General features: G+C 64.3%; 58 protein-coding genes (2 of these 58 cut by a window edge). 28 read left to right on the top strand and 30 right to left on the bottom strand.

Going from position 1 to position 54,989, the window contains the following annotated elements; genetic code table 11:
* The 5 genes from ACZBJS_RS08365 to mnmE all read right to left on the bottom strand — a co-directional run.
* Positions 1-354: the start of a ParB/RepB/Spo0J family partition protein gene (locus tag ACZBJS_RS08365; protein WP_229190427.1), read on the bottom strand. The gene continues 537 nt to the left of window position 1, outside the view; 354 of the gene's 891 nt are visible here — the first part of the coding sequence; its start codon is at positions 352-354; the stop codon falls past the left edge of the window.
* Between the two features lie 144 nt (positions 355-498).
* The gene (locus ACZBJS_RS08360) at positions 499-1,350 is read right to left on the bottom strand and encodes a ParA family protein (protein WP_028335813.1); all 852 of its coding nucleotides are present in this window, start codon (positions 1,348-1,350) and stop codon (positions 499-501) included.
* A 31-nt stretch (positions 1,351-1,381) separates the two neighbouring features.
* A complete protein-coding gene (gene rsmG, locus ACZBJS_RS08355) occupies positions 1,382-2,047 on the bottom strand; it encodes a 16S rRNA (guanine(527)-N(7))-methyltransferase RsmG (RefSeq protein ID WP_456854118.1) in 666 nt (221 codons plus the stop codon).
* A gap of 136 nt (positions 2,048-2,183) precedes the next feature.
* Complete coding sequence (gene mnmG / locus ACZBJS_RS08350) at positions 2,184-4,067, bottom strand: tRNA uridine-5-carboxymethylaminomethyl(34) synthesis enzyme MnmG (RefSeq protein WP_316398486.1); 1,884 nt, start codon at positions 4,065-4,067, stop codon at positions 2,184-2,186.
* A gap of 233 nt (positions 4,068-4,300) precedes the next feature.
* Positions 4,301-5,626 (bottom strand): tRNA uridine-5-carboxymethylaminomethyl(34) synthesis GTPase MnmE, encoded by a 1,326-nt coding sequence (gene mnmE, locus ACZBJS_RS08345; RefSeq protein ID WP_316398487.1) that lies wholly within the window; start codon positions 5,624-5,626, stop codon positions 4,301-4,303.
* Here mnmE and ACZBJS_RS08340 point away from each other — a divergent pair.
* Positions 5,526-5,786, top strand: a complete 261-nt coding sequence (locus tag ACZBJS_RS08340; RefSeq protein ID WP_316398504.1) for a hypothetical protein — start codon at positions 5,526-5,528, stop codon at positions 5,784-5,786. The two genes, mnmE and ACZBJS_RS08340, sit on opposite strands and share 101 nt — an antisense overlap.
* A gap of 140 nt (positions 5,787-5,926) precedes the next feature.
* Here ACZBJS_RS08340 and rho read toward each other — a convergent pair whose 3' ends face one another.
* Both rho and hemJ read right to left on the bottom strand, forming a co-directional pair.
* A complete protein-coding gene (gene rho, locus ACZBJS_RS08335; RefSeq protein ID WP_021078151.1) occupies positions 5,927-7,192 on the bottom strand; it encodes a transcription termination factor Rho in 1,266 nt (421 codons plus the stop codon).
* Positions 7,193-7,444: 252 nt separating this feature from the next.
* A complete protein-coding gene (gene hemJ, locus ACZBJS_RS08330) occupies positions 7,445-7,867 on the bottom strand; it encodes a protoporphyrinogen oxidase HemJ (RefSeq protein WP_057020433.1) in 423 nt (140 codons plus the stop codon).
* 473 nt (positions 7,868-8,340) lie between these two features.
* Here hemJ and ACZBJS_RS08325 point away from each other — a divergent pair, with 473 nt between their 5' ends.
* From ACZBJS_RS08325 to dnaQ, 4 genes are read left to right on the top strand one after another with little or no spacing between them, the layout of a single operon-like run.
* Positions 8,341-9,177, top strand: a complete 837-nt coding sequence (locus ACZBJS_RS08325) for a pyruvate, water dikinase regulatory protein (protein ID WP_016841463.1) — start codon at positions 8,341-8,343, stop codon at positions 9,175-9,177.
* A gap of 10 nt (positions 9,178-9,187) precedes the next feature.
* Complete coding sequence (locus tag ACZBJS_RS08320; RefSeq protein ID WP_316398488.1) at positions 9,188-9,796, top strand: Maf family protein; 609 nt, start codon at positions 9,188-9,190, stop codon at positions 9,794-9,796.
* Between the two features lie 29 nt (positions 9,797-9,825).
* Positions 9,826-10,425 carry a dephospho-CoA kinase gene (coaE, locus tag ACZBJS_RS08315; protein WP_316398489.1) on the top strand — a complete coding sequence of 200 codons (600 nt, stop codon included), beginning with the start codon at positions 9,826-9,828 and terminating at the stop codon, positions 10,423-10,425.
* A 30-nt stretch (positions 10,426-10,455) separates the two neighbouring features.
* Positions 10,456-11,181: a DNA polymerase III subunit epsilon gene (gene dnaQ / locus ACZBJS_RS08310; protein ID WP_316398490.1), complete on the top strand. Its 726-nt coding sequence runs from the start codon at positions 10,456-10,458 to the stop codon at positions 11,179-11,181.
* Positions 11,182-11,348: 167 nt separating this feature from the next.
* Here dnaQ and secB read toward each other — a convergent pair whose 3' ends face one another.
* Positions 11,349-11,837 (bottom strand): protein-export chaperone SecB, encoded by a 489-nt coding sequence (gene secB / locus ACZBJS_RS08305; protein ID WP_057020335.1) that lies wholly within the window; start codon positions 11,835-11,837, stop codon positions 11,349-11,351.
* A gap of 411 nt (positions 11,838-12,248) precedes the next feature.
* On the opposite strand from secB, the gene ACZBJS_RS08300 reads away from it, so the two are divergent.
* From ACZBJS_RS08300 to ACZBJS_RS08290, 3 genes are read left to right on the top strand one after another with little or no spacing between them, the layout of a single operon-like run.
* A complete protein-coding gene (locus ACZBJS_RS08300) occupies positions 12,249-12,953 on the top strand; it encodes a Tim44/TimA family putative adaptor protein (protein WP_057020336.1) in 705 nt (234 codons plus the stop codon).
* Entirely contained in the window at positions 12,931-14,547 is a 1,617-nt protein-coding gene (mltA, locus tag ACZBJS_RS08295) for a murein transglycosylase A (protein WP_410469808.1), read from the top strand. The genes ACZBJS_RS08300 and mltA overlap by 23 nt, the downstream gene beginning before the upstream one ends.
* Positions 14,544-15,137: a Smr/MutS family protein gene (locus ACZBJS_RS08290; RefSeq protein ID WP_316398491.1), complete on the top strand. Its 594-nt coding sequence runs from the start codon at positions 14,544-14,546 to the stop codon at positions 15,135-15,137. The genes mltA and ACZBJS_RS08290 overlap by 4 nt, the downstream gene beginning before the upstream one ends.
* A gap of 2 nt (positions 15,138-15,139) precedes the next feature.
* Here the strand turns inward: ACZBJS_RS08290 and ACZBJS_RS08285 are convergent, their stop codons facing one another.
* The 5 genes from ACZBJS_RS08285 to hslV form a co-directional block, all read right to left on the bottom strand.
* Entirely contained in the window at positions 15,140-16,264 is a 1,125-nt protein-coding gene (locus tag ACZBJS_RS08285) for a hypothetical protein (RefSeq protein WP_076833686.1), read from the bottom strand.
* A gap of 159 nt (positions 16,265-16,423) precedes the next feature.
* The gene (gene hslU, locus ACZBJS_RS08280; protein ID WP_016841472.1) at positions 16,424-17,728 is read right to left on the bottom strand and encodes an ATP-dependent protease ATPase subunit HslU; all 1,305 of its coding nucleotides are present in this window, start codon (positions 17,726-17,728) and stop codon (positions 16,424-16,426) included.
* Positions 17,729-17,789: 61 nt separating this feature from the next.
* The gene (locus ACZBJS_RS08275; protein WP_316398492.1) at positions 17,790-18,386 is read right to left on the bottom strand and encodes a DUF2585 domain-containing protein; all 597 of its coding nucleotides are present in this window, start codon (positions 18,384-18,386) and stop codon (positions 17,790-17,792) included.
* On the bottom strand, positions 18,383-18,868 hold the full coding sequence (locus tag ACZBJS_RS08270; RefSeq protein ID WP_316398493.1) for a GNAT family N-acetyltransferase: 486 nt from the start codon (positions 18,866-18,868) through the stop codon (positions 18,383-18,385). The genes ACZBJS_RS08275 and ACZBJS_RS08270 overlap by 4 nt, the downstream gene beginning before the upstream one ends.
* Before the next feature lie 2 nt (positions 18,869-18,870).
* Positions 18,871-19,428 (bottom strand): ATP-dependent protease subunit HslV, encoded by a 558-nt coding sequence (gene hslV, locus ACZBJS_RS08265; RefSeq protein WP_024583062.1) that lies wholly within the window; start codon positions 19,426-19,428, stop codon positions 18,871-18,873.
* A 243-nt stretch (positions 19,429-19,671) separates the two neighbouring features.
* On the opposite strand from hslV, the gene hisB reads away from it, so the two are divergent.
* From hisB to coaA, 7 genes are all read left to right on the top strand, one after another.
* Entirely contained in the window at positions 19,672-20,265 is a 594-nt protein-coding gene (gene hisB, locus ACZBJS_RS08260; protein WP_016841476.1) for an imidazoleglycerol-phosphate dehydratase HisB, read from the top strand.
* An 86-nt stretch (positions 20,266-20,351) separates the two neighbouring features.
* Complete coding sequence (locus tag ACZBJS_RS08255; RefSeq protein ID WP_076833691.1) at positions 20,352-20,882, top strand: DUF2628 domain-containing protein; 531 nt, start codon at positions 20,352-20,354, stop codon at positions 20,880-20,882.
* Entirely contained in the window at positions 20,879-21,529 is a 651-nt protein-coding gene (gene hisH, locus ACZBJS_RS08250) for an imidazole glycerol phosphate synthase subunit HisH (RefSeq protein ID WP_028341984.1), read from the top strand. Before ACZBJS_RS08255 ends, hisH begins: the two co-directional genes overlap by 4 nt.
* Entirely contained in the window at positions 21,526-22,254 is a 729-nt protein-coding gene (gene hisA, locus ACZBJS_RS08245) for a 1-(5-phosphoribosyl)-5-[(5-phosphoribosylamino)methylideneamino]imidazole-4-carboxamide isomerase (protein ID WP_057020434.1), read from the top strand. The genes hisH and hisA overlap by 4 nt, the downstream gene beginning before the upstream one ends.
* Before the next feature lie 9 nt (positions 22,255-22,263).
* Entirely contained in the window at positions 22,264-23,040 is a 777-nt protein-coding gene (gene hisF / locus ACZBJS_RS08240) for an imidazole glycerol phosphate synthase subunit HisF (RefSeq protein ID WP_038382736.1), read from the top strand.
* Between the two features lie 150 nt (positions 23,041-23,190).
* Positions 23,191-23,514, top strand: coding sequence for a phosphoribosyl-ATP diphosphatase (locus ACZBJS_RS08235; RefSeq protein ID WP_028341982.1), 324 nt, complete (start codon positions 23,191-23,193; stop codon positions 23,512-23,514).
* A 35-nt stretch (positions 23,515-23,549) separates the two neighbouring features.
* Positions 23,550-24,506, top strand: a complete 957-nt coding sequence (gene coaA, locus ACZBJS_RS08230) for a type I pantothenate kinase (RefSeq protein ID WP_026192056.1) — start codon at positions 23,550-23,552, stop codon at positions 24,504-24,506.
* A 172-nt stretch (positions 24,507-24,678) separates the two neighbouring features.
* Here coaA and ACZBJS_RS08225 read toward each other — a convergent pair whose 3' ends face one another.
* The 3 genes from ACZBJS_RS08225 to ACZBJS_RS08215 form a co-directional block, all read right to left on the bottom strand.
* A complete protein-coding gene (locus ACZBJS_RS08225; RefSeq protein ID WP_316398494.1) occupies positions 24,679-26,928 on the bottom strand; it encodes a PAS domain-containing hybrid sensor histidine kinase/response regulator in 2,250 nt (749 codons plus the stop codon).
* Between the two features lie 103 nt (positions 26,929-27,031).
* On the bottom strand, positions 27,032-27,553 hold the full coding sequence (locus ACZBJS_RS08220; RefSeq protein WP_316398495.1) for a protease-associated domain-containing protein: 522 nt from the start codon (positions 27,551-27,553) through the stop codon (positions 27,032-27,034).
* Positions 27,554-27,672: 119 nt separating this feature from the next.
* Entirely contained in the window at positions 27,673-29,211 is a 1,539-nt protein-coding gene (locus tag ACZBJS_RS08215; protein ID WP_141339863.1) for a YifB family Mg chelatase-like AAA ATPase, read from the bottom strand.
* Positions 29,212-29,333: 122 nt separating this feature from the next.
* Between ACZBJS_RS08215 and ACZBJS_RS08210 the strand changes: the two genes are divergently transcribed.
* Complete coding sequence (locus ACZBJS_RS08210; protein ID WP_316398496.1) at positions 29,334-30,293, top strand: IS1595 family transposase; 960 nt, start codon at positions 29,334-29,336, stop codon at positions 30,291-30,293.
* A 114-nt stretch (positions 30,294-30,407) separates the two neighbouring features.
* Here the strand turns inward: ACZBJS_RS08210 and ACZBJS_RS08205 are convergent, their stop codons facing one another.
* Positions 30,408-31,238: a DUF3800 domain-containing protein gene (locus ACZBJS_RS08205; RefSeq protein WP_316398497.1), complete on the bottom strand. Its 831-nt coding sequence runs from the start codon at positions 31,236-31,238 to the stop codon at positions 30,408-30,410.
* Positions 31,239-31,271: 33 nt separating this feature from the next.
* On the opposite strand from ACZBJS_RS08205, the gene ACZBJS_RS08200 reads away from it, so the two are divergent.
* Positions 31,272-31,439, top strand: coding sequence for a hypothetical protein (locus ACZBJS_RS08200; RefSeq protein ID WP_316398498.1), 168 nt, complete (start codon positions 31,272-31,274; stop codon positions 31,437-31,439).
* Here ACZBJS_RS08200 and ACZBJS_RS08195 read toward each other — a convergent pair.
* Together ACZBJS_RS08195 and ACZBJS_RS08190 are read right to left on the bottom strand one after the other, a co-directional pair.
* Positions 31,436-31,648 carry a YodC family protein gene (locus ACZBJS_RS08195; RefSeq protein WP_316398499.1) on the bottom strand — a complete coding sequence of 71 codons (213 nt, stop codon included), beginning with the start codon at positions 31,646-31,648 and terminating at the stop codon, positions 31,436-31,438. The two genes, ACZBJS_RS08200 and ACZBJS_RS08195, sit on opposite strands and share 4 nt — an antisense overlap.
* 121 nt (positions 31,649-31,769) lie before the next feature.
* Positions 31,770-31,949 carry a hypothetical protein gene (locus tag ACZBJS_RS08190; RefSeq protein ID WP_316398500.1) on the bottom strand — a complete coding sequence of 60 codons (180 nt, stop codon included), beginning with the start codon at positions 31,947-31,949 and terminating at the stop codon, positions 31,770-31,772.
* Positions 31,950-32,778: 829 nt separating this feature from the next.
* Between ACZBJS_RS08190 and ACZBJS_RS08185 the strand changes: the two genes are divergently transcribed.
* Entirely contained in the window at positions 32,779-34,770 is a 1,992-nt protein-coding gene (locus ACZBJS_RS08185; RefSeq protein WP_316398503.1) for a TonB-dependent siderophore receptor, read from the top strand.
* A 26-nt stretch (positions 34,771-34,796) separates the two neighbouring features.
* Entirely contained in the window at positions 34,797-36,086 is a 1,290-nt protein-coding gene (gene fsrB / locus ACZBJS_RS08180; protein ID WP_316398501.1) for a siderophore utilization protein FsrB, read from the top strand.
* Positions 36,087-36,181: 95 nt separating this feature from the next.
* Here fsrB and ACZBJS_RS08175 read toward each other — a convergent pair whose 3' ends face one another.
* The 4 genes from ACZBJS_RS08175 to rsmI form a co-directional block, all read right to left on the bottom strand.
* Entirely contained in the window at positions 36,182-37,153 is a 972-nt protein-coding gene (locus ACZBJS_RS08175; RefSeq protein WP_057020349.1) for an MBL fold metallo-hydrolase, read from the bottom strand.
* Positions 37,154-37,340: 187 nt separating this feature from the next.
* Positions 37,341-38,288, bottom strand: coding sequence for a glutathione synthase (gshB, locus tag ACZBJS_RS08170; RefSeq protein WP_463438629.1), 948 nt, complete (start codon positions 38,286-38,288; stop codon positions 37,341-37,343).
* A gap of 25 nt (positions 38,289-38,313) precedes the next feature.
* Complete coding sequence (locus ACZBJS_RS08165) at positions 38,314-38,700, bottom strand: YraN family protein (RefSeq protein WP_076833711.1); 387 nt, start codon at positions 38,698-38,700, stop codon at positions 38,314-38,316.
* The gene (rsmI, locus tag ACZBJS_RS08160; protein ID WP_316398099.1) at positions 38,687-39,640 is read right to left on the bottom strand and encodes a 16S rRNA (cytidine(1402)-2'-O)-methyltransferase; all 954 of its coding nucleotides are present in this window, start codon (positions 39,638-39,640) and stop codon (positions 38,687-38,689) included. The genes ACZBJS_RS08165 and rsmI overlap by 14 nt, the downstream gene beginning before the upstream one ends.
* A gap of 321 nt (positions 39,641-39,961) precedes the next feature.
* Between rsmI and ACZBJS_RS08155 the strand changes: the two genes are divergently transcribed.
* Positions 39,962-41,176 (top strand): penicillin-binding protein activator, encoded by a 1,215-nt coding sequence (locus ACZBJS_RS08155; RefSeq protein ID WP_057020352.1) that lies wholly within the window; start codon positions 39,962-39,964, stop codon positions 41,174-41,176.
* Positions 41,177-41,368: 192 nt separating this feature from the next.
* Here the strand turns inward: ACZBJS_RS08155 and hemW are convergent, their stop codons facing one another.
* From hemW to rph, 3 genes are read right to left on the bottom strand one after another with little or no spacing between them, the layout of a single operon-like run.
* Positions 41,369-42,526 (bottom strand): radical SAM family heme chaperone HemW, encoded by a 1,158-nt coding sequence (gene hemW, locus ACZBJS_RS08150; protein ID WP_253588381.1) that lies wholly within the window; start codon positions 42,524-42,526, stop codon positions 41,369-41,371.
* Positions 42,513-43,148: an RdgB/HAM1 family non-canonical purine NTP pyrophosphatase gene (gene rdgB, locus ACZBJS_RS08145; protein WP_057020354.1), complete on the bottom strand. Its 636-nt coding sequence runs from the start codon at positions 43,146-43,148 to the stop codon at positions 42,513-42,515. Before rdgB ends, hemW begins: the two co-directional genes overlap by 14 nt.
* 11 nt (positions 43,149-43,159) lie before the next feature.
* Positions 43,160-43,873, bottom strand: a complete 714-nt coding sequence (rph, locus tag ACZBJS_RS08140; protein WP_016841497.1) for a ribonuclease PH — start codon at positions 43,871-43,873, stop codon at positions 43,160-43,162.
* 182 nt (positions 43,874-44,055) lie between these two features.
* Between rph and hrcA the strand changes: the two genes are divergently transcribed.
* Positions 44,056-45,144 carry a heat-inducible transcriptional repressor HrcA gene (gene hrcA, locus ACZBJS_RS08135; protein ID WP_016841498.1) on the top strand — a complete coding sequence of 363 codons (1,089 nt, stop codon included), beginning with the start codon at positions 44,056-44,058 and terminating at the stop codon, positions 45,142-45,144.
* A 165-nt stretch (positions 45,145-45,309) separates the two neighbouring features.
* A complete protein-coding gene (grpE, locus tag ACZBJS_RS08130; protein WP_028341763.1) occupies positions 45,310-45,915 on the top strand; it encodes a nucleotide exchange factor GrpE in 606 nt (201 codons plus the stop codon).
* A gap of 48 nt (positions 45,916-45,963) precedes the next feature.
* On the opposite strand, the gene ACZBJS_RS08125 is transcribed toward grpE, so the two are convergent.
* The 4 genes from ACZBJS_RS08125 to ACZBJS_RS08110 all read right to left on the bottom strand — a co-directional run bounded on the left by ACZBJS_RS08125 (position 45,964) and on the right by ACZBJS_RS08110 (position 49,078).
* The gene (locus ACZBJS_RS08125; RefSeq protein ID WP_316398098.1) at positions 45,964-46,389 is read right to left on the bottom strand and encodes a VOC family protein; all 426 of its coding nucleotides are present in this window, start codon (positions 46,387-46,389) and stop codon (positions 45,964-45,966) included.
* A gap of 68 nt (positions 46,390-46,457) precedes the next feature.
* On the bottom strand, positions 46,458-47,312 hold the full coding sequence (locus ACZBJS_RS08120) for a helix-turn-helix domain-containing protein (protein WP_316398097.1): 855 nt from the start codon (positions 47,310-47,312) through the stop codon (positions 46,458-46,460).
* Positions 47,313-47,334: 22 nt separating this feature from the next.
* On the bottom strand, positions 47,335-48,045 hold the full coding sequence (gene pncA, locus ACZBJS_RS08115) for a bifunctional nicotinamidase/pyrazinamidase (RefSeq protein WP_316398096.1): 711 nt from the start codon (positions 48,043-48,045) through the stop codon (positions 47,335-47,337).
* Positions 48,046-48,142: 97 nt separating this feature from the next.
* Complete coding sequence (locus ACZBJS_RS08110; protein ID WP_057020358.1) at positions 48,143-49,078, bottom strand: hypothetical protein; 936 nt, start codon at positions 49,076-49,078, stop codon at positions 48,143-48,145.
* A gap of 566 nt (positions 49,079-49,644) precedes the next feature.
* On the opposite strand from ACZBJS_RS08110, the gene dnaK reads away from it, so the two are divergent.
* The 6 genes from dnaK to ACZBJS_RS08080 form a co-directional block, all read left to right on the top strand.
* Positions 49,645-51,546, top strand: a complete 1,902-nt coding sequence (dnaK, locus tag ACZBJS_RS08105; protein WP_026192053.1) for a molecular chaperone DnaK — start codon at positions 49,645-49,647, stop codon at positions 51,544-51,546.
* Positions 51,547-51,716: 170 nt separating this feature from the next.
* Positions 51,717-52,844 carry a molecular chaperone DnaJ gene (gene dnaJ, locus ACZBJS_RS08100; RefSeq protein WP_316398095.1) on the top strand — a complete coding sequence of 376 codons (1,128 nt, stop codon included), beginning with the start codon at positions 51,717-51,719 and terminating at the stop codon, positions 52,842-52,844.
* A 99-nt stretch (positions 52,845-52,943) separates the two neighbouring features.
* A complete protein-coding gene (locus ACZBJS_RS08095; RefSeq protein ID WP_057020360.1) occupies positions 52,944-53,546 on the top strand; it encodes a class I SAM-dependent methyltransferase in 603 nt (200 codons plus the stop codon).
* A 48-nt stretch (positions 53,547-53,594) separates the two neighbouring features.
* Entirely contained in the window at positions 53,595-54,173 is a 579-nt protein-coding gene (locus ACZBJS_RS08090) for an NADPH-dependent FMN reductase (protein WP_076833724.1), read from the top strand.
* A 6-nt stretch (positions 54,174-54,179) separates the two neighbouring features.
* Positions 54,180-54,890 carry an orotidine-5'-phosphate decarboxylase gene (pyrF, locus tag ACZBJS_RS08085; RefSeq protein ID WP_316398094.1) on the top strand — a complete coding sequence of 237 codons (711 nt, stop codon included), beginning with the start codon at positions 54,180-54,182 and terminating at the stop codon, positions 54,888-54,890.
* A gap of 21 nt (positions 54,891-54,911) precedes the next feature.
* On the top strand, positions 54,912-54,989 hold the 5' portion of the coding sequence (locus ACZBJS_RS08080) for a DUF1330 domain-containing protein (RefSeq protein WP_057020363.1). Its footprint extends 219 nt past the window's final position; 78 of the gene's 297 nt are visible here — the first part of the coding sequence; its start codon is at positions 54,912-54,914; its stop codon lies beyond the right edge, outside the window.

Here is a 54,989-nt window from a genome sequence, read left to right as displayed (position 1 = left end):
CGCGTCGGAATCAGAGACCTCGACCGGCACGATCGGCACTTCGTGCAGGCCGGCGAGTTGCGAGGCGCGCCAGCGGCGCTCGCCGGCGATGATCTCGTAGCGGTCCTGCGCGCCCTTGATCGCACGCACCACGATCGGCTGGATCACGCCGCGCTGCCTGATCGAATCGGCAAGCTCGCCGAGCTCGGTGTCGGCGAAGGTGCGCCGCGGGTTACGCGGGTTGGCCTTGAGGAATTCGATCGGCACCTTGCGCTGGTTGCGCGGCCGCTCGACATGCGCGGCCGCCTCGCCGCCGACATCTCCGATCAGGCTTGCCAGCCCGCGCCCCAGTCGCGAACGCGCTTCATCGGCCATTGTTGCGAGCTCCCTTGGATTCACACGCAGTACTCCAGACTTGAATTTCAAAAGAAACGTAGGATGGGTAGAGCGAAGCGAAACCCATCGCGGCTCGCAATGAGAGTGATGGGTTTCGCTTCGCTCTACCCATCCTACGCAACATCAATGCGTGCGCAGCTCGCGCTCGCGCTGGATCACTTCGGTGGCGAGCTTGAGATACGCATCGCTGCCGGCACATTTGAGGTCGTAGACCAGAACCGGCTTGCCGTAGGACGGCGCCTCGGAGATGCGCACGTTGCGCGGGATCATGGTGTCGTAGACCTTGTCGCCCATGAACTGGCGCACGTCGGCAACGACCTGGTTGGAGAGGTTGTTGCGCGAGTCGAACATGGTCAGCACGATGCCGTGGATCGACAGGTTCGGATTGAGCGTCGAGCGCACCTGCTCCACGGTCTGCAGCAATTGCGACAGACCTTCGAGCGCAAAGAACTCGCATTGCAGCGGCACCAGGATCGCGTCCGACGCCGCCATCGCATTCACCGTGAGCAAATTGAGCGAGGGCGGGCAGTCGATCAGCACGTAGGTGTAGTCGGCTTCCGGCGAGACATTGTTGTTCAATCCTGCGATCGCATCGCGCAGCCGGAACGCGCGGCCCGGCGTGGTGCCGAGCTCGAGCTCGAGGCCGGAGAGGTCCATGGTGGAAGCCGCGATGTGCAGCCGCGGCACCGCGGTCGCGACCACGGCATCGCGCAGCGGCGCTTCGCCGATCAGGACGTCGTAGGTCGAGCAGCTGCGGTTGCGGCGATCGATGCCGAGGCCGGTCGAGGCGTTGCCCTGCGGATCGAGATCGACGATCAGGACGCGCTCGCCAATCGCAGCGAGTGCGGTCCCAAGATTGATCGCTGTGGTGGTCTTGCCGACGCCGCCCTTCTGGTTGGCGAGCGACAGGATGCGCGGATGGCCAGGCGGCTGGGACGCCTTATCCTCTTGATAAACCTCGTCCATCACAGTCATACCAAAATACCATTTGCTCTCGCGGAGTCCCCTAGCGCCGCTCGATTGACCCGAGTTCGACGATCCAGCCCTGTCCGCCGGTCCGGCTGGAGTGTAGCTTTGGCTCAATAATCCAATATTTAGTGGCCTCGGTCAATTCGGCCTCTACATCTTGACCCTTCAAAAACAGCGCCTTGGCGCCCTTTTTGACCCACGGCTCCGCAAAGCCGATGAGTTGATGTAACGGAGCCAGCGCCCGCGCGGTGACGCAATCGATGGGCCCCGGGATTCTATCCACAGTATCCCCGATATCAGCCAGGTGCACCGTCCCCGGCGAGCCCGTCACCCGTATCGCCTCGCGCAAGAATGCCGCCTTCTTGGCGATTCGCTCAACCAAATGAATCGACGCGCCCGGGGTCTCGGCCAGCGCGCAGGCCAGCACGACACCGGGGAAGCCGCCGCCGCTGCCGAGATCGACCCACGACTTCGCCGTCGGCGCCAGACTCAGGAGCTGCAGCGAATCGGAGACGTGGCGGGTCCAGAGGGTCGGCAGCGTCGATGGCGCGACGAGATTGGTCTTGGCCTGCCACGCCAGGAGGAGGGCGACGTAGCGGTCGAGCCGCGCCTCTGTTTCACGTGAAACAGGCGTCAGCGCGAGCGCCGCGGCCTTGTCCTTGGCGGAGACACTGAGTTCGGCGGATTGCGAAATTGAAGCCATTCTCTGGAATGCCGGTCGAGCTCGTCGTTGCGAGCGAAGCGAAGCAATCCGTAGTGCCGCGTGAGGAAGCGATGGATTGCTTCGTCGCTTCCGCTCCTCGCAATGACGAGGGCCGCCTGCCGTTTCACGTGAAACGTCAGGCAGAGGCCTTCGCAGTCTTCCGTCGCGCCTCGCGCCGCAGATAGGCCGCCAGGATACCCAATGCCGCCGGCGTCATGCCGTCGATCCGGCCCGCCTGCCCGACCGTCCGCGGCTGCGCCTTCTGCAGCTTGACGCGCGCTTCGTTCGAAAGACCGGGAACATCGGCATAGTCGACGTCGGTCAGAACCAGACCCTCGTCACGCCGGAACGCATCGACATCGGCGGTCTGGCGCTTCAGATAGACATCGTATTTGGCATCGATCTCGAGATGCACCGCGATCGCAGGGTCAATGGCCGACAGCTCCGGCCAGATGGCCCGGACCGCGGGCCACTCGATCTCGGGGTATGCCAGCAACTCGAAGGCCGACCGGCGGTGGCCGTCGCGATTGAGCGCGAGCCCGTGCTTGGCGGCCTCATTCGGCGTAATCGCGAGCGATTTCGCCAGCCGCTTGGCCGCCTCCAGCGCCGCCATCTTGGTCCGATGGCGCTCGGCGCGCGCCGTTCCGACGCATCCGAGCGCAATGCCCTTGTCGGTCAGGCGCTGGTCGGCATTGTCAGCACGCAGCGTCAGCCGATATTCGGCGCGCGAAGTGAACATGCGATACGGCTCGGTGATCCCGCGGGTCACGAGATCGTCGATCATCACGCCGAGATAGCCGTCGGCGCGGTCGAACACGATCGGATCTGCACTGCCGGCAGCGAGCGCGGCATTGAGTCCGGCGACAACACCCTGCCCCGCGGCCTCCTCATAGCCCGTGGTGCCATTGATCTGGCCGGCCAGGAAAAGCCCGCGCAGACGCTTGGTCTGCAGGGTCGGATCGAGCTCGCGCGGGTCGACGTGGTCGTATTCGATCGCATAGCCCGGCCGGACCATCTTGACCCGCTCAAGGCCCGGGATGCTGGCGAGGATCGCAAGCTGGACCTCTTCCGGCAGCGAGGTCGAGATGCCGTTCGGATAGACCGTGGTGTCGTCGAGCCCTTCCGGCTCCAGGAAGATCTGATGACCGTCGCGGTCGCCGAAGCGGACGATCTTGTCCTCGATCGAGGGGCAATAGCGCGGTCCGGAGCTCTTGATCTGGCCGGAATACATCGGCGAGCGATGCACATTGGCCCGGATCACCTCATGGGCCGCCGGCGTGGTCCGGGTGATGCCGCACGGGATCTGCGGGGTCGTAATCCGGTCAGTCATGACCGAAAACGGCTCCGGAGGCTCGTCTCCAGGCTGCATTTCGACCGCGGACCAGTCGATCGTGGTGCCGTCGAGGCGCGGCGGTGTCCCGGTCTTGAGCCGGCCGAGCACAAACCCTGCCCGTTCGAAGGACGCAGACAGGCCCATGGCCGGCGCCTCGCCGACCCGGCCCGCCGGCCAATTCTTCTCGCCGAGATGAATCAGACCACGCAGGAAGGTCCCGGTCGTGATGACAACCGCCCCCGCCGACAGCCGGCGGCCATCGCCCAGGCAAATGCCGGTCACGCGACCATCGACGACGACCAGTTCATCCGCCTCGCCTTCGATGATGCTGAGGTTCGCGGTCTCGGTGATCGCCGCCTGCATCGCCGCAGCGTAGAGCTTGCGGTCAGCCTGGGCCCGGGGGCCACGAACCGCTGGACCCTTCCGGCGATTCAGCATGCGAAACTGGATGCCGCCGGCGTCGGCCACCCGGCCCATCAGACCGTCCAGCGCGTCGACTTCGCGGACCAGATGGCCCTTGCCGAGCCCGCCGATGGCGGGATTGCACGACATCGCGCCGATGGTCGCGAAACGATGGGTCACCAAGGCGGTCTTTGCGCCCATCCGGGCAGAAGCGCTCGCGGCCTCGCAGCCGGCATGGCCGCCGCCGATGACGATGACGTCAAATGAGTCTGCCCTGGAAGTCATGCCGGGACTTCTATCGTGGAGTCACGAAAGCCGAAAGAACGAAGTTGGGATCGCCGCTCTGAGACCGAAGCCCGAGGCAAATATGGACTGCTTCGCCTCGCTCGCAATGACAGGCGGAACCGTTTCACGTGAAACAGTGCGGCTGTCTGACCGGCAATTGTTTCACGTGAAACAGGCCGAGGGCTCCTTAACCGGATCGAAACCACGTTTCACGTGAAACAGATGGGCGACCGCTACTTCCCGACGCAGAACTCGCGGAAGATAACATCAAGGATGTCTTCAACATCCACCCGGCCGAGCAGACGACCGAGTGAGAAAGCGGCCCGCCGGAGTTCCTCCGCCGCCAGTTCTTCGCCCTGCCCGACCACGTCGATGCTGCGCTGAAGGGATTCGACCGTCTCCTGCAACAATCCGCGCTGCCGCGTCCGACTGATCAAGCCGCCTTCGCTGGTTCCAAAATAGTCCTGAGCGAACCCGACCAGCGCGGCGATCAGCTCTGACAACCCATCACCACGAGCAGCCGAGATCCTGAATTCGGGGTAACTGCCGCCCTCACCCGCCGCGGTCCTGACCAGGTCGATCTTGTTCCGCACCAGCCAGGTCGGCGTCGCTCCGCCATGTCCCGCCTTTGCATCGCCGCTGTCGGCCAGCCACAGCACGAGGTCCGCCTCCGCGGCGCGGGCGCGGGCGCGGCGGACGCCCTCCTGCTCCACCGGGTCGTCGGTCTCGCGAATGCCGGCGGTGTCGATGACCGTCACCGGATAGCCGTCGAGGTCGAGCTGCACCTCGATCACATCGCGGGTTGTTCCGGCATGCGGCGAGACGATCGCGACCTCGCGCTTGGCAAGCTGATTGATCAGGGTCGATTTGCCGACATTCGGCGGACCCGCAATCGCGACCACGAGGCCGTCGCGCAGCCGTTCACCTTGCCCCTGCCCTGCAAGGACTTGCTTGATCTCATCATGCAGCGCGCGAATCCGCTCGAGCGCCGGCGCGATCAGCTCGGCCGGCACATCGCCTTCATCAGAGAAATCGATGCCGGCCTCAATCAGCGCCGACGCCGCGATGATCCGCTCGCGCCAGTCGCGCGCGCGGTCGCCGAGCAACCCCTTCAACTGGCGGAGCGCCTGGCGCCTTTGACGGTCGGTGTCGGCGTGGATCAGGTCGTCGAGGCCCTCGGCCTCGGTCAGGTCGAGCTTGCCGCTCTCGAAGGCCCGCCGGGTGAACTCGCCCGGCTCGGCCGGCCGCACATTGTCGAATGCCGCGATCGCATCGAACATCGCCGCCAACACCGCGCGTCCGCCATGGACATGAAATTCGGCGACGTCTTCGCCGGTGGCACTGGCCGGGCCTGGAAACCACAGCACGACCGCGTCATCGATCGGTTGATGGTTCGAATCGCGGAGCAGCGCGCGGGTCGCCAGCCGCGGCACCGGCGTCTTGCCCGCCAGTCCTGCAATGACCGACTCGGCCATTGGGCCAGACAACCTGACGATGGCGATCGCACTCGGCGGCCGCCCCGAGGATAACGCGAAAATAGTCTGGTCGCGTGGATGCATCGCCTATTTCTTCCAGCAAATCGGCAAAGGCAATGCCGCTTCGATTTCGCACGCCTTCCCGCAGAATGTTGCAGCGCAGCATCATCTGGTTTCACTGCAAACAGCCGCGCAGCAATTTTGCTGCGGGTGTCGTCAGCTAGCTCACAGAGCTACGATATAAATATAAATAAATTCAGATAGTTAAATGAAAAGTTAGTGGGGGGAGCCGCTCCCTTTATGCTGCACTTCGCTGCAGCAAATCCGCAGCATGAAAAAAGGCGCCCCGTTTGTGCGGAGCGCCTGTTCTTTTCGGCCGTGGCCTCAGGTGTTCATGGAATCGAAGAATTCCGAGTTACTCTTCGTATTGCGGAGCTTGTCGAGCAGGAAGTCGATGGCGTCCATGGTGCCCATCGGATTGAGGATGCGGCGCAGGACGTACATCTTCTTCAACACCTGCGGATCAGTGATCAGCTCCTCCTTGCGGGTGCCGGAACGGGCAATATCGATCGCCGGGAAGGTCCGCTTGTCCGAAACCTTGCGGTCGAGGATCAGTTCGGAGTTACCGGTGCCCTTGAACTCTTCGAAGATGACTTCGTCCATGCGGCTGCCGGTATCGACCAGCGCGGTCGCGATGATGGTCAGCGAACCGCCCTCCTCGATGTTGCGCGCGGCACCGAAGAAGCGCTTCGGCCGCTGCAGCGCGTTGGCGTCGACACCGCCGGTCAGCACCTTGCCGGATGACGGCACGACGGTGTTGTAGGCGCGGCCGAGGCGCGTGATCGAATCGAGCAGGATCACGACGTCGCGGCCGTGCTCGACGAGGCGCTTGGCCTTCTCGATCACCATCTCGGCGACCTGGACGTGACGCACCGCAGGCTCGTCGAAGGTCGACGACACCACCTCGCCCTTCACCGAGCGCTGCATGTCCGTAACTTCTTCCGGACGCTCGTCGATCAGCAGCACAATCAGATAGCAGTCGGGATGATTGGCGGTGATGGAGTGCGCGATGTTCTGCATCAGCACCGTTTTGCCGGTGCGCGGCGGCGCCACGATCAGCGCGCGCTGGCCCTTGCCGATCGGCGCGACGATATCGATCACGCGGGCGGAAAGGTCCTTCTTGGTGGAATCCTCGAGCTCCATGCGGAAACGCTGATTGGGAAACAGCGGCGTGAGGTTGTCGAAATTGACCTTGTGCTTCGACTTTTCCGGATCTTCGAAATTGAGCGTGTTGACTTTCAGCAGCGCGAAATAGCGTTCGCCTTCCTTCGGGCTGCGAATATGGCCTTCGATCGTGTCGCCGGTGCGCAGGCCGAAACGGCGGATCTGCGACGGCGAAACGTAGATGTCGTCGGGGCCGGGCAGGTAGTTCGCGTCGGGCGAACGAAGGAAGCCGAAGCCGTCGGACAGCACCTCGACAACGCCCTCACCGATAATGTCGGTCTCGGCGATCGCGAGCTGCTTGAGAATTGCGAACATCAGCTCCTGCTTGCGCATGGTGCTGGCATTCTCGACCCCATTCTCTTCCGCAAACGAGACGAGCTCGGCCGGCGTTTTCGATTTGAGGTCCTGGAGTTTGATTTCCCGCATTGGGGTCGTCCTGTGAGGAAGTAGGTAGGGAAGGGGTGCGAGGTGGCTCTGGAAAAAGCGGACGCCAAAGGAAGGTCCGCAGGTCTCAGCCAGGAAAGTGCCGTTTGGGCTTTCAAACCTGATGCGGCGCCGGTCCGAAAAGAACCGGAACGCGACCACATCCGCCTGCGTGGGGTGGGATAAATCCTATATAGAAAATCGATTCGTCCTTCGCAAGAAGGACTGAAGCATGCGTCTTGACCATCGTGATGTCTAGAACGGCTTCACCACCACCATGATCACGATCAGGATCATCAGAACCGTCGGCACCTCATTGATAATACGATAGAATTTCTGGGTTCGTTGATTCCGGTCGGCGGCGAAATCCTTCACGCAGCGGGACAAAAAGCCGTGGATACCCGACATGGCGAGCACCAGCGCAAATTTGACGTGAAACCAGCCGGATAGGTACCAATGTCCGGCCCAGACCAGGAAAAGCCCGGCCAGCCAGGTCACGATCATCGCGGGGTTGATGATCCCCTTCAAAAGCCGCCGCTCCATGATCTTGAAGGTCTCGGACTGCCTGGAGCCGACCTCGGCCTCGCAATGATAGACGAACAGCCGCGGCAGATAGAGCATGCCGGCCATCCACGAGATCACGGCGACGATGTGCAGGGCCTTAACCCAGGCATAGATCGGCAGGGCGTTGATCCAGTCGAACATCGCAGTGATGCCTTTCGGGGAACAGTTCGGGAGGGCTCAGCGCTGCGCGCAAGGCTTCGCCGGCGAGGGACGGATACATATCCGCACACACGGCTCTCCTAAACCTAATTAATTTTAGAATCTAAGGTTTGAGTCTTAATGGCAGTGAATTTGACTCATGCAATCCGGTCCAGCGGTTGCTGCGCGCTTGTTCACATCCCTCAACATTCCGGTCGGCGGCGGCGGATATCCGGAATCTGTCGCAGGACTCAATTGGTTGTGCGCCTCTATGGCCAGCTTATGAAGAGACAAATCCACACTGCTTCACTATCATCTCCGCCATGACGTCGACTTATCCTTTTGCGACGTGCTGTGAAGAAGGGGGCGAGATATACAGGGGCCTGGCCATGGACCCGGATTCTTCTCCTCGACCTCCACAGGGATTCACAGGATAGACAGGGGCTCTGGTGCCGACGACCTCCAACTACTTCCATTTGCATCTGGTGTCGGACTCGACCGGCGAGACGTTAATCACCGTGGCGCGCGCGGTCGCCGCGCAATACGCCAATGTGACCGCGGTCGAGCATGTCTACCCCCTGGTGCGCAGCCAGAAGCAGCTCGATCGCGTGCTCGACGAGATCGAGGAATCGCCCGGCATCGTCCTGTTCACGCTGCTGGAGAAGGATCTGGTCGGCCGGCTCGAGGGCAAGTGCAAGGAGATCAACGTTCCGAGCCTGTCGATCATCGGGCCGGTGATGCAGTTGTTCGAGGCGTATCTGGGTGCCGCGACGACCGGGCGCGTCGGCGCGCAGCACGTGCTGAACGCCGAATATTTCCGCCGCATCGATGCGCTGAACTACACGATGATGCATGACGATGGTCAGCATGTCGAAGGCCTCGAGGAGGCCGATGTCGTGCTGGTCGGGGTATCCCGTACCTCGAAGACACCGACCTCGATCTATCTCGCCAACCGCGGCATCCGAACGGCGAATGTGCCGCTGGTGCCGGGCATCCCGCTGCCGCACCAGCTCGAGACCTTGAAGAAGCCGCTGGTGGTCAGCCTGCATGCGACGCCCGAGCGCCTGATCCAGGTTCGGCAGAACCGCCTGCTCACCATGGGCGACCGCGACAATGACACCTACATCGACAAGCAGTCGGTAGCCGACGAAGTCGCCTTTGCCCGGCGCCTCAGCGCGAAATTCAACTGGGCGCTGCTCGACGTCACACGGCGTTCGATCGAGGAGACCGCGGCCGCGGTGATGAAACTCTTCAACGACCGCCAGCGCGCGCGGCCGTCGGAATGATTCTCACGTCATGAGCATCTGGCGCGGCCCACAGAAGCTGATCCTCGCGTCGCAGAGCCGCGCGCGAAAGATGCTGCTTGAAAATGCCGGCCTCGATTTCGAGGCGCTGCCGGCCGACATCGATGAACGCGCGGTGCAGAAGAATTCCGGCCTTTCGGCCCCGGGCGAGATCGCATCGCTCCTGGCGCGCGAGAAGGCGTTGTTCGTCTCCAGGCAGAGGCCCGGTCAATATGTCGTCGGCGCCGACCAGACGCTGGCGCTGGGGCAACGGATGTTCAGCAAGCCCGCCGGCCGCGCGCAGGCGGCCGAGCAGCTCGGCCTGCTCGCCGGACGGACCCATGAGCTGCATTCCGCCGTCTCGGTCGCACGCGATGGAAAGGTCCTGTTCAGCGATGTGGGCGTGGCCCGCATGACGATGCGACGGCTCGCCGCCGCCGAGATCGAGAGCTATCTCGACCATGCCGGGGAGGCGGTGACGACCAGCGTCGGCGCCTACCAGCTCGAGGGCCTCGGCGTGCATCTGTTCGAGCGGATCGAAGGTGACCATTTCACCATCCTCGGCCTGCCGCTATTGTCGCTGCTGGCGTTCCTGCGTGCTGAGAAACTGCTCGCGGTGTGAGGCGTGGCGACGGGAGAGATGCTGAACCGATGTTGATAGTTGGACTGACCGGCTCGATTGGGATGGGGAAATCCACCACGGCCAAACTGTTCATGGAGGCCGGCGTGCCGGTGTACGACGCCGATGCGGCTGTGCATCAGCTCTACGAAGGCGAAGCTGCGCCGGCGATCGAGGCCGCCTTTCCCGGCACCACTGCCGGCGGCAAGGTCAATCGCGCGAAACTGTCGGCGCGCGTGGTGCACGATCCTGCTGCGATGAAGCGGCTCGAGCAGATCGTGCATCCGATGCTCGGCGCGTCGCGCCAGAAATTCTTCGCCGATGCGGAAGCCGCCGGTAACCCGATCGTCGTTGTCGACGTGCCGCTATTGTTCGAGACCGGCGGCGAGAAGCGCGTCGATGCCGTGGTTGTCGTCACCACGTCGCCGGAACTGCAGCGCGAGCGGGTGCTGGCCCGCGGCACGATGGATGCGGCCAAGCTCGACGCCATCATCGCCAAGCAGATGTCCGACGCCGAGAAGCGAAAACGCGCGGATTTCATAGTGGATACCTCGCACGGCCTAGATCCGGTGCGGGCGCGTATCCGCGACATTCTGGCCGAGGTTGTTAAGATGCCGAAGCGGCGCGCCTGATTCGCCCGCCTTTTCGGATTCATTCACGTCATGCGCGAAATCGTTCTCGATACCGAAACCACTGGCCTCGATCCGCTGCGCGGAGACCGGCTGGTGGAGATCGGCTGCGTCGAGATTTTCAACCGCATGCCGACGGGACAGACCTACCACGTCTACATCAATCCCGAGCGCGACATGCCGGCGGAGGCGTTCGCCGTGCATGGGCTGTCGACCGAGTTCCTGGCCTCCAAGCCGCTGTTCAACGAGGTGGTCGACGAGTTCCTGGCCTTCATCGGCGACACGCCGCTGGTGATCCACAACGCGTCGTTCGACATCAGCTTCATTAACGCCGAGCTCGACCGCATCAAGCGGAAGGCGATCCCGAAGGACCAGCTGGTCGATACGCTGTTGCTGGCACGGCGCAAGCATCCCGGCGTGTCGAACCGGCTCGACGATCTCTGTTCGCGCTATCAGATCGACAATTCCCGCCGCACCAAGCACGGCGCCTTGCTCGACGCCGAGCTGTTGGCCGAGGTCTATATCGACCTGATCGGCGCGCGGCAGTCGCAGCTGATCCTGGCATCGGAAACGTCGGATGCGCGTGTGGGCGGCCATAGTGGTGACACGCCGCGGCGGCAGCGCGAAACCCCGCTACTCGCGCGGGTCAGTGACGCCGATCGAGAGGCCCACAGGGCCTTCATTGCCACGCTCGGCGACAAGCCGATCTGGAACGATTACCTGCCGCCGCCAGCGCCTGCTGCAGCACCGGCGGCTTGAGCCCCTATTGCGCTCTATCCCCGTCATCCTGAGGCGCGAGCGGAGCGAGCCTCGAAGGATGCGCGGCCGCAGTCGGGCCGTCGATCCTTCGAGACGCCCGCAAGCGCGGGCTCCTCAGGATGACGGATCACACTTCCGCGCGTGTTACATTTTTTCGAGTTTAGAACTCAGCTCGGCTTGACGCCGGGAGCGGCTTGGCCGGCCGCCTGCCGCTCCATGTTCTGTCGGTAGAGACCGAGGAAATCGACGGGGTCGAGCAACAAGGGCGGGAAGCCGCCGTCGCGGACCGCGGTCGCGACGATCTCGCGTGCGAACGGGAACAGCAACCGCGGGCACTCGATCATCACCAGCGGGTGCAGGTTCTCCTTCGGCACATTCACGATCCGGAAGACGCCGGCATAGGCGAGGTCGAAGCTGAACATCACCTTGCCTGCGGTCTCGGCCTTGCCCTCGATCGAGAGGATCACCTCGTACTCGTTCTCCGACAGGTTGTTGGCGGAGACGTTAATCTGGATGTTGATCGCCGGCTGCTGTTGCTGCTGGCCGAGCGAGGCCGGCGCATTCGGGTTCTCGAACGACAGGTCCTTGGTGTACTGCGCCAGTACGTTGAGCTGGGGAGCGGGTTGTTCGACGGGGGCGCCGTTGCCATTGGTCATGAAAATGTCTCCTGGAGCAGCGCTCGATGGACAGAATGTCCGACGGCACGCGTTAAGGTGTTGAGAATGCCGATGCCGGGCGAGTGGCTATCATAGGCCCGGCTCGGTCCACAAGGACGACGAAAGGGCGGGCCGGCGGCAAATTCTCCCGGCAAAGGACAGCGCGCGCGAGCCTGCCCGATCTCTTAACAGCTTCCTAAATTATTGAAGATGCGCGATTTCCTGAAAAGGAACGGTTTCCCCCGGGGGTCAAAACGCGCTACACTACCCGTGCCAAAAAGCGCCATTGGCCGGGCATAGTTTCGTGCCTACATCTTCGGACTCTATCGGTGATGTGATCTCTGCTGTTCCCGACCGGGAACGCTTTGACGGCCGGCCCGTTGCCGGCAGAGACCAGAAAGCGAATTCGACGTGGATATTTACACCATCATCTTCCTGGCGCTGGCCGTGTTTATCTTCCTGCGCCTGCGCAGCGTTCTCGGACAGCGCACGGGAAGCGAGCGGCCGCCTTATGATCGCGCCGCGCCCAACGTCGTGCAGCGCGGTCAGGACAACAACGTCGTTCCGATCCCGGGATCGGTAATCGACCAGCCGGCCTCGGCGGCGCCCGCCGAGCCGGTCGAGCCCACGGAACGCTGGAAGGGCATCGCCGAGCCCGGCACGGCGCTGGCGCAGGGTCTCGACGCGGTGGCCGTCCAGGATTCCTCGTTCGATCCGCGGCATTTCCTCTCAGGTGCCCGCTCGGCCTATGAAATGATCGTGCTGGCGTTCGCCAATGGCGATCGCCGCGCGCTGCGCGACCTGCTGTCGACCGAGGTCTATGAAAGCTTCGAGGCCGCGATCAAGGATCGCGAGAAGCACGAGCAGAAGACCGAGACGCGGTTCGTCTCGATCGACAAGGCCGAGATCGTGAGCGCGGAGACGCGCGACCGCTCGACTCAGCTCACCGTCCGCTTCGTGTCGCAGATGATCTCGGTCACGCGCGACAAGGCCGGCACCATCGTCGACGGCAGCCCGGACAAGGTCGCCGACATCACCGATATCTGGACATTCGCCCGCGACTCGACTTCCCGCGATCCGAATTGGAAGCTGGTTGGCACTGGAAGCGCTCACTAAGCATCTCAGCTACGGGCGGCTCGCGGTGGCGTGCTGCGCGCTCGCGGTGCTGTGCTCCACCGCAGCGATTGCCGCGCGCTACAGATCAAGCCGGCACCCTCCGCCGCGACACGAGCATAGCCACCCGATCCCCTATCCCAATCTGGAAATGCCGCTGCAGGTCAGCGGCAGCCAGTACGAGCCGCTCGCCTGGTCCAACGTCGCCGGCTGGAGCGCCGACGATCATCTCGCGGCCTACCAGGCGTTTCGCACCAGCTGCAAGCCGATCGCGGCCCAGCAGGGTGCGCCTGCAGATTCGAAAGCGCTTGGAAGCTCGCTGCGCGATCCCTGCCGGATCGCCAAGGGACTCGCGCTGAGCGACGGCGTCAAGGCGAAGGACTTCTTCGAGCAGAATTTCGTGCCGTTGCGTATCTCGCGGCTCGGCGAGGACGCCGGCTTCGTCACCGGTTACTACGAGCCGGTGCTCGATGGATCGCGGACCCAGACCGACGTCTACAACGTGCCGGTCTATCGCCGTCCGTCCAACCTGTTCGTGCGCGGCAAGACGCAGAATTCGGTCGGGCTGCCCAATGGCGGCGCGGTGTATCGCAAGATCGGCCGCCGCAAGCTCGTGCCCTATTACGACCGCGGCCAGATCGAGGACGGCGCGATCGCCGGCCGCGGGCTCGAGATCTGCTGGCTGAAGAGCCAGACCGATCTCCTGTTCGCGCAGATCCAGGGCTCGGCGCGGATCAAGCTCGAGGACGGCATCACGCTGCGCATCAATTACGACGCGCATAATGGTTATCCCTATACGCCGGTCGGACGCGTCCTGATCGACCGCGGCATCATCCCGAAGGATCAGATGTCGATGCAGAAGATCAGGGAGTGGATGGAGCAGAACCCCGACGGCGCCAAGGACCTGCGCCGGCAAAACCGCTCCTTCGTCTTCTTCCGCGAGGTTCCGCTGTCCGACAAGGACGAGGCCGTCGGCGCGCAGGGCGTGCCGCTGACGCCGGGCCGCTCGATCGCGGTCGACAAGGCGCTGCATGTCTACGGCACGCCGTTCTTCATCGCCGGCGAGCTGCCGATCGAATCCGAGCAGTCGAAGACGCCGTTCCACCGGCTGATGATCGCGCAGGACACTGGCTCTGCGATCGTCGGCCCGGCGCGCGCCGATCTTTATTTCGGCGCCGGCGCGGAAGCTGGAAAGGTCTCGGGCCGCCTGCGGCACAACATGCAGTTCGTCATGCTGGTGCCGAGGGGTCTCGACCCTGTCGCGCGCGGCCACAAGCTGCCTCTCCCGGATGAGCGGCCCTCGGCCAAGATCGCAAAGCTGTTTCCGCAGACCGAGCCGCCGAAGGACAAGCCGGCGGCGAAGGCTGCGGATGTGCCGACCGCCGGCATCGCCAGAAGCGCGGTGAAAGACTCAGGCAATAGCGCCGCCAGGAACCCGGCCGCGAAGGATGTCGCGCCCGCAACGCCGGCAGCAACGACCCCTGTCGCGCAGGCCGCACCTGTGGCAGAACCGGTGCCGCTGCCGGTCGCCCGGCCCGATATTCCGCAACCGGAGAAGCGGCGCTTCCGGCGCTATCGCCATTACCGCGATCAATGAAACGACCCGCGCCGATCCCCGATCTGTCCGCGCCGTCGCGGCGCAAGCGCGCGCTGAGCGAAGAGGAGCGCGCGCTCTGGGAGAGCGTGGCAAAGCAGGTCAAGCCACTGCGCAAGCGGCCGGTCGCCGCGAAGGCCCCCGCCGCCGCCTCTGACCCGGCCACCCATCACGCGATTGCCAAGCCCATCTCGGTCAAGCCGGCGACAGCGGTCAAGGCTGCGCCGGCGCAACGCCCGCACGCGCCGCCGCTGGCGCCGATCGGCCGTCGGGAACGTGCAAAGCTTTCGCGCGGCCGGCAGGAGATCGATGCGCGGCTCGATCTGCACGGCATGACCCAGCTGCGCGCGCATCGCGTGCTGTTTACCTTCCTGCAGCGCGCGCACAGCGACGGGCTCACTTTCGTGCTCGTCATCACCGGCAAGGGCAAGGTCGGTGGTCTCGATTCCGAACGCGGCGTGCTGCGCCGCCAGGTCCCGGAATGGCTCAGCCTGCCGGAATTCCGCTCGCTGGTTGTCGGCTTCGAGGAAGCGCATATCGGCCATGGCGGCGAGGGCGCGCTTTACGTGCGTGTCCGGCGCGCGCGAGCCTAAAGCTAAAACGGGCGGACGATCCCGACGCGCGGGATCAGCGTTACGATCCAGCCTGATATCGTCGTCTTGCGGTCGTCCGACGGGATCGCCGGCACGTCCTTCGACGCCGGCAGCATCCTGGTGGCATGCAGCATCAGGAACATGCAGACCGCCCAGTTCGAGATCCAGCGCGAATAGTCGAACACGGTCACGAACATCACGAAATAGCCGGCGCTGATCACAACGAGCGCTCCGAGCACGATCCGGCGATGCAGTTCACTCGCGAGCGCGCCAATCAGTCGCGCGAAATAGCGCCACAGCGGCGTGTGCAGCCAGATCAGCAGCGCAAACACCGGAACGCCCAGGATGTTCGAGGGCATGCGCGCCCAGGTGTCGGCGAACTCCTTCGACAGCGGCTGGTACCAGATGTAGCCGAACTGAAGCAGGTCGGTGCGTGACGGATCGGCCATCCGGCTCTGCAGATGACGGATGAATTCGTCATAGGGCACGTCGACCGTGCCAGCGAATTGCGCGACCAGGAACAGGATGCCGATGCCTGCGAGCGCTGCGATGCCGAAGACGGCGTTCCGCGGCGTCACGCCCTGCACCAGATAAAAGCGCAGCACCACGATCGCCGTGATGGTCGGCACATACATCAAGACGAAGATGTGATGGACCAGGATCAGCAGGATCGAGAACAGCGCGGCAATCAGCACATACGCCACTGAGCGCGCCGGGATCAGCAGCAGCACGATCGTCAGCGCACAGCCATAGATGTCGAAATGGCCGAGCGTGTGCATGAAGTTCTTCAGGAAGAACGGCGAGCCCGCGATGAAGACGAATAACGGCCAATGCGCGTCGTTGAAGCCGAATGTGCGGCGGAACAGTTTGATGAACAGCCCCAGCGTCACCAGCCAGATCGCGCCGGCCAGCGCGAACACCAGCCATACGGGCACCTTGTCGGTGAACAGCGACACGATCGCCCCGACCAGCGCGCGCTTGGTGAAGCCGTAGTGATAGTCGACCAGCAGATGGATGTAGGGAACGAAGGGCGGCAGCGCGATCTTGTGCAGGAACACGCCGACCAGCACCGCCGCATTGACGGCCAGCATCAGGCGCCAGGGGTTTTGCCACACCCGCAGATTCATCGATCGCCCACTCGTCGTCCCGGGCAAGCGAAGCGCGACCCGGGACCCATAACCACCGAAGGCAGTTCTAAGGGGAATGTCGGCCCGAGTCTTGGTCACTTCGAGCTGCGGGGTTGTGGGTCCCTGCCTTCGCAGGGACGACGATCTTAGCGGGGCCGCCTACAAAATAAACCGGCTCAGGTCGGCGTTCTTGGCGAGGTCGCCGACATGCTTGGTGACGTAGTCGGCGTCGACCTGGATGGTCTCACCGTGGCGATCGGGCGCGGTGAAGGAGATCTCGTCCAGCACCCGCTCCATCACGGTCTGTAGCCGCCTTGCGCCGATATTCTCGACCGTGGAATTCACCGCCACGGCGACATCGGCCAGCGCGTCGATGGCATTGTCGGTGATGTCGAGCGTGACGCCTTCGGTCTTCATCAGCGCGACATATTGCTTGATCAGCGACGCCTCCGGCTCGGTCAGGATCCGGCGCATGTCGTCGCGGGTCAGTGCCTGCAGCTCGACGCGGATCGGCAGGCGGCCCTGCAGCTCCGGCAAAAGGTCCGACGGCTTGGCGATATGGAACGCACCCGAGGCGATGAACAGGATGTGGTCGGTCTTGACGGCGCCGTGCTTGGTCGAGACCGTGGTGCCCTCGATCAGCGGCAGCAGGTCGCGCTGCACGCCCTCGCGGGAGACGTCGCCGCCGGCGCGGTTCTCGCGCACGCAGATCTTGTCGATCTCGTCGAGGAACACGATGCCGTTGTTCTCGACCGCGTTGATCGCCTCCTGCACCAGCTGATCGGTGTCGAGCAGCTTGTCGGATTCCTCGTTGACGAGGATTTCGTGCGAGCCCTCCACCGTCAGGCGGCGAGTCTTGCTGCGTCCGCCCATCTTGCCGAAGATGTCGCCGAGCGAGATCGCGCCCATCTGGGCGCCGGGCATGCCGGGGATTTCGAACATCGGCATGCCGCTGCCGCCCGACTGCGTCTCAATCTCGATTTCCTTGTCGTTGAGCTCGCCGGCGCGCAGCTTCTTGCGGAACGACTCGCGCGTCGCCGGGCTCGATCCCGGGCCGACCAGCGCGTCCAGCACGCGTTCCTCGGCGGCAAGCTGGGCGCGGGCCTGAACGTCCTTGCGCTTGCGCTCGCGGGTCTGTGCGATCGCGACCTCGACGAGGTCGCGGACGATCTGCTCGACGTCGCGGCCGACATAGCCGACCTCGGTGAACTTGGTGGCCTCGACCTTGAGGAACGGCGCGCCGGCGAGCTTGGCCAGCCGCCGCGCGATCTCGGTCTTGCCGACGCCGGTCGGCCCGATCATCAGGATGTTCTTGGGCAGAACCTCCTCGCGCAGGGAACCGGCGAGCTGCAGCCGCCGCCAGCGGTTGCGCAGCGCGATCGAGACGGCGCGCTTGGCGTCGGTCTGGCCGACGATGAAGCGGTCGAGTTCAGAAACGATTTCACGGGGAGAGAAGTGAGTCATTGGCTCTAGCTAGGTTGGAATCGCGGTCTCGGCAAGCGGCAGTCCTCCAAGGCATCGTCCCCTAAAGAATCGGCGGCCCGGCCTGCCACTGCCTGATCGCCTCGAACGGGTGGATCAGCATGATGATGTTCAGTGTCAGATTGTCGCGAATGTGAAGCAGCAGCACGGTTTCGAACAACACGCCGAGCGCGACGGTCGCCGCGATCGGCAGCTTGCGCGCCAGCAGGAAGCCGACAACCATCGCAAGGGTGTCCGACACCGAATTGACGATGGTGTCGCCGTAATAGTCCAGCGAGATCGTGCCGGCGCGGTAGCGCTCGATGATCCAGTTGGAGTTTTCGACGAGCTCCCAGCTGCCTTCGATCAGCATCGCGACAATCAGCCGCCCGGGCCAGGCGAGGCGCGGCAACAGGAGGAAGGTCAGACCGTAGAACAGCAGGCCATGCAGCACATGCGACAGCGTGTACCAATCGGCGACGTGCTGCGAGTTCTCCGAGCTCTGAACCGAGCCATGCCAGAGCTTGACGTAGCCGCAGGCACAGATCGGAAGACGGCCCATCGCATAAAGCAGCGCTGCTTGCAGCACGAGCAGCGCTGCCGCGATCGCCAGCCAATGCCGCGCTGAAACGCCGGTGATGGGCTTGTGCGCGATCGTCATGCGTCGCGCGCCATCAGCAGCGCCGGCCCGTCCGGCGTGTCGACCATACCCATCTTTCGAAAACCCGCCTTCTCGTAGGCGCGGATCGCGCGCGCATTGGCCGGATCGGGATCGGTGACGATGCGTGGCGCGCCCTGCGCCAGCCGGTCATCGACAAAGGCGCGGATCAGCGCCGAGCCGTGGCCACCTGCCATCATGTCGGGCTCGCCGATGAAGAGGTCGACCCCGCGCGTGCCCTCAGGCTGAACCCCGAAGCCGGAATTCCACGCCGTCTGGTCGTAGCACTGGATGTAGCCCAAATCGGACGCATCGGTTGCGACGATGAACTGGTCCATGGCCGGCTCATCGAGGTCGCCGCTGACCAGCGCATATTGCTCGGCCGGATCGCCCCACCATTCCCGGACATGCGGCAATGCCAGCCACTGCTTGACCAGCGGCAGGTCGGCCGGCGTCATCGGCCGGAAATGATAGGGGCTGGCCATGCTCAGCCGCCGATCGTCTCGATCGTCACGTTCCGGTTGGTGTAGACGCAGATATCAGCGGCGATATCCAGGGCGCGGCGGACGATGGTCTCGGCGTCCTTGTCGGTATCGACCAGCGCGCGGGCCGCGGCGAGGGCGTAATTGCCGCCGGAACCGATCGCCATGACCCCGGATTCGGGCTCCAGCACGTCGCCGGTGCCGGTCAGCACCAGGGAAACGTCCTTGTCGGCCACGATCATCATGGCCTCCAGCCGGCGCAGGTAGCGGTCGGTCCGCCAGTCCTTGGCGAGCTCGACGGCCGCCCGGGTCAGCTGCCCCGGATATTGCTCCAGTTTGCTTTCCAGTCGCTCGAACAGGGTGAAGGCGTCGGCGGTGGCGCCGGCAAAGCCGCCGATCACGTCGCCCTTGCCGATCCGGCGGACCTTCTTGGCATTGGCCTTGATCACGGTCTGGCCGATCGAGACCTGCCCGTCGCCGCCGATCACCACCTTGCCGCCCTTGCGGACCGTGCAGATCGTGGTGCCATGCCAGACCGGCAGCTCATTTTGGGATGCTTGCATAGGTTACCTCTCTTCCGGGCAGATTTAGGCGGTCGGGCAGGGGGTTACAATCGGGACGAAATCGGCGTGTTTTCAGGCGAGGTGGCACCGGTTTGCGTGACGAAACGCGTCAGAACCAGATCGACAACGATTTCCGGTCACCATGGCCGGAAGTTGGGGCGTTTCGAGGTCATCCCGCAGTAGCGAAGGTGACATCAGCCTGTTAAAAGACCGGCGTTTTCGGCACGGGAAAGCTCAATTTTCATGCGCACCGCAACCATCAAGCGCAAGACCAAGGAGACCGACATCGAGGTGACGGTCAACCTCGACGGAGCAGGCGTATCCACGGTTTCGACCGGGATCGGCTTCTTCGACCATATGCTCGACCTCCTGGCCCGGCATTCGCGCATCGACATCACGGTGAAGGCGGATGGCGATCTCCATGTCGATTACCACCACACCACCGAAGACGTCGGGATCGCGCTCGGGCAGGCCGTGAAGCAGGCGCTCGGCAACATGGCCGGCATCACCCGCTATGCCTCGATCCACATGCCGATGGACGAGACGCTCTCGCGCGTCGTGATCGACATTTCCGGCCGCCCGGTGCTGGTGTTCAAGGCCGAATTCCCGCGCGACAAGATCGGTGAGTTCGACACCGAGCTGGTGCGCGAATGGTTCAACGCCTTCGCGATGAACGCCGGCGTGACTCTGCACGTCGAGACCCTATATGGCGAGAACAGCCATCATATCGCCGAATCCTGTTTCAAGGGTCTGGCGAGGGCGCTGCGGACGGCAATTGCAATCGATCCGCGTGCCCAGGGCGAAGTGCCCTCGACCAAGGGTCAGCTCGGCGGCTGATCTCTGGACCATGATCCGGAAGAGTGGATGCCGGTTTTCCGAAAGATCATGCTTTAAATAAGAGTCCATCCTCGGCGGAGCGTTCGATGCCGGTCTATACAGTGCATGCCCCCGTGGCCAACGGCGCCGATCTCGCGGCGACCGACAAGTTCGTCTTCGTGCGCGACGGCTTCCATTTCTGGGCCGCGGTTGCGGGGGTGATCTGGCTGGCCTGGCATCGGCTCTGGCTGGCGCTGATCGGCTGGTTCGTTCTTACTTTCGTGATCGATTACGCGCTGGCCAAGCTTGGCGTCGGCCGCAGCGCGATCTTCTTCGTCGACCTGGTGCTGATGGTGTTGCTCGGCCTCGAGGCCGCGACCCTGCAGCGCTGGACGCTGTCGCGGCGCAGGTGGCGCCAGATCGACATCGTCGTGGGCGACGATGCGGAGGCCGCCGAGCGCCGTTTCTTCGCGCGCTGGACCGCGCGGCATCGCGGCGCCGTCCACGATCAGCGCTCGGTCGATCGCGGCGCGCCGCCGCCGACCCGCGACGTTCCGGGTCAGTCATTCTCAAAACCCCCGTCGATGCCGCAAGGCGGCATCATCGGATTGTTTCCAGAGCCAGGAGGAACGCGATGACCGTTGCAATCATCGATTACGGCTCCGGCAATCTGCATTCGGCGGCCAAGGCCTTTGAGCGCGCCGCGCGCAGCATGGAGGATCCGCAAGCCATCAAGGTGACGCGCGATCCCGATGCGGTGTATCGCGCCGATCGCATCGTGCTGCCCGGCGTCGGCGCCTTCGCCGATTGCCGCCGCGGCGTCGACGCGGTCGACGGCATGCTGGAGGCGCTGACCGAGGCGGTGCGGGTCAAGGCCAGGCCGTTCTTCGGCATCTGCGTCGGCATGCAGCTGATGGCGACGCGCGGCAAGGAGCACGTGATCACCGAGGGCTTCAACTGGATCGGCGGCGATGTGGAGAAGATCGAGCCGCGCGACGAGAGCCTGAAGGTCCCGCATATGGGCTGGAATACGCTCGACATGGTGCGCGAGCATCCGGTGCTAGAGCGGCTGCCGCTCGGGCCGAAGGGACGTCACGCCTATTTCGTGCACTCCTATCACCTCAACGCCGCCAATGAGGCGGACGTGCTCGCGCGCGCCGACTATGGCGGGCCGGTGACCGCGATCGTCGGCAAGGACACCGCGATCGGCACCCAGTTTCACCCCGAGAAGAGCCAGCGCTTCGGCCTCGCTTTGATCGCCAATTTCTTGAAGTGGAAGCCGTGATTCTCTTTCCAGCGATTGATCTGAAGAACGGCCAGTGCGTGCGCCTGGAGCAGGGCGACATGGCGCGCGCCACCGTGTTCAATCTCGATCCGGCGGCGCAGGCGGCGAGCTTCGCCGCGCAGGGCTTCGAATATCTCCACGTCGTCGATCTCGACGGTGCCTTCGCCGGCAAGCCGATGAATGCGCATGCGGTGGAGGCGATGCTGAAGGCCGTCACCATGCCGGTGCAGCTCGGCGGCGGCATCCGCGACCTCAAGACCATCGAGGCCTGGCTCGACAAGGGCATCACGCGCGTCATCATCGGCACCGCCGCGGTGCGCGATCCTGAGCTGGTGAAGGGCGCGGCGAAGACATTCCCCGGCCGTGTCGCCGTGGGCCTCGATGCGCGCGACGGCAAGGTCGCGGTCGAAGGCTGGTCCGAGACCTCGCATGTGACCGCGCTCGAGATCGCGCAGCGCTTCGAGGATGCCGGCGTCGCCGCGATCATCTTTACCGACATCGCCCGCGACGGCCTGCTCAAGGGCCTCAACCTCGACGCCACCATCGCGCTTGCCGACCGCATCTCGATTCCAGTGATCGCCTCCGGCGGCTTTGCCTCGATCGACGACGTCAAGGCGCTGCTGGAGCCGCGTGCGAAGAAGCTGGCCGGTGCGATCGTCGGCCGTGCGCTCTATGACGGACGGCTCGATCCGGCCGCTGCCCTTCAGCTGATCCGCGGCGCGTAGGAGGAGATCATGTTCAAGGTTCGCGTGATCCCGTGCCTCGACGTCAAGGACGGCCGCGTGGTCAAGGGCGTCAACTTCGTCGATCTGCGCGACGCCGGCGACCCGGTCGAAGCCGCGATCGCCTATGACGCCGCCGGCGCCGACGAGCTCACCTTCCTCGACATCACCGCCACCCACGAAAACCGCGGCATCATGCTCGATGTGGTGCGGCGGACCGCGGAAGCCTGCTTCATGCCGCTGACCGTGGGCGGCGGCGTCCGCACCGTCGACGACATCAAGACCCTGCTGCGCTCCGGCGCCGACAAGGTCTCGATCAATTCAGCGGCCGTCAGCCGGCGCGAATTCGTCAAGGAAGCGGCCGAGAAATACGGCGAGCAATGCATCGTGGTCGCGATCGACGCCAAGCGGGTCAAGCGTGCCGGCGGCTCGGACCGCTGGGAGATCTTCACCCATGGTGGACGGAATGCCACCGGGATCGACGCCATCGAATATGCCCAGGAGGTCGTCTCGCTCGGCGCCGGCGAAATCCTGCTGACCTCGATGGACCGGGACGGCACCAGGCAGGGCTTTGACCTGCCGCTGACCCGGGCGATCGCGGACAGTGTCCCCGTACCGGTCATCGCGTCCGGTGGTGTCGGCAATCTCGACCACCTGGTCGACGGCGTCCGCGAGGGTCACGCCACCGGCGTACTGGCCGCGTCGATCTTCCACTTCGGGGAATTCACCATCCGCCAGGCCAAGGATCACATGGTGCGCGCCGGCCTGCCGATGCGGCTCGATCCCTAGCGTGAGCGTGGTCAGGAAAAGTGGAAACCGGTTTTCCGTGAAGACCACGCTCAAACAGGGAGAGCTGGGACTCCTTGTCACAAAAATGCTAAGTCCCCACCTAAGGGATGGTACCCGTGCGGTGCCGCTGTGCATGCTTGAGTTGAGTTGATGTCGCGTTTCACGGTCCACGATCTGGCCGCCACCATCGACGCCCGCGCTGCAACGGGCGGTGAGGCGTCCTACACCCGTAAGCTGCTCGACAAGGGCGCGGAGCATTGCGCCAAGAAATTGGGCGAGGAAGCGGTCGAGACCGTGATCGCCGCGGTCGAGAATGACCGCGATCACCTCATCGCCGAAAGTGCCGATCTCGTGTTTCACCTGCTGGTTCTGTTGAAATCCCGCGGCGTGAAGCTGGAGGACGTCGAGGCCGCGCTGGAGAAGCGCACCTCGATGTCGGGACTGGAAGAGAAGGCGTCGCGCAAGCGCGACTAGCGCAAATGATCGAGCGCATCGAGAGGGGCGGCCTCATGGACATCCGGGCACCAGATCAACAGTACAACCCCTACCGCATCTTCACGCGCCAGCAATGGTCGCATCTGCGTGACGATACGCCGATGACGCTCGAGCCCGGCGAGTTCGATCGCCTGCGTTCGATGCACGATCGCCTCGATTTGCAGGAGGTCGAGGACATCTACCTGCCGCTGTCGCGGCTGCTCTCGATCTATGTCGATGCGACGCAGCGGCTGTATTACTCGCAGCGCCAGTTCCTCAACATCCGCGACCGCAAGATGCCCTACATCGTCGGTGTCGCTGGATCCGTCGCGGTCGGCAAGTCGACCACGGCTCGCGTGCTGCAGGCGCTGCTGGCGCGCTGGTCGCCGCGGCCGAAGGTCGACCTGATCACGACCGACGGTTTCCTGTTTCCGAATGCCGTGCTCGAGCGGCAGGGCATCATGCAGAAGAAGGGCTTTCCGGAAAGCTACGACCTGCCGACGCTGCTGTCGTTCCTCAGCGACATCAAGGCGGGACGGCGCCGCGTGCGCGCGCCGGTCTATTCGCATCTGACCTACGACATCGTGCCGAACAAATGGGTCGAGATCGACCAGCCGGACATCCTGATCGTCGAGGGCGTCAACGTGCTGCAGACCGGGCGGCTGCCGCGCGACGGCAAGGCGGTGCCGTTCGTCTCCGACTTCTTCGACTTCTCGGTCTATATCGACGCCGACGAGGCCGTGCTGCGGGAGTGGTACATCAAGCGCTTCCTGGCGCTGCGCGACACCGCGTTCACCGATCCGAGGTCCTACTTCCACCGCTACGCGCCGCTGTCGGACGAGGAAGCAACGGCGACCGCGATCGCGATCTGGGAGCGCACCAACCTCGCCAATCTCGAGGACAACATCCTGCCGACCCGCCCGCGCGCGACGCTGATCCTGAAGAAGGGCGCCGACCACGTGGTGCAGTCGGTCGCGCTGCGCCGGCTGTAGTAGGAACCGTATCTCAGCGAAAGCGCCACATCACAGCTGTCGTCCCCGCGAACGCGGGGACCCATAACCACAGGTACCTGTGATTTGCAGCGCTGTAGCCCCAGCGGGCGCAAAACTAGCTTCGGTGGTTATGGGTCCCTGCTTGCGCAGGACGACACTGAGGTTTTGGCTGCTACGCTGCGATGTGCCGCGCGGCGGCGAGGCCCGCGAGCGCTTCTTCCAGCTTCTCGCGGTCGAGCGGCTTGATCAGAAAGCCGTCCATGCCGGCTTCGAAGCAGGCATAGCGGTCCTCCACCAGCGTATTTGCCGTCAGTGCCAGGATCGGGGTCCGGCGGACGGATTGTGCCGCTTCATGGGTGCGGATCTGCTTGGTGGTCTCGATGCCGTTGAGGCGCGGCATCTGGATGTCCATCAGCACGAGATCATAGGGCGTGCCGGCTGAGGTCGCCGACAGCCAGGACTCCATCGCCTGCTCGCCATTGGTGGTGATGACCACGTTATGGCCGAGCCGGGTGAGCAGCGAGCGCATCAACAGCGCGTTGATCTCATTGTCCTCGGCGACCAGGATCGAGAACCCCTTGTCCGGCAGCGCGGATGCAAGCGCTGTGGGCGCGGACTCGGCGGCCGCCTCGATCGCAAGGCTCGGCGCAGCGACTTCCGGCGATGCGGTCAGGCGCGCGGCGAGCGACGACGCGCGCAATGGCTTCACCAGGTAACCGGTGAACATGGCTGACTCGGAGGCCGAAAGGTCCTGCCGCGTCGCCGGCGTGAACATCACGATGCGATGGGTTGCATGGAGGCGGGCGGCGTCGGCAAACGCCTCCATCGCCGGCGTGCCGAGCGTGTGGTCGATCAGCACCGCATGCCAGCTCCGCTCCGGCAGCAGCGCCTCGGCGACGTTGGCATCCGACACGATGCAGGTCTGTGCGCCCCAGCGCTGCAACCGCCGCGAGATCAGCGAGACCTCGATGCTGTGTGGCGCCACCAGCATGATCGACTGTCCCGTCAAGTCGGGCGCGGCGAAGCCGTTGGCCTCGCCGGTATCGGCGGCGGCGAGCGGGATCGACACCTCGAAGGTTGAGCCGGCGCCCGGCGTGCTTGCGAGCGTGATGCGGCCGCCCATCCGCTTGACGATGCGGTCGCTGATCGAAAGGCCGAGGCCGGTGCCGCCATAGCTGCGCGCGATCCGGTCGTCGGCTTGCTCGAACTCCCGGAAGATACGCTGCTGCGCATCCGGTGCGATGCCGATACCGGTGTCGCGGACCAGGAAGCTGATCTCGTTCGGCCAGATGCCGGGCTCGACGATCAGCGCCACGCCACCGGTCGCGGTGAACTTGATGGCGTTGCCGGCGAGATTGAGCAGCACCTGACGCAGCCGCGCGGCGTCGCCGGTCACCTGCATCGGCAGCCGTTCGTCGACATAGGCGGCGATCTCGATTCCCTTGGTTTGCGCGCGCGGCGCCAGCAGCTCGGTGATGTCCTCGATCAGGCCGGACAGCGCGAACGCGCGCTGTTCGAGATCGATCTTGCCGGCCTCGATCTTGGAATAGTCGAGCAGCTCCTCGATCAGTGCGAGCAGCGCGTCGCCGGATGTCTTGACCGCCTTGACGTAGGTCATCTGCTCCAACGTCAGCTGCGTATCCATCAGCAATCCGCTCATGCCGATGATGCCGTTCAGCGGGGTGCGGATCTCGTGGCTCGCCATCGCAAGGAAGCGCGACTTGGCGCGGTTGGCGGCGTCGGCCTGATCGCGCGCTTCGGCGAGCGCGCGCTCGCTCTCGGTGCGGTCGGTGACGTCGCGGCCGACGCTCTGCATTTCTGCGGGCGCGCCGGCATCGTTGCGCACGAGGCCTTCACGCCAGGCGATCCAGCGCGGCCCGAGCGGGCCCTCGATCTTCTGGTCGTAGACCCGCGTGCCGTTGGATTCGAGCGCGGTGTCGCCTTGTTCGAGCACCTTCAGCGTTGCGGTGCTGCCGATCAATTCGCTGCGGGGCCTCTGCGCCAGCTCGCAATAGGCGTCGTTGGCATAGGTGATGAGCCCGTCGAGATCGCGCAGCACGATCAGATCGTCCTGCGCCTCGAACAGGGTGGAGGCGCGCTGCTCGGCCTCCTGCAGTTCCCAGTTGCGGTCGGCCATCGCTTCATTGTGCATGGCGATGGTGCGCAGCCGCTTGCGCATCAGCCGCAGGCGGATGCCGAGCGTCACGATCCAGAGGCAGGCGAGCGCGAACAGGAAGCTGACCCCGATCGCGAATGCATTGGGATCGTAGCCGCTCTGTTGCGAGAGCGCGCCCGAAATGAACCCGAAGGCGCTGCCGAACGCGACGGAGAAGATCGTGAACGAGCGCACGATCGTCGCGAGCCAGGAATGGCGCCGGAGGAAGCGGCGAAGGCGCAACTTGATCCGGAAGAAACGCCCCATCAATGGTGACCCTGAGACAGCTTGATCTGGCGCTGACGATGCGTCGGCCAGCTTGCAAAGTGCTTGAAATTGGTGGCCATTTCGCGCTGCCCTCAGAACAAGGTTAGCGGGAGGTTAATTCCGCCATGACCCGGTTCGGGACGCGCTTGTCAGGTGCCGGCGTTGCGGCTTCAAGGCGGCGGTGTCCGCCGCGGGCGCTGACGATCAGGGCCGCGGCATCCCGCGCTGAGAACGTCTTCGACTGCACGAAGACACGATAGTCGGACGGGCCAGCATCACGCGTCAGATAGATGACGGGGCCGGTTGCCGAGGCATCGCCGGAAATCCCGATCAGCTGCGCCGTCGCGCTGCTCTCGCAGGCGCCGGCCTCGGCGTCGTCGATGTCGTCGATCACGGTGAAGTCGGCGGCGTCGGCGCTGTCGGCGATCTGGACCCGGACGGTGGCCTGGCTGGGGTCGTCAGTGAAGCTGACGTGAAGCTGCGCCAGCCAGGGGATCGATGCGATCTGCATCGTGGCGCCGCCCACCTCGATGCAGGGCCGCGGGCCCGGCAGGAATTCGGCGCGGGCAAGGACCGCGGCCACGGCAAGGGGGACCACCGAGGTCAAAATCTTCAAACGCAACATGACACAACTCGCTCGACCCAAGCTTGCCGCCGATCGCGGTGCTTATGGTTTGCGGAGCGTAAATGAGAGTGGTTACTGTCACGTTGACGCGGCGGGCACCGGCCGGAAGCCGGCGGAGATCACGCCGCGCGGCGCAAATCGTCGGCCAATGCACGATAAGACAGCGCTTCGGCGAGATGTAGCCGGCCGATCGTCTCGGCGCCGTCGAGATCGGCAAGCGTGCGCGCCACCCGCAGCACGCGGTGATAGCCGCGCGCGGTGAGGTGCATGTTGTCGGCGGCCTCGCGCAGCAGCTTCTGCCCATGCGCGTCGGGTTGCGCGATGGTCTCGAGCAGCGAACTCGGCGCTTCCGCATTGGTGCGGACATGCGGCATGCCGGCAGCCGCATAGCGCGCGAGCTGGATGTCGCGCGCGGCCGCGACGCGGGCGGCAACCTCGGCCGATCCCTCCGCCGGCGGCGGCAGGATCAGATCGGCCGCGGTCACGGCGGGCACCTCGATCCGCAGGTCGATGCGATCCATCAGCGGGCCGGAGATCCGCATCTGGTAGTCGCCGGTGCAGCGGTCGAGCCGGCCGCGCTTGCAGGAATAGCCGGGTTCATAGGCATGGCCGCAACGGCACGGGTTCATGGCTGCGACCAGCATGAAGCGCGCCGGATAGGTGACGCGGTGGTTGGCCCTGCTCACCGAAACCTCGCCGTTCTCCAGCGGCTGACGCAGCGAATCCAGCACGCGCGGATCGAACTCCGGCAATTCGTCGAGGAACAGCACGCCCTGATGCGCCAGCGAGATCTCGCCCGGTTTGGCGCGCATGCCGCCGCCGGTCAGCGCGGCCATGCTGGCGGAATGATGCGGGCTGCGGAACGGGCGTCGCGCGGTCAGGGCGCCGTCGCGGATCTCGCCGGCAACCGAGGCGATCATCGAGACTTCGAGCAGCTCCGACGGCGACAGCGGCGGCAGGATCGAGGGCAGTCGCGCCGCCAGCATCGATTTGCCGGCGCCGGGCGAGCCGATCATCAGAAGATGATGACCGCCGGCGGCGGCGATCTCGAGCGCGCGTTTCGCGCTCTCCTGGCCCTTGATGTCGCGCAGGTCCAAAAGCGTTTCCTCGCGCTCATGCACCTTCGGCTGCGGCCGCGACAGCACCTGCGTGCCCTTGAAGTGGTTGGCGATCTGGATCAGCGAATCTGCCGCGATGATCTGGATGTCCGGACTGGCCCAGGCGGCTTCCGAGCCGCAGGCGGCCGGGCAGATCAATCCCTCGTCGCGCGAATTGGCGCCGATTGCCGCGGGCAGCACGCCCGCCACCGGCGCGAGCGAGCCGTCGAGCCCGAGCTCGCCGAGCACGGTGAAGCCGTTCAGCGCATCCGGCGGGATCGCGCCGATCGCCGCCATCAGGCCGAGCGCGATCGGCAGGTCGTAATGGCTGCCCTCCTTGGGCAGGTCGGCGGGTGCGAGGTTGACGGTGATGCGGCGGGCGGGAAGCGCGAGGCCGGAGGCGATCAGCGCCGAACGCACGCGTTCGCGGGCTTCCGACACCGCCTTGTCGGGCAGGCCGACGATCGCGAATGCCGGCAATCCCGGCGCAACCTGGACCTGCACGTCGACCGCGCGGGCCTCGATCCCCTCGAATGCGACGGTGGAAACGCGCTGAACCATGCTGCCCCTATCTTCCGCAATCGAAGGTAGCGGAACCGGGCGGCAAGTGACGATTATGTACTTTACAAACCCATAATCGGAGGTAGAATCGATCCCATAGCTGCTACCTATGGGTTTGTGTTATGTCGGTTCTTGCAAAAGCCTATTTTCACAATGAAAAGAGCGCCTTCCGCCATCTTGAGAAGCTTCTTTGGGCTGATGGCGTGGTCTGCCCTCACTGTGGCGTGGTCGGAAAAGCCGGTCGCCTAGAGGGTGTAAAGGCAAAAAACGGCAAGGTCCGGCTTGGCCTGTGGAAGTGCTATGAGGCTGGCTGCCGCAGGCAGTTCACGGTGAGGGTCGGAACGGTATTCGAATCCGCCCATATCCCGCTGCACAAGTGCTTGCAGGCTGTCCATCTGATGGCTTCCAGCAAGAAGGGCATTTCGGCCCATCAGCTGCACCGCATTCTGGAAATCCAGTACAAGAGCGCGTGGTTCTTAGCTCACCGCATCCGCGAGGCTATGCGGGACGGCAAGCTGGCCCCCATGGGCGGCGCTGGCAAGATCGTGGAAGTGGACGAGACCTATATCGGCCGCTTGCAGGGTCAGCTCAAGAACCGCAAGGGCGGCGCGGCTCACAAGAACATCGTCCTGACGCTGGTTGAGCGCGGTGGTTCGGCCCGCAGCTTCCACATCGACAGCACGTCGATTGCGGATATTGCGCCGATCCTGCGGACCAACATCCGCCGGGAAAGCAAGCTGATGACGGACGAGGCTCCGTTTTATCGTGGTATCGGTCGCGAGTATGACGGCCACGATTCCGTCAATCACGGTGAGAAGGAATACGTCCGTTACGAGGGCGACGTAATCACCACCAACACGGTTGAGGGCTACTACAGCATCTTCAAGCGCGGCATGAAGGGCGTCTACCAGCACTGCGCAGAGAAGCATCTGCACCGCTATCTGGCGGAGTTCGATTTCCGCTACAGCAACCGCGTCGCGTTGGGGGTTGACGATCAGGATAGGGCCCAAAGGGCCATCAAGGGTGTGGTCGGGAAACGGCTCACCTATAGGTGGCCTGATAAACATGAAAAGGGTGCGTAAGCCCTTGAAGTTGCGAATCAAAGTGATTCGCATAGAATATGCTTGACGAATCAATGGGATAGGCCTATATAGTGGCTGGGGCCTAGCCCGGGAGGTCGCCGTTACGGCGGCTGCTTAAGAGCCAGTCTTACGACTGGCTTTTTTGCTTTTCGCGCGCGCCTTATCCACCAGATCGAAGCAGCTGTACTTGATCCCAAGGTGCGGGATGTCTTCTGCAACGAGCAGGTCGTCTATCAGTTTTTTATTCGCTCGCAGCGTCTGATACGGAAGGTAATCAGCGTCGTATCCGCCTCTGGCCATGGGATAAAGGTATAGGTCGGCCAACTGCATCAGCGGCGATTTTTTGGTGCGGAATCGTAGATCGTACAGGGTGTCTTCGAGTTCTTCTCGCGAAAGCGGCGCGTACTTGGCCATATTGCCACCATCGAATGGCATTCCCTTTGATCTAAGGTCCGCATAGTAGGTGCGAATATAGTCATCTGCGGTTTTGTCGCCTTCTTCGACGAAGACGCGTAACTTGCAGCCCTCGGCGCGAGCGCGTTTCGCCGCTCTTTCGCAAATGACGCTGAAGGCCGTTTGACAAAGTTGCCATGTTTGTCTGCCGTACTTCTCGCGGTAGCGGGCGTTGTATCCGGGGCGATCAACAACGGCGGCGTATCCGATGACCGGGATGCCTGTCAGGAGTTTGCTTAGACCGCGCATGAATTGGCCGCGGTCGTCTACTGAAAGTGTGCGAAGCCATGAGAACCGCTTGTCCATCAAGCGTATATCGTATGATCTAAGCGGATAGGTGATCTTCCAGGTTTCGCAGAAATTGGCATGCTGGGTGACAATATGTCCGTCATCCTCTTCTCGGATAAGGATGCCGCCGAGCGTGAACCAGTCCTTATAGGTCAGTTCGTCGGTGATTTTCTTGTCTGGATTCCGTGTTCCGGAATCATCCATATACAGACACATTACCTTTGGCATGGTGATCCCGTGACGACCAAGAGTCGAACTCAGATAGAAAAGTTCAAAAAGGCCGCCCGCGACCTCGAAACGGACGACAACGAAAAGCGGTTCAACGAGCGGCTGGGTAAAATCGCTCGGCAGAAGCCGAGCGATGCCAAGGTCAAGATTGTGAAAAAGAAGCGCGATAACAGCTAGCCGCGCGTGCTGCTAATTCCAACGATACCGCTGCCCGGTTTCATTAGAATCTCCGGTTCAAACGTATCCTCATACTTCTTGGTCTTCTCGAACCAGACGCACCAAACTTTGCGCTGACCGTATTGATCCTCGCCAACTTGGCTCACGGTCATTCTCGGACCGCCGGATTTCAACTGAACTACATCACCAGCTTTGAACTCTTCAGCCATGCTAACTCCATGGAGGCTTTTGCTATGGACATAATTGAAATGAAGCTTGAGTGCCTCAAGCTCGCTGAAAAAGACCCCGCCACCAATGATGTGATGGCGTTGGCGGCTCAGTACTGGGATTTCATATCGGGGTCAGGCCAGAGAGCGCCCGGCCAGAATTCCTCACCGTCGCAAGATAATGCTCGGTAGTGACGTCGCTCAGGCTTTTCTTCTCGATCTTGGTGATGATGTCGAAGGCCATCTTGTAGGCGACCTCGTGCCTCGATTTGCCGCCAAGCTCAACGTTCACATTCTCTGGCATAGGTGAATCTCCGGTTGAATGAATCAGGTTGTAACAACCTCTATGACTCATGATCCGGAAGTGCAGATTCTCAAAATTGAATCTGACTCAAGCCACTGGAAATTAAGGCTTATCCACGGGATGGGTGTGCGAAGTACACAATTGCGGCGGCAAGTGCAAGAACATTACAGGAACGTTCGCGACACCGAGGGCTGGTCGCCCGGTACCAATTCACCGCGCGGCGCATCCGCTTCCGGCCGGTGCGGAGGCGTCGGGCGTCGCGCGCCATGACGCGCGCCTCGCGCGATCGAACACAGCTCGCATCGTCGACAACTGCAGGAATCATTCTCAAGAATCATTCCAGCACGACGAGCATCGCGCGCTTATTGTCGCAGCGCGTCGTCGATTTCCCCGCTGTTTCAGCGATCGCACGCTGATCGCGCGCGCAGTCTCGATCTATTCCAACTGCCGAGGTCTGTACTCGCGAGCCCCGCGCTGTAGAGCCGGATCACAAATCCATCCAGGCTGACATCAGGGGCGCCTTCGCGTGATCGGTCGACTTGTTTCGCATTCCACCCGTCAACATCCAGCGCTGCGAACGATCGGTCTATGTACCGCCGCCGTCCTTGCCGCAGGAGTCGCGACCGAACGCGCCGACGCGCAATCGGAACTGCCGCCGGTGAGCGTGGACGCGCCTCAGCAGCGCGCGATCACTGCGAATGCAAAACCGGTTCGTCGTCCGGTGGCCGCACGCGCGAGCCGCGCCAATCGTGTGGCTCGATCCCAGCAGGCGACGACGCCAGCTGCGGCACGATCCGGTGCCGGCGCCGGCGAGCGAGCCGGCGGTCCGGTGGTCGGGTTCGTTGCCACGCGTTCGGGCACGGCGACCAAGACCGACACGCCGCTGATCGAAATCCCGCAATCGATCTCGGTCGTCACGACCGACCAGATCAGGAACCAGGGTGCGGAATCGGTGGGCGCGGCATTGCGCTACACCGCAGGCGTCAGCGGCGACGTGAATGGCGGCTCGGACACCCGCTTCGGCGGCCTGCAGATCCGCGGCTTCGACATGACGATGCCGGGCCTCTATCTCGACGGCCTGCGGCTGCCGAGCAGCAACTATGTGCACTTCCTCGGGCTCGATCCGTACGGAGCCGAGCGCCTCGAGGTCCTGAAGGGGCCATCCTCGGCGATGTTCGGCGGCAGTGGCACCGGCGGCATCCTCAACTATGTCAGCAAGCTGCCGACTGCACGCGAGTTCGGGGAAGTGTCGCTGTCGGGCGGCAGCTTCAACCGCTATCAGGGCGAGTTCGACATCGGCGGCCGCGCCAACAAGGAAGGAACGGTGCTGTGGCGCCTGACCGGCGTCGCGCGCGATGGCGAGACCCAGGTCGACTACACCAAGGACAATCGCGTCTTCATCGCGCCCGCCGTCACCGTGAAGCCGAACGAGGACACCACGATCACCTTCCTCGCGAACTACCAGAAGGAACGCACCGGCTGGGGCCTGCAATTCCTGCCGCCGTCCGGCACCGTCTGGGCCAATAACGGCCGCTACATTCCGAACACGCGCTTCGTCGGCGAGCCCGGCTTCAACCAGTTCGACACCGAGCAGTCCTCGGTCGGCTACATGCTGTCGCACGACTTCAACGAGGCGCTGACCTTCCGCCAGAACCTGCGCTATTCGTGGATGCACAACGAGCAGAAGAGCTTCTACGGCACCGGCTATGCATCGGCCGCCGACGAGGCCGCGGGCTTGCTGTCGCGCGGCGGCGCCGGCGGCAGCTCGACGATCGATTCCTTCGCGGTCGACAACCAGCTGCAGGGCAAGTTCGTCACCGGCATGCTGAGCCACACGACGCTGTTCGGCGTCGATTACTGCAACACCTCGTTCCGCGACATGGCCTCGAGCTACAGCACCGGCAAGCTCAACGTCTTTGCGCCAGTCTATACCAACAGCTGGACCAACAACGGACCGTATGACGACACCGGCATCAAGCAGTCGCAGGCCGGCCTCTATCTGCAGGACCAGATCAGGCTCGGCCGGCTGTCGTTCCTGCTTGGCGGGCGGCAGGATTTCGTCACCACGGACCTCGACAACAATCTCGCGAAAACGTCGACGTCGACCGACGCCTCGGCATTCACCGGCCGCGCCGCCGTGATGTACAATTTCGACAACGGCATCGCGCCCTATTTCAGCTATTCGGAATCATTCCTGCCGGTGCTGAGCATCAACGCCGCCGGCGATCTGCTGAAGCCGGAGTCCGGCGTGCAGTACGAAGTCGGTGTCAAGTACCAGCCGGTCGGCATCAATGCGCTGATCACGCTGGCTGCGTTCGATCTGACCCGATCCAACGTCGTCACCTACGCCCCGCCGTTCTATTTCGCCGAGCAGACCGGCGAAGTCAGGTCGCGCGGCGTTGAGCTCGAAGGCACCGCGACGCTGGTCGAGGGCGTCAACATCAGCGGCGGCTACGCCTATGTCGACGCTGAAGTCACCAAGGATCCCGTCAATGTCGGCAAGGCGCCGACCACGGTGCCGCTCAACCGCTTCTCGCTGTGGGGCGATTACACCGTTCAGGGCGGTCCGCTCGCCGGGGTCCAGTTCGGGGCCGGCGTCCGCTATGTCGGATCGACGTTCGGTGACGATGCCAACACCTTCAAGGTGCCGGCGTCGACGGTCGTCGATGCGCTCGTCGCCTATACCAAGGACAATTATCGCCTCTCGCTCAACGTCACCAACCTCGCCGACACGCGCTACGTGGCAGCCTGCTACGGCAACACCAGCTGCTTCTACGCGGAGGGCCGCAAGGCGATCGCGAAGCTGACCTATCGCTGGTGATCACCCCACAACTTGCTGAAATCCCCATGAGACCCATCTTCGGACGACTGCATCGCTGGGCGGGCCTTCTCACCGCGGCCTTCCTGTTCTTCTCGGGCGTCAGCGGCGCGATCATCTCGTGGGACCACGAGATCGACGATGTGCTCAACAGGAAGCTGTTCGAGGTGACAAGCTCCGGACCGGCGATCCCGTCGGTGGAGCTCGCCCGGCTGATCGAGCAGCGCGATCATCGCGCCCGCGTCGTCCACATGTTCATGACGGCGGAGAAGGGCGAATCGCTGTGGTTCTTCGTGCTGCCGCGGATCGATCCGGCGACCGGCAAACGCTACACGCTCGACTACAACCAGGTCTTCCTCGATCCAAACACCGGCGTCGAGCTCGGACGCCGCTATTGGGGCGCGGTCTGGCCGGTGACCCGCGAAAACTTCGTCTCGTTCCTCTACAAGCTGCATTACACGATGCACATCCCCGAATTCTTGGGTAGCGATCGCTGGGGCATGCGCTTCCTCGGTGTCATCGCCGTCATCTGGACGATCGATTGTTTCGTCGGCTTCTACCTGACCCTGCCGTCGCGGCGGCGCGCAAGGGCGCAGCGGGCGTCGGCGATATCGGGCCCGCGCGGCAAGGGTTTCTGGACCCGCTGGGCGCCGGCCTGGAAGATCAAGACCTCGGGCAGCGCCTATCGAATCAATTTCGACATTCATCGCGCCTTCAGCCTGTGGACCTGGGCCTTGCTGTTCGTGATCGCGTTCACGGCATTCTCGCTGAACCTCTATTTCGAGGTGTTCTCGCCGTTGATGAAGACCGTGTCCAACTACACGTCGACACCCTACGAGCAGCGACCATATCGTCATCTCGACGATCCGATCGAGCCGAGGATGACCTATGCGGAGATCGCCGCGCGCGCCGCGGCCGACGGCAAGGCGCGCGGCTGGACCACACCGATCGGTTCGATCAATTATGGTCCGGCGCATGGCGTCTATGCGGTCGCATTCTTCGAGCCGGGCGACGAACATGGCGCCGCGGGCGTCGGGCCGGCGCAGCTTTACTACGACAGCGAGGATGGCCGTCCGCTCGGCGAGCGGCTGCCATGGGTCGGCACCGCGGCCGACGTGTTCGTGCAGATGCAGTTTCCGTTGCATTCCGGCCGGATCGCCGGCCTGCCCGGGCGCATCCTGATCTCGCTGATGGGATTGGTGGTCGCGGCGCTGTCGGTGACGGGCGTCGTGATCTGGTGGCGCAAACGTCGTGCGCGGATTGGCGCGCGAGAGACGATGCGCACTCGCTCCGCGAGGCGCCTTGCGCCGGCGGAATAGGCCGGGCGCCCTGTGGGCATCTTACACCGGGCGGCAAATGCATTCGGGAGCGACGGCGGCCGCTCCCGAGGCAGTCCGTCTTCGCAATCAGTCCGTCACAGGTTCATCTGCATCGGCTCCGGATAGTAGTGGAAGCCTTCGCCGGCCTTGGCGACGTGGCCGTAGCCCGGCCAAGCGAAGTGATAGGACATCACGGCCGTCTTGTTCGCGGCCAGCATTTCCAGCAGCTTGACCCGCGACGCCGCCGCCTGCTTCGGATCGGTGTCGTAGGAGAATTCCATCCGCGGACGCTCCAGCAGCAGCACCGCGTGATGCGAGAGGTCGCCGAGGAAGGCGAAGGATTTGCCGCCCGAGCTCACCATGAAGATGGTGTGGCCCACGGTGTGGCCGGGCGCTGCGATTGCCGTCACGCCGGGCAGGAATTCCTGGCCGTCCTTGAAGAACACGATGCGGTCGCGCACCGGCAGCAGGTTCTTGCGGGCATGCACGATGAAATCCTTCAACGGGCTGCCCATCTTGCCTTCGTCGGTCCAGAACTCGAGATCGCTCTGCGCGATGTAGTATTGCGCATTCGGGAACAACGGCTTGTCGTTGGCGCCGACGATGCCGCCGATATGATCGATATGCGCGTGCGACAGCACGACGGCGTCGATGTCCTCCGGCTTGATGCCGGCTTCCTGCATGCTCTTCTGCTGCCGCCCGGTGGTCTTGCCGAACAGTTGCGACGTGCCCATGCCGGTGTCGAACAGGATCAGCTTGTCGCCGGTGTTGACGATCGGCGAATTCTGCTCGAGCACGACATTGTCGGGCGAGAGGAAGTTGTCGGAGAGCATCTTCTTCACCTCCTCCTTCGGCACACCGGTGAAGGTGCCGGAGGGGTCGCCGAGCGGAAGCGGCCCGTCGGATACGACGGTCACTTCGGCTTCGCCGAGCATGAAGCGGTGCCAGTAGGGTGTCTGCGTGCCGAGCTTCGGCGCGCGTGCCTGTGCGGTGCCCCCGAGCAGGGTGCTGGCGCCGAGACCGGCACCGAGCGCGAGCAAGGATCGTCGTGAGACATTGAGCGTCATAACGTCTTCCTCCAGAATTTTTATAAGATTTTCGCGTTGTGCCCGCGCGTTGACCCGCTGCTTGACCTGACGCAGGCAAGCGGATGCTGCCCTCGCCCGCGCAAGCTGGCAAGAAGAATAAGGAGAACGCATGCGCGATCGAACGCTGGCTAAATTTCAGCCAGCATGTGCGGCGCACAAGGGAGGATTATTTCGCGGCGCGCTTCTTCTCGATGGTATCCCAGATCATCGCTGCGACGTCGGGGCCATTGAGCCGCTGGATTGCGCGGATGCCGGTCGGCGAGGTGACGTTGATCTCGGTGAGGTTGCCGTCGATCACGTCGATGCCGACGAACAGCAGGCCGCGTTGGCGCAGCGCAGGTCCGAGCGTGGCGCAGATTTCGCGCTCGCGATCGGAGAGTTCGGTCGCCGCGGCTGCGCCGCCACGGACCATGTTGGAGCGCAGATCGTCCGCCGCCGGCACGCGGTTGACGGCGCCGGCGAACTCGCCGTCGACCAGGATGATGCGCTTGTCACCATGCTTCACCTCGGGGAGGAAGCGCTGGATCACCCAGGGCTCCTTGAACGTGACCGAGAACATGTCGAACAGCGAGCCGAAGTTCATGTCCTGCGGCATCACGCGGAAGACGGCGGCGCCGCCATGGCCGTGCAGCGGCTTCATGACGACGGCGCCATGCTGGTCGCGGAATGCGTTGATCTCGTCGAGATCGCGCGAGATCAGGGTCGGCGGCATCAGCTTCGGGAAGTTCATCACGAACAGCTTTTCCGGCGCGTTGCGCACGCTGGCCGGGTCGTTGACGACCAGCGTCTTCGGATGGATGCGCTCGAGGAAGTGGGTCGAGGTGATGTAGGCGAGGTCGAACGGCGGATCCTGCCGCAGCAGCACGACGTCGAAGCCGTTGAGCGCTTCGCGCTTCGGCTCGCCCAGCGTGAAATGATTGCCGACCTCGTCGCGCACGGTGAGAGGCTGCACCGGCGCCACCAGCTCCTCGCAGCGCAGCGACAGCTTGTCGGGCGTGTAGTAGGAAATGCCGTGGCCGCGTTTTTGCGCCTCGAGCAGCAGCGCAAAGGTCGAATCGCCGCGGATATTGATGCGCGCGATGGGATCCATCTGGACGGCGATCTTCAATTTCATAAGCGTGTCCCGCGAGGTCTTGAGGTTAATTAGGGCTGGCGTCGAATGCCGCTAACAAATGGCGCGGCAGGCTCTTCGGCGCAATCAGCACGGCGTCGAATCTGAGCTCGAATTCGGCATGTTCGGGATGCGCCATCAGCCAGGCCTGGGCGGCATTGATGATGCGCAGCTGCTGGCGCGGCGTCACCGCATAGGCGGCGTCGTCGAGGCTGGCCCGGGCCTTGACCTCGACGAAGGCCAGCAGATTGCGCCGGCGCACCACCAGGTCGATCTCGCCAAAGGGGGTGCGGAAGCGTCGTGCCAGGATGCGATAGCCCTTGGCGATCAGAAGCGCTGCGGCGCGGCTCTCCGCCGAGATGCCGGTTCGGAACGCCGCGACGCGCTCGGGCGAGGCGCTGTCAGTCTTCGCCATTGCCGTCCCCGATGGTCTTCGCAAGCTCGAGGGCACGGGCATAGACCTCGCGGCGCGGCCGGCCCGACAGTTCGACCGCATGGGTGACCGCATCCTTGACGCTGCCGCGGCCGAGTTGCGCCCGCAGCAGACCGTCGAGCGTATCCTGGTCCATCACCCCGGCATCATCGGCCGGCGGTCCGATGACCAGCACGAACTCGCCGCGTGTTTCCAGCGCGTCCGCGCCTGCCGCCAGCGCGGCGACCGGCGCGCGCGTGATCTCCTCGTGCAGCTTGGTCAGCTCGCGGCAGATCGCGGCATCGCGGCCGGCCATGATCGTGGCGAGATCGCGCAGCGTGTCCTGTACGCGATTGCCCGATTCGAACATCACGAGCGTCGAATCGACCCTCGCCAGCTCGTTGAGCCGGGCGCGGCGCGCGTGCTCCTTGGCGGGCAAAAATCCCTCGAAGAAAAACCGGTCGGTCGGCAATGCCGCGACCGACAGCGCCGTCAGCACCGATGATGGCCCCGGCACCGCGATGACGGCATGCCCGGCGGCGCAGACGTCGCGCACCAGCTTGAAGCCGGGATCGGAGATCAGTGGCGTGCCGGCGTCGGAAACCAGCGCGATCGCGGCGCCCTGCGCCAGCCGCTCCAGGATTTTTGGACGGGCCTGGGCCGCGTTGTGCTCGTGGTAGAGCGCAAGCTCCGCGGCGATCGCATAACGCTCGGTCAGCCGCCGGGTAATCCTCGTGTCCTCGCAGGCGATGACGTCGACACCGGCCAGCGTTTCCAGCGCGCGCAGGGTGATGTCGGCGAGATTTCCGATCGGGGTCGCGACCAGATGGAGCCCGGGTGCTGCCCTTGGCGCGGCCAATTGCTGGCCGCCGATCGAAAATGTTCTGGCCGCAGCGCCTGTCGTGGCATCCGAACTGTGGAGGGAACTGGCTTTTGCGCGCATAATGCCAATCTAGAGCGTTTTCGAGCGAAGTGGGTACCGGTTCGCGTGAAGAAAACGCGTCAAACCGAGAATCTAGAGCCCCGTTCCGATTCAATCGGAACGGGATAAGCTCTAGAGGGATGGCGGCGCTTGCGCCACATCCGCAAACGGCGGTGACGGAACGCTGGCTGACGGGGGAATGGAGGCCGCGGCAAGGGCGCCGCGGGGCCATAATCCTTTTGTTTTAGTTAACTATTCGCCGAGAATATGCCTGAATCCACCCGCCTCATCAGAGCTGGATGGAGTCCTGGCTGATCACGGTCGGCCAAGAGAAGAGAGACGATGGAAGGCCCGCATCACCGCAAGTCCCCGCCGTCGGGCACCACCCGGCGGACCGCGCTCGGCCTCATCGTGGGCGCGCCGCTGCTGACGGCCTGTTCCGGCGTGCAGCAAAGCCTGAGCCAGTTTTCCAGCCCGTTCGGCGGCAACCAGGAAGGCGGTCCTGCCGGCCCGCAGCAGCAGCCGCAGGCGGTCGGCACCGGGCAGGTCAAGATCGGGCTGATCCTGCCGCTGTCGGCTTCCGGCAATGCCGGGCTTGCCGCCCAGTCGATGCGGAACGCGGCCGAAATGGCACTGGCGGAATTTCAGAACCCGAACATCCAGCTCCTGATCAAGGACGATGGCGGCAGCCCGCAGGGCGCATCGCAGGGTGCCCAGCAGGCACTGTCCGAAGGCGCCGAGATCATCCTGGGACCGCTGTTCGCAGGCTCGGTGCCGGCCGTCGCGCAACTGACGCGGCCGCGCGGAACCTCGGTGATCGCGTTCTCCACCGATTCGAGCGTGGCCGGGCGCGGCGTCTATCTGCTGAGCTTCCTGCCGGAGTCCGACATCAACCGCATCGTCGACTACTCGGCGGGGATCGGAAAGCGCTCGTTCGCCGCGATGGTGCCGGACAACGCCTATGGCAACGTGGTCGAGGCCGCGTTCAAGCAGGCGGTCGGCCGCAAGAACGGCCGCGTCGTCGCATTCGAGAAATATGGCGCCGATCGCGCGACGCCGGCGCGAACCGTGGCGCAGGCGCTCGGCCAGGCCGATGCGCTGCTGATCGCCGACGATGGTGATTCGGTGGTCGCGACCGCCGATGCCTTGACCGCAGCCGGCGCCAATCTGCGCAACATCCAGCTGCTCGGCACCGGGCTGTGGGACAATCCGCGGGTGTTCGCGAGCCCCGTCTTGCAGGGTGGCCTCTACGCCGCGCCCGATCCGTCCGGCTTCCGCAGCTTCGCCGGGCGCTACCGCGGCAAATATGGCGGCGAGCCCGTGCGCACCGCGACGCTTGCCTATGATGCCGTGGCGCTGATGGCGGCGCTCGCGCGCACGCAAGGGGCGCAGCGCTTTGCGCCGGAGACATTGACCAATCCGTCCGGCTTTGCCGGTATCGACGGTCTGTTCCGCTTCCGCTCCGACGGCACCAATGAGCGTGGCCTTGCGGTCATGAAGGTGGCCTCAGGCGGCAGCACGCCGGTGGCAGGCTCGCCGAAGAGCTTTGGCGCTTGATTTTCGTCGGGCGGTCAAGCTGCCTTGTCGAGCGCCGGCACCCGCCAGCTCCTTTGCATGGGGTTGTTTTCGATATTTGGCAGCATGCACCTAGAGCGGTTTCGAGCGAAGTGGATACCGGTTCGCGTGAAGAAAACGCGTCAAAACAAGAATCTAGAGCCTCGTTCCGATTCAATCGGAACGGGATAGGTTCTAGGCGGCGAGATCCGCAACGACCGCGTCGAGCACCGGGAATCCCGACGTCGTCACCCGCAGTCGTCCGTCGGCGTCGACGGCGATCGCGCCTTCCTCGCGCAGCATCGCGATCCGGTGCGGGTCGAGCTGGCGGCCGGAGAGCTTCGCATAGCGCTTGGGATCGATGCCCTCGGCGAGCCGCAGCCCCATCAGCAGAAACTCGTCGGCGCGTTCTTCGCTGTTGAGGCTGTCATCGCTGACGACGCCGTGACCGCGCTCCTCGACGTTCAACAGCCACGCCTCGGGGCGCCGCTCGGTTGCGGTCGCGTGCCTGACGCCATCGATGTCGAGCCGGCCATGTGCGCCGGGGCCGATGCCGGCATATTCCTCACCGCGCCAGTAGACGAGGTTGTGCTTGCACTCCGCGCCGGCGCGGGCGTGATTGGAGATCTCATAGGCCGGCAATCCCTCGCGGGCGCAGACCTCCTGCGTCACGTCGTAGAGCGCGCGCGCGGTCGCTTCGTCCGGCGTCTGCAATTTGCCGGCGGCATGCAGCCCGAAGAACGGCGTGCCTTCCTCGATCGTGAGCTGGTAGAGCGACAGATGCTCGGCCGCTTCCGAGATCGCCTGCTTCAGTTCATCGGCCCACATCCGCGGCGTCTGGTCGGGGCGGGCATAGATCAGATCGAACGAGTAACGGTCGAACGCAGAGCGCGCGATCGCGACCGCGTCGAGCGCCTCGCGCGCGGTGTGCAGGCGGCCAAGCGCCTTCAGCGAGACGTCATCGAGCGCCTGCACGCCGAGCGAGACGCGATTGACGCCGGCTGCGCGATAGCCGCGAAAGCGCGTCGCCTCGACGCTGGTCGGATTGGCCTCGAGCGTGACCTCGACATCGCGCGCCACCGTCCAGTGCTTGCCGATCGCATCGAGCACGGCACCGACGGTCTTCGGCTGCATCAACGACGGCGTGCCGCCGCCGAGGAAGATCGAGGACACCTGCCGCCCCGGCACGCGCGCGGCCGTCGTCTCGATCTCGCGGGCGAACGCGCGCACGAAACGCTCCTCGTCGACCGGCGCATGCCGCACATGGCTGTTGAAATCACAATACGGGCATTTCGACAGGCAGAACGGCCAGTGCACGTAGACGCCGAAGGCTTCTCGGTCAGCGTGGCTCAAGGCAGATCTCCGCGAGCTTCACGAAGGCGCGGGCGCGATGCGACAGGCCGAGCCCGAGCGGCGGCAGGCCGTGCTTCTCGATGCTGGTCATCTCGCCGAAGGTCCGCGTGTAGCCGTCGGGCAGGAAGGCCGGATCGTAGCCAAAGCCGGCGGTGCCACGCGGCGGCCAGACGAGGGTTCCATCGACGCGGGCCTCGACCTGCTCGAGATGATCGTCGGGCCAGGCCACGCACAACGCCGACACGAAGTGCGCCTTGCGCCGGTCCGGTGCGGTGGCGCCGCGTTCCTGCAGCAGCCGCTCGATCCGCGTCATCGCCGCCATGAAGTCCTTGCCCTCGCCGGCCCAGCGCGCCGAGTAGATCCCGGGCGCGCCGTCGAGCGCGTCGACCACGAGGCCGGAATCGTCGGCGAAGGCGGGCAGTCCGGTCGCCTTCGCTGCCGCGATCGCCTTGATCGCCGCGTTGGCGCGAAAATTGTCGCCGGTCTCCTCGGGCTCGGCGAGGTCGAGCTCGCCGGCCGACACCACCTCGACGCCGTGCGGCGCCAGCAGTTCCCGCATCTCGGCAAGCTTGCCGGGATTATGGGTGGCGATGACGAGCCTTCCGGTGATTCGGCGGTGCATGACCAATCTGACTACGCCACCGCGATCTTTTGCAAGTCGACCAGACGCGCGACACCTTTGCGCGCCAGCGCCATCAGCGCCAGGAATTCACCTTCCGAGAACGGCGTCTTCTCGGCGGTGCCCTGCACCTCGATGATCCGGCCGTCGCCGGTCATGACGAAATTGGCGTCGGTGTCGGCTTCGGAATCCTCGGCATAGTCGAGATCGAGCACCGGCGTGCCCTGGTAGATGCCGCACGAGATCGCCGCCACATTGTCGCGCAACACATTGGTCTTCAGCATGTTGCGGGTCTTCATCCAGTTGATGCAGTCGGCCAGCGCCACCCAGGCACCGGTGATCGAGGCGGTGCGGGTGCCGCCGTCGGCCTGGATGACGTCGCAATCGACCGTGATCTGGCGCTCGCCGAGCGCCTCGAGGTCGACGGCCGCGCGCAGCGAGCGGCCGATCAGCCGCTGGATCTCGACCGTCCGGCCGCCCTGCTTGCCGGCCGAGGCCTCGCGGCGGGTGCGTTCCAGGGTAGCACGCGGCAGCATGCCGTATTCGGCGGTGACCCAGCCGCGGCCCTGGCCCTTCAGCCACGGCGGCAGCCGCTCTTCCAGCGTGGCGGTCACCAGCACATGGGTGTCGCCGAACTTCACCATGCAGGAACCCTCGGCATATTTGACGACGCCGCGTTCCAGCGACACGGGACGCAGTTCATCGGGTGCACGGCGGCTTGGCCGCATGAAATCCTCCAGAAATCCGAGAAAATTGGCTGGCGGTGCTTGTAGGAGCGGGAAGGGGCAGCGGCAAGGGTTTTGGCGAGGGTTTTCGGCCCCGGTAGGGTCCGGTACGACGGGGCCGAATGCATGCTTGTCATCGGCCTCCCGGATCGACAAATTATGCAGTAATTGTGAGGGACTGGAGTGTGACTCACCACGATCCGATTGGCCTGATCGCGCCGCATGCCGGGCTCGCCCAGCTCAACGAGCGTTCGCGCGATATTTTTCGTCAAATCGTCGAAAGCTATCTCGCAACCGGCGAGCCGGTCGGTTCGCGCAACATTTCGCGCCTGATCGCATTACCGCTGTCGCCGGCCTCGGTCCGCAACGTGATGTCGGATCTCGAGCAGCTCGGCCTGATCTATGCGCCGCACACCTCCGCCGGCCGCTTGCCGACCGAACTCGGGCTGCGCTTCTTCGTCGATGCGCTGATGCAGGTCGGCGACCTCACCGAGGCCGAGCGTCAGTCGATCCAGACCCAGCTTGCGGCCGTCGGCCGCGCGCAATCCGTCGAGGCCGCGCTTGGCGAAGCCTTGACGCGGTTGTCGGGGCTGACCCGCGCCGCGGCGGTGGTGCTGACGCAAAAGTCGAATGCGCGGCTGAAGCACATCGAGTTCGTCCGGCTGGAGCCGGAAAAGGCGCTGGTCGTGTTGGTCGGCGAAGACGGCCAGGTCGAAAACCGCGTGCTGGCACTGCCGCCGGGTGTTCCATCCTCAGCCCTGACCGAGGCGACCAATTTCCTCAATGCGCGGATCCGCGGCCGGACGCTGGCCGAAGCGCGGCTCGAGCTCGAGACGGCACTGACGCAAAATCGCGCCGAGCTCGATCAGCTCACGCAAAAGGTGGTCGCGGCGGGCATCGCGAGTTGGTCCGGCGGCGAGAATGAGGACCGCCAGCTGATCGTGCGCGGTCACGCCAATCTGCTCGAGGACCTGCACGCGCTCGACGATCTCGAGCGCATCAAGTCGCTGTTCGACGATCTCGAAACCAAGCGCGGGGTGATCGATCTGCTCGGCCGCGCCGAACGCGGCGAGGGCGTGCGGATCTTCATCGGCTCGGAGAACAAGCTGTTCTCGCTGTCGGGTTCCTCGACCATCATCGCGCCCTACGGCGACGCCCAGGGGCGGATCGTGGGCGTCCTCGGCGTGATCGGACCGACGCGGCTGAACTATGCGCGGGTGATCCCGACCGTCGATTATGCCGCGCGCATCGTCAGCAAGATGCTGGGCGGCTGACCGGGGGGCGATTTCGCTTTCATTTGACGGGTTTTCTTCACCCAAGCCGGAGATCCCAGTTCCCGAGACCGGTATGTTGCGCTTGATTTTCGCCGCCCAAAGCACGATATCCCGGCAAGCAATCCCCAAGATTTGAACCGACGCGAGTTTTCGAGAAGGCAAGCCATGACCGATCCGAACCGGGCCAATGACAACACCGAGAATTCGGCGCCGACGGGTGAGCCCGTGGTCTCGAAGCCCTACATCATGCCTGACGAGCCCGAAGCCGGATCGGCGGAGGCGCTGACCAAGGAACTCGCCGAGGCGCGCGACCGGACGCTGCGCACCCTGGCCGAGATGGAGAATCTCCGCCAGCGCACCCGCCGCGAGGTCGCCGACGCCAAGACCTACGGCATCACCGGCTTTGCCCGCGACGTGCTCGATATCGCCGACAACCTGCAGCGCGCGCTCGATGCGGTGCCGGCCGAGACCAAGGAAGCCGCCGATCCCGGCCTGAAGGCGCTGATCGAAGGCGTCGAGCTGACCGAACGTTCGCTGCTCAACGCGCTGGAGAAGAACGGCGTCAAGAAGTTCGACCCGATCGGCGAGAAGTTCGATCCGAACTTCCAGCAGGCGATGTTCGAGGTGCCCGATCCGTCGGTGCCGTCGGGCACCGTGGTGCAGGTCGTGCAGGCCGGTTACATGATCGGCGAGCGCATCCTGCGTCCGGCGCTGGTCGGCGTCTCCAAGGGCGGCGCCAAGGCCGCCCCGACCGCTGACATCACCGCCTGATCCGTCCGATCCCGGACACCCGTCTGTGAGCTCGCGGATTGCGCGGGCTCACAGTCGCGGCTTCTCGTGTGCCTTCGGCCAATAGGTGCCGAAGCTCCAGAGATTTCCTTCCGGATCGCGGCAGGCGAAGTCGCGGCTGCCATAATCCGTGTTTCGCGGTTCCATCTCGATCTTCGCTCCGGCAGCCTTGACCTTCGCGTGCAGCGCGTCGGGATCGTCGACGGCGATATAGATCGAGTCGGTGCGGCGGTTGTCGAGGTCGCCGACCAGCCTGCCATATGCGTCGTCGCGGCTCTGGCCCAGCATCAGCATCGAGGAACCATAGGCGAGCTCGGCGTGATGGATCACGCCGCCATCGCGGTAGACGACGTGTTCGGTGAACCCAAGCACCGTCGTGAGCCAATTGGTCATCGCCTCGGCATCCTTGCAGCGCAGGGTTGGGTAGATGCGGGGCGGTTCGATGTCGTGCGTCATGGTCGCTCACCTCCTTGGCTGACGGCGCCATCCTGCACGGGGCAACGCGGCGTTGGCTTGAAGGTTTGTTACCAGTCCGCCAGCCCATCGCCGGCGTGAACCAGCCGGCGGTCGGTCAGCGCCCGGCGGCGCGCCCAGGCGGTTGGCGGTTCGCCTGCGAATTCGACGAACTCGCGGGCGAGATGGGCCTGGTCGGCATAGCCGCTTTCCGCCGCGATCCCCGCCCAGCCAAGCGCTGCGCCGCTTTGCGCCAGCCGGCTCGCCCGGTGAAACCGCATCATGCGCGCCAGCGATTTGGGGGCGAGGCCGAGTTCGGACCGAAACCGGCCAGCCAGATGCTTGCGGCTCCAGCCGATCTCGTCGGCCAATGCCGTGATGCTGATAGCGCCGGCCGAACGCGCCAGTTTTCGATAGGCGAACGCGATTTCGGGAGACGGCATGTGGCCGGCGCGGCGCAGCACGAACGCCTCGATCAGGTCGAAGCGGCGCTGCCAGCAGGTCACGGCGCCGAGCTGTTCGCGCAGACGACGGCCATCATGGCCGAGCACATCGTCGATATCGACCATGCGCCCGACCAGGTCGGTCACGGCGCCGCCGAAGAAGCCGTAGGCGCCGAGCGGGGTGAAATCGACCTGCACGCAGGCGGCGCGCCCGTCGGACTCGATGTAGACAGGCCCGGCATGCAGGCCGGCGGCGAAGCTGAGCTGACGATCGGCCGCACCGGGCTCGCGCGACAGCGCGATCAGGAACGGCGAGCCGAAACTGATGATCAGCGGGACGATCAGCGGCGCGGTCTGCCGCTGCGCGAACCGGCCCGTTGCGGTCTCGCGATAACCGGTGATCCGGACGATCAGGCCAGCCATGCGCGGCGACGGCAGGCGCTGCGCGAGATCGAATGCATGAGGTGACGCAGGCTCGGCCATGCGAATCTCGCGAGGCTGCGTCTTACGCGATATCCGAGGACTGGATGCGCTTGACGCCGGCCTTGGCCAGGTCGTCCCAGGCCTTGGCGAGCGATCCCTGGGTGTCGATGCCGCGGCAGGCATCTTCCACCACATAGGTCTCGAAGCCGGCCTTGCGCGCATCGAGCGCGGTCCATGCCACGCAGAAATCGGTGGCGAGCCCGGCCACGAAAACCCGCTCGACGTTGCGCGCCTTGAGATAGGCGGCGAGCCCGGTGGTGGTCTTGCCGTCGGCCTCGGTGAAGGCGGAGTAGCTGTCGACGTCCTTGTGAAAACCCTTGCGGATGATCAGCTCGGCCTGCGGGATCGCGAGTTCCTTCGACAGCGATGCGCCGTCGGTGCCCTGCACGCAGTGGTCGGGCCACAGCACCTGCTTGCCATAGGCAAGGTCGACGGTCTCGAACGGCTTCTTGCCGGAATGGGTCGAGGCAAAGGAGATGTGTCCGGGCGTGTGCCAGTCCTGCGTCATCACCACATTGGCAAAGCTCTTGGCGATCCGGTTGATCACCGGCACCACCTGCTCGCCGTCCTTCACCGCGAGGCTGCCGCCAGGCAGGAAGCAGTTCTGGACGTCGATCACGAGCAGCGCGGAGCCGTCGTCGGGCTTGATCGCAGCCGCCCAGAGATGTTTTGGAACCAGCGCGGCAAGCGCCAGCGTACCGAGGCCTGCAACAACCTGTCGTCGATCCGGCATCGAGCCCCTCCTCGCTTTGATAATTGCACGAGGAGGCTAGTTCCGTTCGGCGAACGACGAAAGTGGGATTTTTCCGACTGGAGCTGCGAGCGGCTGATCAGCCGCGCGGCTGGATGCCGTCGCGCACCGCGCGGAAGCGCGGGAAGGCCTTCTCCCAATCGGTGCGCGGGGAGCTGCCGATGATACGCATCGATGTCTGCGCGCCGAATCGCAGCCACTGCACGATGGTCACCGGGGTATTGTCCTTGCCGCTGACGGCGTCGATGCGCGTCTCGAAGCCGGGCTGGCCGTCGATCCGGATCGGTTCGGACATGGTGATCCGCCCGTCGCGCACGCCGGGGATCGTGGTGGCGATCTGCTGGGCGAAGCGGCCGCGATCATCCGGTGTGGCCGGGGCCGAGCCGATGATGCCAAGCAGCATAAAGGGCTTGGTCTCAAGGCCCTTGTCGTCGCCGTCGGCCATCAGCAGCGCCGCGCCCGGCGCCAGCATGCGGACATTCTTGAAGCTGCTCAGCTCGGTGACCTTGAACGGCATCATGCTTAGCTGCTCGTCGACCGGCACCTCGTTGCGGATCTGGGCGGTGGCGAACATCTGCCGCACGGCGTCGTCGGTGTAGATCTTGCTCGCGTTCTCCGGCACCTGCACCGCGACATAGCCGGAGAAGGTCGGTCCCGGCAGGATCATGGAATAGCGCCGCACATTGGTGGTGCCGTCACGCGCGCTCTCCACGGTGTAATAGGCGAGGCCCGCCGGCGTCTCGAGGCTCTCCGGCTTGATGTTTCCGCTACCAGCCGGGTTGGCCTTGAAGGCGCTCACGACCTCGTTGTAGGCGTCCGCGGGCAGATCGGCGATCAAGACCTTCACGCCCTGGTCCTCGGTCTCGAAGCCGATGAACGACTTGGCGCGGTTGAGGCCCACCAGCGGCTTCATCCCGACATGCGCGCCCGGCGGAAACACCACGTCGGCGGCAAAGCCACGACAGGTGGCAGCAAGCAGCAAGGCAACCGCAACGAGAAGTCGAAAAGGCGTCATGGGGAATCTACCGGTTTTGCTTGGTGGCCGCGCAACGGGGCCGGTGCAGGGCTGGATGGCCTCTTTCAGTCGGACCGCTTTTAGCGGTTTTGATGACCCTGTAACAGGCCGCCAAAGCCGCACTCCGGGCCTGCAGGCCCGATTCCAGGGGCTTTTCGTGCCCATTGGCTGGCACTTTCCAGTTTCCCGACGTTTCCGACGATCGGCCACCAGCGGCCAAACAGCGCGCCCTCGGCCTGCGCCCGCTTCCGCATACGACGTTTGTGAGTGTTCACTCAACAGCGCGGACGTCGCGTGGCGGATGTTCGCGGTCGACGGCGTGCCGCATCATTGCCGATTTGTTAACTTGGATCGGGCTTGAACCGGCGCTGCGGCCGGGCTGACACAATCTTTCAAACGTCAGTCTTTTCAGGCCTCAACGTTGCGTCCAGTCCTTGCGGGCAGGACCCTCTCTCCTATATCAGGCTCACCGTCGCAATATCGCGAGTATGTGAACGTCTGGGGGTTCGGTACGGAGCGCCGTCAGGGCCCAACCAACCTGCCGTAGCAAAGAGGATATCAAAACCATGGGTAAGGTCATTGGGATCGACCTCGGCACCACGAATTCGTGCGTCGCCGTAATGGATGGCAAGAACGCCAAGGTGATCGAGAATGCCGAGGGCATGCGAACGACGCCGTCGATCGTTGCTTTCACTGACGATGGCGAGCGCCTCGTCGGCCAGCCGGCGAAGCGCCAGGCGGTGACCAATCCCGAGCGTACGTTCTTTGCGGTGAAGCGCCTCATTGGCCGCCGCTATGACGACCCGATGGTCGAGAAGGACAAGAAGCTCGTTCCCTACAAGATCGTCAAGGCATCGAACGGCGACGCCTGGGTCGAAGCCGATGGCAAGACCTATTCGCCCTCGCAGGTCTCGGCCTTCATTCTGCAGAAGATGAAGGAGACCGCTGAGGCGCATCTCGGCCAGAAGGTCGAGCAGGCCGTCATCACGGTTCCCGCCTATTTCAACGACGCGCAGCGTCAGGCCACCAAGGACGCCGGCAAGATCGCCGGCCTCGAAGTGCTGCGCATCATCAACGAGCCGACGGCTGCCGCGCTCGCCTACGGTCTCGACAAGTCGAAGTCCGGCACGATCGCCGTGTACGACCTCGGCGGCGGCACCTTCGACGTCTCGATCCTCGAGATCGGCGACGGCGTGTTCGAGGTGAAGTCGACCAACGGCGACACCTTCCTCGGCGGTGAAGATTTCGACATGCGCCTGGTCGGCTATCTCGCCGACGAATTCCAGAAGGAGCAGGGCATCAACCTGCGCAACGACAAGCTTGCCCTGCAGCGCCTGAAGGAGGCTGCGGAGAAGGCCAAGATCGAGCTGTCGTCGACCACGCAGACCGAAATCAACCTGCCGTTCATCACGGCTGACCAGACCGGTCCGAAGCATCTGACGATGAAGCTGACCCGCGCCAAGTTCGAGGCGCTGGTGGCCGATCTCGTCGAGAAGACCATCGAGCCGTGCCGCAAGGCGCTGAAGGATGCCGGCCTGACCGCCGGCGAGATCGGCGAAGTGGTGCTGGTCGGCGGCATGACCCGCATGCCGAAGATCCAGGAAGTCGTGAAGCAGTTCTTCGGCAAGGAGCCGCATAAGGGCGTCAATCCCGACGAGGTCGTCGCGATCGGCGCTGCGATCCAGGCCGGCGTGCTGCAGGGCGATGTCAAGGACGTGCTGCTGCTCGACGTGACCCCGCTGTCGCTGGGCATCGAGACGCTGGGCGGTGTGTTCACCCGCATCATCGACCGCAACACCACGATCCCGACCAAGAAGAGCCAGGTGTTCTCGACCGCCGAAGACAATCAGGGCGCTGTCACCATCCGGGTCTTCCAGGGCGAGCGTGAAATGGCGGCCGACAACAAGATGCTCGGCCAGTTCGACCTGATGGGTATTCCGCCGGCTCCGCGCGGCATGCCGCAGATCGAGGTGACCTTCGACATCGACGCCAACGGTATCGTCAACGTCTCGGCCAAGGACAAGGCGACCGGCAAGGAACAGCAGATCCGGATCCAGGCATCCGGCGGTCTGTCCGAAGCCGACATCGACAAGATGGTCAAGGACGCCGAGGTCAACGCGGCCGAGGACAAGAAGCGCCGCGAGGCTGTCGACGCCAAGAACCATGCCGACGGGCTGGTTCACTCGACCGAGAAGGCTCTGGCCGAACACGGTTCGAAGATCGCCGACACCGAGCGCCGCGCGATCGAAGACGCCGTCAGCGACCTCAAGGAAGCGCTGAAGGGCGACGACGCCGAGGCGATCAAGGCCAAGACCAACACGCTGGCGCAGGCTTCGATGAAGCTCGGCGAGGCCATGTACAAGCAGCAGGCCGAGGCCGATGCGGCCAAGGACGCTGCTAAGGATGACGTTGTCGACGCGGAGTTCACCGAGGTCGACGACGACAAGAACAGCAAGAAGTCTGCTTAAGCGGATTTGCGATCATGACCCTCACACCAATGAGCACGCGCCGCGTCTCAGAGGAGTGGGGGTCATTTTTCTTTAAGGCGATCGCTGCATCTTCCAGACAGGCGCAATCCTTGACGCAATCGTCGGCGCAATCTTTGGCGATCGCGATGAACTTCGGACGGAATTGAAGGATGTCCACCAAGCGCTGCTATTACGAGACCCTCGAGGTTGAGCGGAACGCGGACGAGACCAAGCTCAAATCGGCTTTCCGCAAGCTCGCGATGAAATGGCATCCGGACAAGAATCCGGGCGACGCCACCAGCGAAGTCCGATTCAAGGAAATCAACGAAGCCTATGAGGTGCTGAAGGACGGCGACAAGCGCGCCGCCTATGACCGCTTCGGCCATGCCGCTTTCGAGCAGGGCATGGGCGGTGGCGGCCCCGGCTTCGGCGCCGGCTTCGCCTCATCCTTCTCCGACATTTTCGAAGACCTGTTCGGCATGGCCGGGCAGCGCCGCGGCGGCGGCCGCGAGCGCGGCGCCGACCTGCGCTACAACATGGAGATCACGCTCGAGGAGGCCTTCCAGGGCAAGACCGCGCAGATCGAGATCCCGGTCTCGGTCACCTGCGAATCCTGCTCGGGCACCGGTGCCAAGGCCGGCACCAAGCCGAAGACCTGCTCGCATTGCGGCGGCGCCGGCCGTATCCGGCAGGCCCAGGGCTTCTTCACGCTGGAGCGGACCTGTCCCGGCTGTCAGGGCCGCGGCCAGATGATCGAGGATGCCTGCACCTCCTGCGCCGGTTCCGGCCGGGTGACGCGCGAGCGCACGCTGTCGGTCAACATTCCCCCGGGCGTCGAGGACGGCACCCGCATTCGTCTCGCCGGTGAAGGCGAGGCCGGTGTCCGCGGCGGACCGCCCGGCGACCTCTACATCTTCCTGTCGCTGACCACGCACCAGTTCTTCCAGCGCGACGGCGCCGACCTGCACTGCCGTGTGCCGATCTCGATGGTGACCGCAGTGCTCGGCGGCGAATTCGAGGTGCCGACCATCGACAAGGGCAAGACCAAGGTGAAGGTGCCGGCCGGCACCCAGTCCAGCCGGCGATTCCGCATTGCATCAAAGGGTATGCCGGTGCTCCGTTCGCGCCAGACCGGCGACATGTATGTCCAGGTCGTGGTCGAAACTCCGCAGAATCTGACCAAGAAGCAGCAGGAACTGCTGATGGAGTTCGAAATGCTGTCGTCCGGCGCAACCCAGCCGGAGGCAGCGGGTTTCTTCTCTAAGGTCAAGGACTTCTTTGGCAATCGCTCCGTCTAGCCGCAGTCGTTATGCTTGACCGTAACGACTTCGATCTATACGTCTTTGTGACTGTTTTCTGACAACCGCTCGATTGTGCGGTCCCCGCCTGGTAGCGACATGCCTTTGCAATCGTCCGTGCGTGCGTCGAAGAAGCCCCTCCGTCTCGACGACGAGGTTCGATTTCTCCGTTCATGGATGGAGAAGCCGCTGCATATGGGCGCGGTGATGCCGTCCGGACGGCTGCTCGCCCGCACCATGGCGCAATATGTCGATCGCGACGCCGAGGGGCCGGTCGTCGAACTTGGACCCGGCACCGGGGCGATCACCAACGCGCTGATCGAGCACGGCGTCGACCAGAAGCGTCTCGTCCTGGTCGAATACAATCCCGGTTTCTGCGCGTTGCTGCGCGAACGTTATCCGCAGGCCAAGGTGGTCCAGGGCGACGCCTACAGGCTCCGCGACACGCTGTGGGATGTCATGAAATCTCCCGCCTCGGCCGTGGTCTCCGGCCTGCCGCTGGTCACCAAGCCGATGTTGACCCGCCTGAGGCTGGTCCGTGACGCTTTCCTGGCGCTCGCACCCGGCGCGCCGTTCATCCAGTTCACCTATTCGGTGGTGCCTCCGATTCCGAAGTCGCTGCCGGGCGTGTCCACAGAGGCCTCCGAGCGGATCTGGATGAACCTTCCGCCCGCGCGGGTCTGGGTGTATCGCAAGGGCTGACCACCCGGCGCCGTCGCGCCGGGCGAGCGCCTTACCTGCGATTTCAAAATGTCCGCGCTGAAAATCCTCGTGATCCCCGGATCGCTTCGGTCAGGCTCGCTCAATGCGAAGCTGGCTGCCGTGCTGGCGCACGAACTGGCGCAATCCGGCGCCGACGTCACCCGCATCTCGCTCGGCGATTTTCCGCTGCCGATCTATGATGGCGACCTGCAGGCGAAATCCGGCGTGCCGCAGCATGCCGTGAATCTGAAACGGATGATCGGCGCCCATCATGGCGTGCTGATCGTGACGCCGGAATACAATTCCTCGGTGCCGGCGCTGGTGAAGAACACGATCGACTGGGTGAGCCGCGTGCAGGATCCGCATGAGGTGCGAGGTCAGGTGTTCCACGGCCGCGCGTTCGCGATCTCAGCCGCATCCGGCAACCGGCTCGGCGGCACCCGCGCGCTCGCGGCGCTGCGCCTGATCCTGTCGGCGTGCCGCGCCACCGTGATCCCGAACCAGCTCGCGCTGTCATTCGCCGAGCAGGCCTATGACGATATGGATCATCTGAAGCACCAAGCCGACATCGACGCGATGCAGGCGCTGGTGCGGCAGCTGATCGACCAATCCCAACGCATGATGTGAGGTGACATGCAGCCAGCCAGGATCGCTCCAAGAGACCGGTTGATCGTGGCGCTCGATCTGCCGTCCGTCGCCAGCGCCGAGGCGATGATCGACCGGCTCGGCGATGCCGTCACCTTCTACAAGATCGGCTATCAGCTCGGTTATGCCGGCGGCCTCATCCTGGCGAAGCAGCTTGCAGGCAGCGGCAAGAAGGTCTTCCTCGATCTGAAGCTGCACGACATCGGCAACACCGTCGCGCGCGGGGTCGAAAGCGTCGCCGGGCTTGGCGCGACCTTCCTCACCGTGCATGCCTACCCGCAGACCATGAAGGCGGCGGTCGAGGCACGCGCCGGCTCCGGCCTGAAGATCCTCGCGGTGACGGTGCTGACCTCCTACGACGACACCGATCTGCATGCGGCGGGCTATCGCCTCAACGTCTCCGATCTCGTCGAAGCGCGCGCCAAACAGGCGCAGGCGCTTGGCGTTGACGGCCTCGTCAGCTCGCCCGAGGAGGCCGCCGCCTTGCGCAAGATCGTCGGCGACCAGATGAACCTGGTGACCCCGGGCATCCGCCCCGCAGGCTCGGCGATCGGCGACCAGAAGCGCATCATGACGCCGGCTCGCGCCATTGCCGCCGGCGCCGACTATCTCGTGGTCGGGCGTCCGGTGATGGAAGCCGCCGACCCGAAGGCATCAGCCGAAGCCATTCACGCCGAAATCGCCCAGGCGCTCGCCTGAACAACAAGAGGGAGAACAGAGATGGCGAAGGGATACTGGATTGGACGCGTCGACGTTCACAATGAGGAAGGCTACAAGCCCTACATGGCGGCCAACCCT

Source organism: Bradyrhizobium sp. KZN70725 (genome assembly GCF_055264925.1).
The sequence above is the reverse complement of the archived record's forward strand: the minus strand, read 5'-3'. Positions and strand labels throughout refer to the sequence as shown.

Bases quoted from the DNA above. Each gene is read 5' to 3' on its own strand.
- ACZBJS_RS08360 (WP_028335813.1), bottom strand. From the start codon at position 1,350: ATGACTGTGATGGACGAGGTTTATCAAGAGGATAAGGCGTCCCAGCCG.
- rsmG (WP_456854118.1), bottom strand. From the start codon at position 2,047: ATGGCTTCAATTTCGCAATCCGCCGAACTCAGTGTCTCCGCCAAGGAC.
- mnmG (WP_316398486.1), bottom strand. From the start codon at position 4,067: ATGACTTCCAGGGCAGACTCATTTGACGTCATCGTCATCGGCGGCGGC.
- ACZBJS_RS08340 (WP_316398504.1), top strand. From the start codon at position 5,526: ATGACCGACTCGGCCATTGGGCCAGACAACCTGACGATGGCGATCGCA.
- mnmE (WP_316398487.1), bottom strand. From the start codon at position 5,626: ATGCATCCACGCGACCAGACTATTTTCGCGTTATCCTCGGGGCGGCCG.
- rho (WP_021078151.1), bottom strand. From the start codon at position 7,192: ATGCGGGAAATCAAACTCCAGGACCTCAAATCGAAAACGCCGGCCGAG.
- ACZBJS_RS08320 (WP_316398488.1), top strand. From the start codon at position 9,188: ATGAGCATCTGGCGCGGCCCACAGAAGCTGATCCTCGCGTCGCAGAGC.
- coaE (WP_316398489.1), top strand. From the start codon at position 9,826: ATGTTGATAGTTGGACTGACCGGCTCGATTGGGATGGGGAAATCCACC.
- dnaQ (WP_316398490.1), top strand. From the start codon at position 10,456: ATGCGCGAAATCGTTCTCGATACCGAAACCACTGGCCTCGATCCGCTG.
- secB (WP_057020335.1), bottom strand. From the start codon at position 11,837: ATGACCAATGGCAACGGCGCCCCCGTCGAACAACCCGCTCCCCAGCTC.
- ACZBJS_RS08290 (WP_316398491.1), top strand. From the start codon at position 14,544: ATGAAACGACCCGCGCCGATCCCCGATCTGTCCGCGCCGTCGCGGCGC.
- ACZBJS_RS08285 (WP_076833686.1), bottom strand. From the start codon at position 16,264: ATGAATCTGCGGGTGTGGCAAAACCCCTGGCGCCTGATGCTGGCCGTC.
- hslU (WP_016841472.1), bottom strand. From the start codon at position 17,728: ATGACTCACTTCTCTCCCCGTGAAATCGTTTCTGAACTCGACCGCTTC.
- ACZBJS_RS08275 (WP_316398492.1), bottom strand. From the start codon at position 18,386: ATGACGATCGCGCACAAGCCCATCACCGGCGTTTCAGCGCGGCATTGG.
- ACZBJS_RS08270 (WP_316398493.1), bottom strand. From the start codon at position 18,868: ATGGCCAGCCCCTATCATTTCCGGCCGATGACGCCGGCCGACCTGCCG.
- hslV (WP_024583062.1), bottom strand. From the start codon at position 19,428: ATGCAAGCATCCCAAAATGAGCTGCCGGTCTGGCATGGCACCACGATC.
- hisB (WP_016841476.1), top strand. From the start codon at position 19,672: ATGCGCACCGCAACCATCAAGCGCAAGACCAAGGAGACCGACATCGAG.
- ACZBJS_RS08255 (WP_076833691.1), top strand. From the start codon at position 20,352: ATGCCGGTCTATACAGTGCATGCCCCCGTGGCCAACGGCGCCGATCTC.
- hisH (WP_028341984.1), top strand. From the start codon at position 20,879: ATGACCGTTGCAATCATCGATTACGGCTCCGGCAATCTGCATTCGGCG.
- hisF (WP_038382736.1), top strand. From the start codon at position 22,264: ATGTTCAAGGTTCGCGTGATCCCGTGCCTCGACGTCAAGGACGGCCGC.
- ACZBJS_RS08235 (WP_028341982.1), top strand. From the start codon at position 23,191: ATGTCGCGTTTCACGGTCCACGATCTGGCCGCCACCATCGACGCCCGC.
- coaA (WP_026192056.1), top strand. From the start codon at position 23,550: ATGGACATCCGGGCACCAGATCAACAGTACAACCCCTACCGCATCTTC.
- ACZBJS_RS08225 (WP_316398494.1), bottom strand. From the start codon at position 26,928: ATGGGGCGTTTCTTCCGGATCAAGTTGCGCCTTCGCCGCTTCCTCCGG.
- ACZBJS_RS08220 (WP_316398495.1), bottom strand. From the start codon at position 27,553: ATGTTGCGTTTGAAGATTTTGACCTCGGTGGTCCCCCTTGCCGTGGCC.
- ACZBJS_RS08215 (WP_141339863.1), bottom strand. From the start codon at position 29,211: ATGGTTCAGCGCGTTTCCACCGTCGCATTCGAGGGGATCGAGGCCCGC.
- ACZBJS_RS08210 (WP_316398496.1), top strand. From the start codon at position 29,334: ATGTCGGTTCTTGCAAAAGCCTATTTTCACAATGAAAAGAGCGCCTTC.
- ACZBJS_RS08205 (WP_316398497.1), bottom strand. From the start codon at position 31,238: ATGGATGATTCCGGAACACGGAATCCAGACAAGAAAATCACCGACGAA.
- ACZBJS_RS08195 (WP_316398499.1), bottom strand. From the start codon at position 31,648: ATGGCTGAAGAGTTCAAAGCTGGTGATGTAGTTCAGTTGAAATCCGGC.
- ACZBJS_RS08190 (WP_316398500.1), bottom strand. From the start codon at position 31,949: ATGCCAGAGAATGTGAACGTTGAGCTTGGCGGCAAATCGAGGCACGAG.
- fsrB (WP_316398501.1), top strand. From the start codon at position 34,797: ATGAGACCCATCTTCGGACGACTGCATCGCTGGGCGGGCCTTCTCACC.
- ACZBJS_RS08175 (WP_057020349.1), bottom strand. From the start codon at position 37,153: ATGACGCTCAATGTCTCACGACGATCCTTGCTCGCGCTCGGTGCCGGT.
- gshB (WP_463438629.1), bottom strand. From the start codon at position 38,288: ATGAAATTGAAGATCGCCGTCCAGATGGATCCCATCGCGCGCATCAAT.
- ACZBJS_RS08165 (WP_076833711.1), bottom strand. From the start codon at position 38,700: ATGGCGAAGACTGACAGCGCCTCGCCCGAGCGCGTCGCGGCGTTCCGA.
- rsmI (WP_316398099.1), bottom strand. From the start codon at position 39,640: ATGCGCGCAAAAGCCAGTTCCCTCCACAGTTCGGATGCCACGACAGGC.
- ACZBJS_RS08155 (WP_057020352.1), top strand. From the start codon at position 39,962: ATGGAAGGCCCGCATCACCGCAAGTCCCCGCCGTCGGGCACCACCCGG.
- rdgB (WP_057020354.1), bottom strand. From the start codon at position 43,148: ATGCACCGCCGAATCACCGGAAGGCTCGTCATCGCCACCCATAATCCC.
- rph (WP_016841497.1), bottom strand. From the start codon at position 43,873: ATGCGGCCAAGCCGCCGTGCACCCGATGAACTGCGTCCCGTGTCGCTG.
- grpE (WP_028341763.1), top strand. From the start codon at position 45,310: ATGACCGATCCGAACCGGGCCAATGACAACACCGAGAATTCGGCGCCG.
- ACZBJS_RS08125 (WP_316398098.1), bottom strand. From the start codon at position 46,389: ATGACGCACGACATCGAACCGCCCCGCATCTACCCAACCCTGCGCTGC.
- ACZBJS_RS08120 (WP_316398097.1), bottom strand. From the start codon at position 47,312: ATGGCCGAGCCTGCGTCACCTCATGCATTCGATCTCGCGCAGCGCCTG.
- pncA (WP_316398096.1), bottom strand. From the start codon at position 48,045: ATGCCGGATCGACGACAGGTTGTTGCAGGCCTCGGTACGCTGGCGCTT.
- ACZBJS_RS08110 (WP_057020358.1), bottom strand. From the start codon at position 49,078: ATGACGCCTTTTCGACTTCTCGTTGCGGTTGCCTTGCTGCTTGCTGCC.
- dnaK (WP_026192053.1), top strand. From the start codon at position 49,645: ATGGGTAAGGTCATTGGGATCGACCTCGGCACCACGAATTCGTGCGTC.
- dnaJ (WP_316398095.1), top strand. From the start codon at position 51,717: ATGTCCACCAAGCGCTGCTATTACGAGACCCTCGAGGTTGAGCGGAAC.
- ACZBJS_RS08095 (WP_057020360.1), top strand. From the start codon at position 52,944: ATGCCTTTGCAATCGTCCGTGCGTGCGTCGAAGAAGCCCCTCCGTCTC.
- ACZBJS_RS08090 (WP_076833724.1), top strand. From the start codon at position 53,595: ATGTCCGCGCTGAAAATCCTCGTGATCCCCGGATCGCTTCGGTCAGGC.
- pyrF (WP_316398094.1), top strand. From the start codon at position 54,180: ATGCAGCCAGCCAGGATCGCTCCAAGAGACCGGTTGATCGTGGCGCTC.